We start from the raw sequence: 54,901 nt of genomic DNA on the forward strand, positions 1-54,901 counted from the left end.
TTGCCCCGGAGCGCGATGCGCAGGTCGCGCACGCTCTGCGCCATCTCGCTCACTTCCACGCGCGCGCGCACCGATTCCACCGGCAGTCGCTCCTTGTCGAGCGGGCCCGGATCGAGGTTGCGCACCACCAGATCGCCCGCCACCGCCAGCGGCTCGCGCGCCGCCGCGGAGGCCGGCGGCGTGGGCACGGGCGGCGGGGCCGAGGCGGACGCCGCCGACGCGTCGGCCACCGCGCTGGCGGCGGACTGCCCCGGGCGCGGCCGTGCGATCACGGGCGGGGGCGAGACCGCTTCCACTGGCCGCAACTCCGCATGCACGGTCAGGTTGGCCTGCGGCGCCGATGGACTGAACAGGCGCGGATTGATGCGCTCGCCATCGACGCTCAGATGGGTAAACGGCACCTTGCCGAATGGCGTGAGGTCCGCTCCGGCACGGCCGCGGATGCGGTCGCCGGTGGCCTCCAGATCGGCGCGCACGGCAGCGAGCGTACCGCTCGCGGTGGCCGACAACGCAAACGATTCGTCCTGCCAGCGTCCTTCCAGCAACGCTTCCGCCGAGAGCGGATAAGGCTTGGGCCCGGCGATCTGCGCGTTGGCCCGCAATGTGCCGTAGGGCGTGACGAGCCGGTCGACCACCAGGCGATGCCGCCTGCCGTCGGAATGGAGCGCGGCGGCCAGATCCGAGAATTCGAGCGGGGTCGCGGTCGGTGCCGTGCCTTGCAGGATGGACAGATGTTCGAGCGTCAGCGCATCGACGTCGACGGCCAGCGGCAGCGCGAGCGAGTCGGGCATGGTGGCGGGCGGAGTCGGCTGCGTGGGCTTGGGCGCCGGCAGGCGCACGTCGACGCGGCCGATGGCAAGCGCGCGCACATGCAGCCGGGCCGGCGACCAGTCGAGCGTCCAGTTGCCGTCGATACGGTCCACGGTCACGCGGGTGTCGCCGCTGGCAAAGACCACGTCGCGCAGGCGCAGCCCGCTCGCCACCGTGCCGCCCTCGTAGCGGCCGGCCAGGATGCCGCCGGAGAGGCGCGTGGCGACCGACCACAGCTGGCGCGTGCCGCCTTCGGTGCGCAACGCCAGCACCACGGCGGTCACCAGCAAGACCACCAGCAACAGCAGCACGCCGGCGGTCCAGGCCAGCGCGCGCGCGATGCGGCGGCGGCGCCGATGTTCCGGCGGCGGCGCCGCGCGGTCCGGGCGTGGCATCGGCGGCATGTCCGGCATGCTCATGCCCCGCTCCCGCGATTGCCCCACTCACGCGCCGTCATCAGAAGGCCACCCCCAGCGAAATATGCGGACGGAACTGGTTCTGCTGGATGCCGTAGCCGATATCCAGCTGCACCGGGCCCACCGGGCTGCGCCAGCGTGCGCCCACGCCCACGCCGTTGAAGAGCGTGATGCCGTCCAGGTTGTTGGTGGCGGTACCCACGTCCCAGAACACCGCGGCGCCCCAGTCCGGCAGGAACCAGTACTGGTACTCGAGGCTGGCGGTACCAAGATAGCGCGCCGGCAGCACGCTGGCACCGTTCGGCGTGCCGATCGACTGGTAGCTGTAGCCGCGGATGGAATCCGTGCCGCCCGCGCGGAAACGCAGCGAGGCGGGAATCTTGGCCGGGTCGGACGACGTCATGTCGGCGCCGAGCTCCAGCCGCGCGATCACGAGGTCGCGGCTACGCACCGGAATGTACTGGCGAATCCGGCCATAGACGCGCAGGAAGGTGGCATCGGACAGCACGTTCTTGGCGGCCACCCCGATCTGCGTGTTGATCACGTTGCCCCGGCGCGGAAAAACCGGGTTGTCGACGTCGCGGCGCGTCCAGGCAAAGGCCGGCACCAGCGCCTTGGAGAGCTGGGCGGGCTGGCCGAACGGCTCCAGGTTGTCGTAGTAGAAGTCGAGCGACCACGTGGTGTCGTACTTCTCGCGCGAGCGCGAACGCTTGAGGCCGGTGCGCCAGCTGGTCAGGTCGGTGCTCTCGATGTCGATGGTGCGCTCGTAGCTGCCATAGATGCTGTTGCGGTAGGTATGCGAGTCCGGCGGCATGGCGGCCTCCAGGAACGCATACTGGCGCTTCTGCTCGATACGGGCCTGCGAGTCCAGCACCCACGCCCGGTTGAACAGGTTGTAGTACGAATACCGGCCCTCCACCTGGGCGCCGGTATCGGTGGTGAAGCCGACGCCCGAACTGAGCCGGTGGACCGGATACTCGCGCACGCGCACCTTGACCGGCGCGGTGACCGCCTCGCCGCGCGCGGCGGCCTGTTCGGCGTCGGCCGCGGACGGGCTCTCCAGGTCGACCTGCACGTTGGAGAAATACGGCTGGTTCTGGATGGCGCGCTGCAATTCGAGCAGCCGCTCCACACGGTAGGGCTCGCCTTCCTTGAGCGGATTGACGTTGCGGACGATCTGCGCGGGATAGCGGCGCGTGCCCGAGATTTCCAGCGGTCCCAGCACGTAGGCGGGGCCACTGTCGTACCGCGCGGACAGGTCGGCGGCATGCTCGTCGGCGTCCACGCGCGCGCGCGACGCCGCCAGCCTGGCGCCATAGTAGGTGTGGCTCTGCAGCGTGAGCAGTGCGTTTTCCTTGGCCTTGTCCCAGTCCTCCTGGCGGAACGGTTCGCCCACGGGCAGGCCCCACTTGGCGCGCATCTCGGCCACCTGTTCCGGCGACTGCGTGGCGGCGGGGCCGTCGACCGTCACATCCACCTGGCGGATCAGCGTGCGCGCGCCGGCGTCGACGGTCACATGCACCACGCGCTGGTCGCCTTGACCTTCCACCCGCGCGGTGGTGGTGGGATCGAACCACCCCTCGGTCGAGGCGAACTGGCGCACCTGATCGCCCACGGTTTCCACCATGTACGCGAACTGGTCGTCGGTAATATCGGTGCGGCTGGCATAGCGGGCGAGGTCGAGATGCTCCTGGAGGATATCCTTGAGCGCCTTCGGCGCTTCCACCTCGACCTTGTACACGGCGCGCGCGGGCGCGGCGTACAGCAACGCCAGCGCCAGCACCACGCAGGGAACGCAGTGCGGCAGGAGGCGCGCGATCACGGGCGCAATCCGGTGCGGAACGATGGGCGGAATCATGTGCGGAATGATGTGCGGCACCCGTCCGGCGAGGGTCAGTGCGGCCCGTGGGCCACGGTCGATCGTCATCCGTCCATGTCGAACCAGCGAAGTCGCTATTTGACCACACCCCGCCACGAATGACTGTCAGAAACCGCCTACCGGTGCGGTCTGCGGGGCCATCGGCCAGGGCGCGGCAGGGTCCGGTGGCCGGCGCCGGCGACCCGATGGCCAATTCGGGCGGCCGATACGGTAAAATCCTGCCCCACCCCCACCAACACGCCCGCCGGGCACAGGTTTCATCATGGCCATGTACGAATCGGACATCACCCAGTTCCTGAAGACGCTGAAGGAAGAGCGCCCGTCGCTCGAGGCGGAACAGCGTGAGGGCCGGTCCCTGCTGTGGGACAAGGCACCGATCGACCTCGACGAACGCCAGCGCGCACGCGCCTCGCGCGTGGCCCAGAAGCCGTACGTTTACTCGCTCGACAACTGATCTGGCGGGCCGCGCCGCACGCGCGGCCGGCTTCTCCGCCATTCCCACCGGACACTGAACGCATGCCGCCGAGCGAGACGGGCAACCCCCAGGAAAAGCTGACCCTGCCCGTGGAACTGCCGAGCGTGGCCGGGGATGGCGAGCGGGCGAACGGCCCCGTCGACATGGTCGACGGCATGGCGTTCGCGCGACTCTACGGCGAGCCGCTGTTCAAGCTGCCGCAGGACCTCTATATCCCGCCCGACGCGCTGGAGATCTTCCTCGAGGCGTTCGAAGGCCCGCTCGACCTGCTGCTGTACCTGATCCGCAAGCAGAACTTCAATGTCCTGGACATTCCGATGTCCCAGGTGACGCGGCAGTATCTCCTGTATATCGAACAGATCCGCAAGAGCAACCTTGAGCTCGCGGCGGAATATCTGCTGATGGCGGCGATGCTGATCGAGATCAAGTCGCGCATGCTGCTGCCGGTGAAGAAGGCCGACACCGACGAGGAAGCCGAGGATCCGCGCGCCGAGCTGGTGCGCCGCCTGCTCGAATACGAGCAGATGAAGCTGGCCGCCCAGCGCCTCGACCACGTGCCGCAGCTCGGCCGCGACTTTCTGCGCTCGCAGGTGTACATCGAGCAGAGCCTGGCGCCGCGCTTCCCCGACGTCGAAACGGTCGACCTGCAGGCCGCCTGGGCCGATGTGCTCAAGCGCGCCAAGCTCAACCAGCACCACAAGATCTCGCGCGAGGAACTGTCCGTGCGCGAGCATATGAGCCAGATCCTGCGCCGGCTTCAGCATGCGCGCTTCATGGAATTCACCGAGCTGTTCGACGAGGCCATCCGCTCGGGCAAGGGCGTGCCGGTGGTGGTGGTGAACTTTATCGCGATGCTGGAACTGTCGCGCGAATCGCTGGTGGAAATCACGCAGGCGGAGCCGTTTGCGCCGATTTATGTGCGATTGGCGTACACGCCGACCTGATTCTGCGGCCGCGCGGCCGCCCGGTCGCGCCGTGCCTGTTCTACAATCCGCCGACAGCCGGCAGGCAATGCACCAGACCGGCACACCCGGACACGGCCGCTCCCGCGGACCGGCGCATCGGGCCTCTACTACAACAGCACGGCAGCACGACAGCACACCACATTCATGAAAGTCATCTCGTCCATCCAAGAGCTGCGGGACCAGTTGCGCGGACAGAACCGCGTGGCCTTCGTCCCGACCATGGGTAACCTCCACGAAGGCCATCTGTCGCTGATGCGGCTGGCACGCCAGCATGGCGACCCCGTGGTGGCGTCGATCTTCGTCAACCGCCTGCAGTTCGGTCCCAACGAGGACTTCGACAAGTACCCGCGCACGCTGCAGGACGACATCGAGAAGCTGCAGAAGGAAGGCGTCTACGTGCTGTTTGCGCCGACGGAGCGCGACATGTATCCGGTGCCGCAGGAATACCGCGTGGAGCCGCCGCACGACCTCGGCGACATCCTGGAAGGCGAATTCCGCCCGGGCTTCTTCAAGGGCGTCTGCACCGTGGTGATGAAGCTGTTCTCGTGCGCGCAGCCGCGCGTGGCGGTGTTCGGCAAGAAGGATTACCAGCAGCTCATGATCGTGCGCCGCATGGTGCAGCAGTTCGCGCTGCCGATCGATATCGTGCCGGCCGAGACCGTGCGCGCCGACGATGGCCTGGCGCTGTCGTCGCGCAATCGCTATCTGGGCGAGGCCGAGCGTGCGGAAGCGCCCGAGCTGTACCGCACGCTCCATCATGTCCGCGATACCGTGCTCGGTGGCGACGGCGTGGAACTGACCACGGTGGAAGCCGACGCCGTGGAGATCCTGCGCCAACGCGGCTGGCAGCCGGACTACGTGGCCATTCGCAAGCGCGTCAACCTGCAGCCGCCCACGCGCGAGGAATTCGCGGCGGGCGAGCCGCTGGTGGTGCTGACGGCCGCCAGGCTCGGCGCGACCCGCCTGATCGACAACCTGGAAATCTGACCAGCCCGGGCCGCGCGCGGCCTGACCGCGCGTGCGGCCGGACCGCGCCGCTCAGGCGCCGTGCGCACCCCGCGCGCGCCGCGCGACCTTCAGGCGCGCACGCTCGCGCTCCCGTTCACGCGCCATATGCCGGCGATGCCCGCTCCGGCGCTTCCACCAGATCAGGATCCCCGTCAGCGCGAACATCAGCGGCGCAAAGCCGTAGAGCGTAATAAAGACGCGGCCGGGAATGCCGAATGCCTCGCCCGTATGCAACGGGAACAGCCAGTTAATAAACGCGTCGCCCGAGGTCGCCTGCATCGGATCGCGCGCGCCGAGCCGCTGGCCGGTATGGGCATCGAGCCACAGGCGCGTGGCGCCGGCGTCCTCGCGAATCTCGCCGGGCTGGCGCAGGCGGATCTCGTACACGTCGCCCGGCTTGCGCGGCAGCCCGACGCGGGTCACCAGCGCATCGGGATACTCGCGCTGCGCGGCGGCCACGGCCAGCGCGGGCGACAGCGTGTGCGTGCCCGCTTCGGCCGGGGCCGACTGCGGCCTGGCCGGCGCCGACAGCGTCATCACGCTGCCGATGATCGGCGTGACCCATTTCGGCAGGTTCAGGTACCAGCCCGAGAACGCCGACATCAGCAGCACCGGTGCGATAAACAGGCCGCCGGCGCGGTGCAGCGAAAAATTGAAGCGCGGCCACGAGCCGCCGTGCGAGATGCGCACGGATTGCAGCCACGCGCGCCGGTTCATGCGCGGCAGCCAGAGCACGAGGCCCATCAGCACGGTGATCAGGATCACCATGCCGCAGATGCCGGTAATGGTCTTGCCGGTATCGCCGGCCAGCAGGTATCGATGCAGATGAAAGATGGTCGGCACCAGTTGCTGGCGCGACAGCCCCGGCACGCCCCACAGGCGCTCGCCCTTGATGTCGAGCGTGATCGGATCGACCATGACCTGGCGCGACCGTCCGGGACCGGCCTCGGGGCCCTTGAGCGGATAGACCGCGACAAAGACGCCGTGCTCGTCGCGCGGCAGCATCAGCGAACTGGGCCGGCCATAGCGCGGATCCGCCAGCAGCTTGCGTGTCACCGCGTCGATCGACGGCCCGCCCACGGGTACGCGCGCGGGCGCTGAGGCCACCAGCAGGTCCGGATTCAGCGCCGCATCGATTTCCTCGCGCCAGGTCAGGACGGTGCCGGTCAGCCCCATCAGGACGAACAGCAGGCCGAAGGTGAGCCCGATATAGAGATGGACTTTGACGAAGACGGTACGCAGCGGGCCGGAAACCATGACGGAACGGTAGGCAGAGCGGTGGGCAGAGCAAAGGGGGCGTAGGATGCCGGGTGCGCCGGCCGAAATCCACGTGTTTGCAAATGCAAATGCGAAGGATTCGCGATTCTAGCAGTACCGAACTAAAATCGCCCCATCCGCCGCAGAAGTCGCGTACTGCCAACACCGCTTGCCATGCCTACGTCTTCCACCCCACCGGATCCGGCCGGTCTCCCCTCCGCTCCACAATCATCGCCGACGCCGTCCCCACACCTCTCGCTGGAGCCCGCCACGCGGGCCGATGCCGAACTGCTGGCGCGACTGCACGCGGAAAGCTGGCGCCACGCCTACGCCGGTCTGGTGCCGGTCGACTATCTTGAGCATCAGGCCGCCGCCGAGCGCCGCGCCACCTGGCGCGCCCGCATGGAGGACGATGCCGAGGGCCCGCTCGAAGTCACCATCGCGCGCGTGGATGGCGAGGCGGCCGGCTTTGCGTGCCTGATGCCGCTGGCCGAGCCCGGCTACGGGATTTATCTCGACAATCTGCATGTGCTTCCCGCGTATCACGGGCAAGGCCTCGGCAAACGCCTGCTGGCCCACTGCGTCCGCCGCGTGGCGACGGAATGGCCGGGCAAGGCGCTGTTCCTGTATGTGCTGGCGGACAACGAGCCGGCGCGCGGTTTCTACCGGGCGTTGGGTGGGGAGGAGTCGGAACCGTTCCTGGAGCCGTTCCATGGCACCGACGTGATGGTGCCGGTGCTGCGCGTGACGTGGTTCGACGTGGACGCGCTGCTCGCGCGGCTGACGCCGCGGGCATAGGGACGACGGGGGACAACGGGGGACGACGGGCCGCCGGCCTCGGGTGTGAAGCCCCGTCGGCGTGGGGAACCAAGCGCTGTCGGCGTTTGAACGAAGCGCCGTCGGCGCTCAGGGGGCCAGCGCCTCGGGTGTGGCGGCACGCGCGGGCCGGTCGGACGCCGTGGCCGCTGGGGCCTCCGCGGCCGGCGGCTGGCCGTCGAGCCAGCGCAGGATCGGCTGCCATTGCTCCCAGTCGCGCGCCACGCGCGAAGGTGCCACATCCCATAACGTGAGCCCGTGCGCGGCCAGCTGGACGTAGTTCTGCGTATCGCGCAGAAAGCCGAGCACCGGCAGCCCGACGCCCCCGACAAAGCGTTGCAACTGCTCGGCCGCGCGCGTGCGCATGTCCACGCGCATGCCGATCACGCCGACCTCGACCTCGCCGTGGCGCACGCGCTTCTCGTCGGCCAGCCGGGTCAGGAAGTCCTGCGTGGCGAGAATGTCGAACATCGACGGCTGCAGCGGCACCACCACGCGGTGGGCCAGCTTCATGACGTCGCTGAAGCGCCAGCCATGCAGGCCGGCCGGCGTATCCAGCACGACGTGCGTGGTGCCCTTGGGTGGCCGCGCGATATGGTCGGCGTTGATGTCCCAGCTATGGATCGGCGCGGCGGCCGCGGGCCGCAGGCCCAGCCATGCGCGCGACGATTGCTGGCGGTCGGTATCGCCGAGCATCACGGCATGGCCCTGGCTGGCAAAGTACCCGGCAAGATTGGTCGCTAGCGTGGTCTTGCCCACGCCGCCCTTGGGGTTGGCGATCACGACTACCGGCATGAATGTCCTCCATTATCCGAGAGTGCTGCCACGACCCGCGCTGCGCCGCGCGGCATCTGCGCTAGTTTACCGGTTCCATGGCGCTTCCATCGCGGCACCCGGACCATTTGCCGACGCCAGCGGCGCCAGCATGGACGCCAGATCGAGGTGAGCGGCCACGCTGTCGGCCAGCCGCTCGATGGAAGCCTCGCGCAGGGCGTCCAGGTCGACCCCTTGCGCGGCCGCGAGACCGGCCCAGCGCAACAGGGCGCCGCAAGCGGCGGGGTCGTCGAACAGCCCATGAACGTAGGTCGCGAGCACCTGCCCGTCGGCGGACAGCACGCCATCCGGCCTGTTGTCGCCAAGCCACAGTGCCGGCCGCGCCAGGCCGGCGCCGGTGGTCACGCCAAGGTGGATCTCGTAGCCGCGCACGGTCGCGCCGCCGTCCTCCAGCGCCAGGCGGCCGCTGACCTGTCGCAACTGCTTTTCCGGGGCCAGGGTGGTGTCGACATCGAGCAGACCCAGGCCCGTGCTGCTGCCGGCCGGCCCCTCGCGGCCATCGGGATCGTGCACGTGCCGGCCCAGCATCTGCATGCCGCCGCAGATGCCGATCACCTTGCCGCCATAGCGCAGGTGCCGCGCCAGCGCGCGGTCCCAGCCATGGGTGCGCAGGAAGTCGAGGTCGGCGCGCACGCTCTTGCTGCCTGGCAGGATGACGAGGTCGGCGGCGGGGATCGGCATGCCTGGGCCGACAAAGCGCAGGTCGACGCCCGGGTGCGCGCGCAGCGCGTCGAAATCGGTATGGTTGGAGATGCGCGGCAGCACCGGCACGATCACGCGCAACAGCGCATCGTCCCGCTTGTCCGACTGCGTGCCAACGATCGCGTCCTCGGCATCGAGATGCAGGCCGTGCAGGTACGGCAGCACGCCGAACACCGGCTTGCCGGTACGCGCGACCAGCCAGTCTAGCCCCGGCTGGAGCAGGCCGATATCGCCGCGGAAGCGATTGATGATGAAGCCGGTCACCCGCGCACGCTCGCGCTCGGCGAGGCAATCGAGCGTGCCGACCAGATGGGCGAACACGCCGCCGCGATCGATATCGGCCACCAGCACCACCGGGCAGTCCACACGTTCGGCAAAGCCCATGTTGGCGATATCGCGCGCGCGCAGGTTGATCTCGGCCGGGCTGCCCGCGCCCTCGACCAGCACCACGCTCCAGGCCTGCTTCAAACGCGCGTGGCTCTCCAGCACGGCCGCCATCGCCTGCGGCTTGTACGCGTGATAGGCGCGCGCATCGAGGTCCATGCGCGCACGGCCGTGAATGATGACCTGCGCGCCGATATCGCTGCTGGGCTTGAGCAGCACGGGATTCATGTCGGTGTGCGGTGCGATTCTGGCCGCCTGCGCCTGCAACGCCTGGGCGCGGCCGATCTCGCCGCCATCGACGGTCACCGCGCTGTTGAGCGCCATGTTCTGCGGCTTGAACGGCGCCACCGGTATGCCGGCGCGTGCCAGCACGCGGCACAGCCCCGCGACGACGGTACTCTTGCCCGCGTCGGAGGTGGTGCCCTGGATCATCAGGGTGCCCCGCAACTCACTCGGGTCGAACGGAAACGGGGCGGAGGGGAGAGGGTCGGAACGCATGGCGCGATTATCGCATCGCCTCCGGGCGGAACCGGGTCGTCGCTCCGCCACGGCGGCCGTGGCGCCATGCACCACGGCCGGGCAGGTGGCGGCGCTTTCGTGCGTCTGCAATATCCATGCATGCGATGGCGCGGTGCGACCGCTACAATACGCCGGATGGAACCCAAGGCCCTCGGCATCTCCACCTCCGACATGCCCGCGACAGCCACCGCCGCCGCGGCCACCGCCAGCGAACCGGTCGTCGAGCCGGCCCCGCGCGAGGCGGCCCACGGCGCGGCGCCGCGCGAGCTGACACTGGTGCTCGGCGGCGCGCGCTCGGGCAAGAGCCACTTCGCCGAGCAACTGGCCACCGACCATGCCACCGCGACCGGCGGGCCGGTGACCTATATCGCCACCGCCCGCCACGACGCCGATCCGCCCGACGAGGAAATGGAGCTGCGCATCGCGCTCCATCGCGCGCGTCGCCCGGCCGACTGGGGCCTGGTCGAAGAACCCGTGCGCCTGGCCGACGCGCTCTATGCGCATGCACGCCACGGCGGCTGCATCCTCGTGGACTGCGTCACGCTGTGGCTCAACAATCTGGTGTTCGACGAGAACCGCACCTATCCCGAATATGGCGTCATCACGCCACCGCCCGCCTTTACCGACGAAATCGACGCGTTGCTGGCCGCCTTGCCGACGTTGCCGGGCCACGTGATCCTGGTCTCAAACGAGATCGGCTTTGGCGTGGTACCACAGGGCGCCATCACACGCTTCTACGTCGACGAACTCGGCCGGCTGAACCAGAAGCTGGCCGCTGCGGCCGACCGCGTGCGCCTGCTGGTGGCCGGTATCCCGGTGGTGGTCAAGGGCGCCGATCCGGCATGACGATGTTGCCCTGGGCGGCCACCGTGGCCGCCGCGCTGGCCGGCGTGCTGCTCGACCGTTGGCTCGGCGAGCCGCGCCGCTGGCATCCGCTCGTCGGCTTTGGCCGCATCGCGGGCGCGCTGGAACACGCCCTCAACCGCCCCTCCCGCGCGGTGCCACGCCAACGGCTGGCTGGCTTGTGCGGCTGGGCACTGCTGGTATTGGCGCCGGCCGCGATCGCCTGGATCGCGCTCACCGGTGTGGCCAGCGTCGCGCCGTGGCTGGCGTGGCTGCTGCATGCCGCAGGTCTCTACTTCACGCTCGGCGCGCGCAGCCTGGCCGACCATATCGGACCGATTGCAACCGCGCTGGCGCAGGGCGACCTCACCACGGCACGCCAGCTGACGGCACGCATCGTGTCGCGCGATACCGACGATGCCGACGCCGAGGCGCTCGCGCGCGCGGCCTGCGAATCGGCGCTCGAGAATGGCAACGACGCGATCTTCGGCGCGCTGTTCTGGTTCCTGGTCGGCGGCGCGCCAGCGGCCATCGCGTTCCGGCTGGCCAACACGCTCGATGCCATGTGGGGCTACCGTACCCCGCGGCTGCGCGATTTCGGCTGGGCCGCGGCCCGTCTCGACGACCTGCTCAACCTTGTGCCGGCGCGCCTGACCGCGTGCTCGTACGCGCTGCTCGGCAATACGCGCGCGGCACTGCGCTGCTGGCGTGCGCAGGCGCCCGCCTGGTCGAGCCCTAATGCGGGCCCGGTCATGGCCGCGGGCGCGGGCGCCGTGGGCGTGACGCTCGGCGGTGGCGCGCGCTATCACGGCGCATGGGAAGCGCGCCCGCCGCTCGGGATGGGCGAAGCTCCCGCCGCCGCGCATATCGGCGCGTGCCTGCGGCTGGTCAGACACACGCTGTGGTTATGGCTGGCGCTAGCCGCGCTCAGCGTACCGCTGGCCCGACTCACATGAACGACGATACCGCTCCCATCCGCCACGGCGGCGACCTGCTCGTGGCGGTGCGCCGCTATGGCCGGGCCGCGCACGAATGGCTCGATCTCTCGACCGGCATCAATCCGGCTGGCTATCCGGTGCCCCCGGTGCCGGCCGATGCCTGGCACCACCTGCCTCAGGACGACGATGGGCTGGCCGAGGCCGCCGCGGCCGCCTATGGTGCCGCGCATGCGCTGCCGGTGGCCGGCTCGCAGGCCGCCATCCGCACCTTGCCGACGCTGCTGGCGCGCGGCCGCGTCGGCATCGCCGCGCTCGGCTATAGCGAATATGCCCCCGCGTTTGCACGGGCCGGCCACGAGGTCATGCTGCTGGGCGAAGCGGCGTTTGCGCGCGACGACGTCGTCGACGGGCTGGATTGCCTCGTCGTGGTCAATCCCAACAACCCGACCGGACGCCTGTTGCCCGCCGCACAGCTGGTGGACTGGCACAAGCGGCTGGCGGCGCGGGGCGGCACGCTGCTGGTGGACGAAGCGTTTATCGATTGCCGCCCCGATCTGTCGCTGGCCGCGCGCGCCCATCTGCCCGGCCTCGTGGTGCTGCGCTCGCTCGGCAAGTTCTACGGCCTTGCCGGCGTGCGCTGCGGCTTTGTGCTGGCCGCGCCGAACCTGCTCGGGCGTCTGCGCGAGGCGCTTGGCCATTGGACCGTCGCCGGGCCGGCGCGCACGGTGGCGCGCTGTGCGCTGGCCGATACCGCGTGGCAGGCCGCCACGCGCCAGCGCCTGGCGCTGCAGGGTGCGCGCCTGGCCGCGCTGTTGCGGCGCCATGGCCTGACCGTCGTCATGCAGCCGTTGTTCTGCTGGGTGACGGGTGCCGATGCGGCCGCCATGCAGACGTCGCTGGCGCATGCCGGCATCTGGACGCGCCGCTTCGACGCGGCCGGCGATAGTCCGCCCAGCTTGCGTATTGGCTTGCCGCCGGATGACGAGGGCGCCTGGCAGCGGCTCGACGCGGCGCTTGCCACCAGAGCCGCGATCGCGGTCGGGGCTTGAGCGGCCTCGCCACCACCAACGCCTCGCATCGTCCGTTCCGATATCGATGACAACGACGCGGCTCCCTATCGCCATGCCGCTGCACTCCCATCCCTCAGCCACCCCATCCATGACATCCGTTCGTGCCCTCACCGCTGCCCTGGCGCTATCGTTGCCGTATGTAGCCGCGCATGCCGCCATCTCGGTCATCGACGACAGCGGCCAGACCGTCACGCTGGCGCAGCCGGCGCGCCGCATCGTCTCGCTGGCGCCCCACGTAACCGAGCTGCTCTACGCCGCGGGCGGCGGTGACCGCATCGTCGGCACCGTGACCTACAGCGACTATCCGCCCGCCGCGCGCGAGCTGCCGCGCGTGGGCGACAACAAGGCGCTCGACCTCGAGCGCATCGCCGCGCTCAAGCCGGACCTGATCGTGGTCTGGCGGCACGGCAACGCGCAGAAGCAGACCGATCGCCTGCGTGCGCTCGGCATGCCGCTGTTCTTCAGCGAACCGCGCCGGCTTGAATCGATCCCCGAGAACCTGCAGAAGCTCGGCACGCTGATGGGTACCGGTGCCACCGCCGAGCGCGCCGCGGCGGACTTCCGCCAGCGCATCGACACGCTGCGCCGCACCTATGCGAACCGGGCGCCGGTGACCGTCTTCTACCAGGTATGGCAACAGCCGCTAATGACGCTCAATGGCCAGCATCTGGTCAGCGATATGCTCGCGCTGTGCGGTGGCCGCAATGTGTTTGCCAATGAAACACCGCTGGTGCCGACGGTATCGGTGGAGGCGGTCGTGGCCAGCAATCCGGAAGCCATGTTGACCGCCGGCATGGGCGCCACGCAGCCGGACCGGCCGCTGGCGGACTTTGCACCGTGGGAAAAATGGAAACAGGTCACGGCGGTGGCACGCGGCAACCTGTTTATCGTCGACGGCGACCTCGTCAATCGCGCGGGGCCGCGCGTGGTGGAAGGCGCCACGCAGATCTGCAAGGACCTCGACCTCGCGCGTGCACGCCGGCCACGTTAGTCACGCGGCAGGGCTGGCCGATGCGCGCGGCGCGGCGGCGGCCCCATGCGGCGGTGGGCCGCCGGCCGGTTCATGCCACCGTACGATTCCACCAGCCAAGGCGCGTCGCGGCCACGCCGCCTTCACCGATCCGCAGATGGCAGCTGGCGCCGAAGCCAAGCTCCCATTGCAATGTCTGTGCGAGCGGCAGGCCGAGGAAGTGGGCCGCCAGCATGCGCATCGGTCCCGCATGGGTGACCACCCACCAGCACGTCGGCGCCGCCGCGTCGAGCTCGCCCGCCCAGTCGACCACGCGCGCCATCACTTGCGCCGCGCTTTCCCCGCCATGCGGACGCGCCGTCATCAGGTTGGCCGCCCAGTCGTCGAGATCGGCGCGCGCAATCGCGTCCCATGGCTGCCCTTCCCAGCAGCCGAAGTCGAGCTCGCGCAGTCGCGGCTCGATCTGGCAGGGCACCGCCGGGAATTGCCCGGCCGCTGGTCCGGGTAGCTGTCCATGTAGCTGTCCATGTAGCTGTCCGCACGACTCCCCGCCCAGTTGCCGCATCAGCCCGGCCGCGGTATCGCGCGCCCGCACGGCCGGGCTTGTGACGATGCGCTCGGGCGGCAGCGCGACCAGCGGTGCGGCCATGCACGCGGGATCGGGCGAGATCGGCATGGCCAGTGCCAGGTCGAGCTGGCCGTAGCACAGGCCGCTCGCCACCGCTGGCCGCGCATGCCGGATCAGGACCAGGTCCATGCCGCCGCCACGAGGTAGATCAGCAATTCCGCGAGCTGCTGCGCGAAGCCCAGGCAATCGCCGGTATAGCCGCCGATACGCCGCACGAAGTACGCGCCCAGCGCTACCTGCAACAGCGCCATGCCGACCATGGTCGCGAGCGCGAAGCCGGGCGCCAGCAGCACCAGTGGCAATGCGCCACACACCAGCGCAAACGTCAGGCTGCTGCCGGCCAGCCGCTGCGCCACGGGCCTGGCCTTGCCTTCGTCCCGCACGTAGTCGTGCGTGGCAAGAAAGGTGATGGCCATCGCGCGACTGGCGCCGTGCGCCGCCACCAGCACCCCGGCCAGCAGCGCCATGCCGCCGTCGGTGCCGATGGCCAGCAGCAGTTGCCACTTGAGCAGCAGCGTTACCACCACCGCGATCGCACCGAACGCGCCGACGCGCGAATCGTGCATGATGCGCAGCACGTCCTCCGGCGTATAGCCGCCACCGAAGGCGTCGGCGCAATCGGCCAGCCCATCCTCGTGGAACGCGCCGGTCAGCAGCAGCGTGGCGGCCATGCCGAGGAGCACGGCCACCGCGGGTGGCCACAGTTGTGCGGCGACCCAGGTTACCAGCGCGCCCACCACGCCGATCAGCAGGCCGATCAGCGGAAAATGGCGTGCGGCCGCATTCAGGTAGTACGGCTGGAAGCCGACCCACTGCGCCAGCCGCGCCGGCAGCGGCACGCGCGTGAAGTACCCGAGTGCGGTCAGGAAGAAGCGGAGCTCGTCGGCGGCGCGCATGCGGTTCAGGCCGTGGCGGTGCTGACGCCCGCGCCGCTGAAAGTCGCCATCTCGCGCAGAAAGGCCGCGGCGGCATTGACCAGCGGCCACGCCAGCGCGGCGCCGGTACCTTCGCCCAGCCGCAGGTCGAGCGCAAGCAGCGGCTCTGCCTGCAACGTCTCCAGCAGCGCGCGATGACCCTGCTCCTGCGAGCAATGCGAGAACACGCAGTAGTCGAGCACGGCCGGATCGATGCGCGCCGCCACCAGCAGCGCTGCCGACACAATGAAGCCATCGACCAGAATCACCATGCGGCTCGCCGCGGCAGCCAGGCAGGCCCCCGTGATCATCGCGATCTCGAAGCCGCCAAACGTGGCCAGCACGTCGAGCGGCTCCACCGCATCGGCATGCCTGGCGAGCGCGCCGGCCAGCAGCGCGCGCTTGCGCGCCAGCGCGGCATCGTCAAGGCCGGTGCCGCGCCCCGTGCAAGTCTCGACCGGCAGGCCGGTCAGCCGGCTCATGATGCAGGCGGCGGCCGACGTATTGGCGATGCCCATCTCGCCAAAACCGATCACGTTGGTGCCCTGCTGCGCGTGGCGCAGCACGCGCGCCATGCCCGCGTTGAGCGCGGCCGCGGTTTGCGCGGGCGTCATCGCGGGCTGTTCGACGAAATTGCGCGTGCCGTCGGCAATGCGCGCGTTGACGAGACCCGGTGCCGCCGGCAGCGGCACCCGCACGCCGGCATCCACCACTTCCAGCACCATGCCATGGAGCCGCGAGAACACATTGATGGCGGCGCCGCCCTGGAGGAAGTTGAGCACCATCTGCGCGGTGACTTCCGCCGGATAGGCGCTCACGCCGGCATCGGCCACGCCATGGTCGCCGGCGAACACGATCACGGCCGGGCGCTTGAGCTCGGGCGCGGCCGTGCCGAGGATCAGGCCGATCTGCAGCGCGAGCGATTCGAGCCGGCCCAGCGCGCCGAGCGGCTTGGTCTTGTCGTCGATGGCGGCCTGCAGCACCGGGCGCAGCGCGGCATCGAGTGGCGCGATGGGGGGCACGGGGACGGGGTAATCGGAAAGCGGTGGCATGGTGGGTGTTACGTTCGGGGCTGGACAGCGATGCGGCTGAACCGCCGGGGTTCAACAGCGGATTCTAAACAGTGGCGGGTTGAACAGCGGACTGCGCGTCGTGGCGACATCGCCAGACGCTACATCTCGACGCCGCGCTGCGCCTTGATGCCCTGCTTGAACGCGTGCTTGACCAGCGTCATGTCGGTCACGGTATCGGCCGCGTCGATCAGCGCATCGGGCGCGCCGCGGCCGGTAATCACCACATGCTGCATCGGCGGCCGCGCGCGCAGGTCGGCAATTACACGCTCGACGTCGAGGTAGTGCAGCTTCAGCGCGATATTGAGTTCGTCCAGCAGCACGAGGCCGATCGACGGATCGGCAAGGATAGCGCGCGCGACCTCCCAGGCGGCCTCGGCCTTGGCCACGTCGCGCGCACGGTCCTGCGTCTCCCACGTATAGCCTTCGCCCATCACGTGGAACGCGCACTCGGCGGGAAAACGCCGCAGGAACTGTTCCTCGCCGCTCGGCATGCCGCCTTTGATGAACTGCACCACGGCGGTCTTCATGCCATGGCCCATGGCGCGGATCACCATGCCGAAGCCCGAGCTGGACTTGCCCTTGCCGTTGCCGGTGGTAATCACGATCACGCCGCGCTCGATCTGCGCGGCGGCGATCTTCTGGTCCACCACTTCCTTCTTGCGCACCATGCGCGCCTTGTGGCGCTGGTCGCGGCCTTCGTCCCGGGCGCTGTCCTGGGCGCTGTCCTGGGCGCTGTCCTGGGCGCTGTCCTGGGCGCTGTCCTGGGCGCTGTCCTGGGCGCTGTCCTGGGTGCTGTCGTGAGCGTGCTCGCCCGGATTATCGTTGGTCATGTCGGATTTCCTCTGGAATCAATGCCCGGTGCGTGCCATCGCTGACACTGACGATCGGCGTGCGCAGCACGCGCGAACATTGCTCCGGTGTCAGCACGCCGGCAACCGGACCGTGCAGCGCGCGGCCGTCCTCGGCCATCAGCAGCGCATGGGTCGCATAGCGTCGTGCGAGATTGAGATCGTGCAGGATCACCACCGCGGCGTGACGGCCCGCGCCCACCAGTCGCGCCAGCAGGTCCAGCACCAGGATCTGGTGCCGCAGATCGAGGTGGGACACCGGTTCATCGAGCAGCAGCAGCGGCGCCTGCTGCGCCAGCAACGCCGCCAGCGCCACCCGTTGGCGCTCGCCGCCCGACAGCGTGAGTACGTCGCGCGCGCCAAAGCCGGCGAGGTCGAGCGCATCGATCACCGCCGCCACCACGGCATCGTCCTCGCGCCCGCTCCAGCCCCAGCCGCGCAGATGCGGATGCCGACCCACGCGCACCGCATCGGTCACCGACATCGAGAACGTATCGTGGATGGCCTGCGGCAGATACGCGCGCTGGCGCGCCAGTGCGGCCGGGTTGGTTGCCGCGAGCGTGACAAGGGGCACGTCGTCGAGCGTCACTTCGCCGGCCTGGCACACGCGCAAGCCGGCCAGCACGCCCATCAGCGTGGACTTGCCCACGCCGTTCGGACCCACCACCACCCAGAGTTCGCCGGGACCGATGGTGCAGGCGAGCGCGTCGACAAGTACGCGCGCGCCGGTGCCAAGGCGCACATCGCGCAGCGTCAGGCGCGGACATCTGGCCAGCGGCTTCGACCAATCGCTCATCGCGGCCTCCGCAACAGCAGGTACAGGAACGTCGGCACGCCGAGCAGCGCGGTGATCACGCCGACCGGCAGCTGCGCGGGCGCGATCACCGTGCGCGCGATCAGATCGGCGGCCATCAGCAGCGTGCCACCGAGCAGGACCGAGGCTGGCAGCAGCAGGCGCTGGTCGTTGCCCCACGCCAGCCGGATCAGGTGCGGCACCACCAGCCCGACAAAGCCGATCGACCCCGCCGTGGTAATCGCCGCCGCAATCGCGAACGACGCCACCAGGAACGTCAGCAGCCGCACGCGCCCGACCCGCACCCCGAGCGCCTGCGCCATGGTCTCGCCAAGCAGCATCACGTTGAGCGAGCGCGCCATCGGCATCGACACCAGCAGCGCGGCGACGAGCGTGCCGAGCGCGGCGCCATAGCTGGCGGTGCCGCCCAGATCGCCGGTCAGCCAGAACAGCATGCCGCGCAACCGCGATTCCGGCGCCACGGCCAGGATCAGCGTGATCAGCGCGCCCCAGCCCGCAGCCAGGATCACGCCGGTCAGCAACAGGCGCGCGCCGGCTTCGTGATGGCCGCCCTGGACCTGTGGATGCAGCAGGTCGCGCCGGGCAAGCGCGGCCACCAGCACCATCGAACACAACGCCCCGCCGGCGGCGCCCACCTGCACCGTCCACAGCGGCAGCATCGTCAGCATGGCCAGCAGCGCGCCGGTGGCCGCGCCGCCGGACACGCCCAGGACATAGGGTTCCGCCAAGGGATTGCGCAGCAGCACCTGCATCAGCGCGCCGGACAGCGCCAGCAGGCCGCCGCACGCGAACGCGGCGATCGCGCGCGGCAGGCGCAGCTCGCGCACGATGGCGCCAGCGGTACTGCCGTCGGCGCCCGTCAGCGCGGCCCACCACTGCGCGGCGTCGAGCCGCACGCTGCCGAGCGCCAGCGAGAGCGCGAACACGGCCAGTCCCGCCACGGCAAGGACCAGCCAGAGCGCGAGTGCACGCCGGAACTCAGTCATCGCGCCCCGTCGTCACTGGCGCCAGCCGAGCGTGATATAGCCGGCCCGGCCCTGCGTGTTGTACGGATAGGCCAGCTGGTAGTCCTTGTCGAACAGATTCTCCACACGCGCGGCGACGAACCATTGCTTGGTGATGTTATAGCGGGCATTGAGGTTGACGATACCGTATCCGCCGAGTGTGCGCGAGCCGCTGTCGAGGCGCGACGACGACACCAGCCACTCGCCGCCCAACCGCCAGCTGCCGAAATTGCGGCCCACATCGAACGACGCATGGCGGCGCGCGCGCCGCAGCAACTGCGTGTCATTGGACTCGTCGACCGGGTTCTGGAAGGTCACGGCGGCGCCGAGGTCGGTGCCCCACAGCGTCGCGCGCCACGACGCCTCGATGCCTTGCACCTTGGCCCGGTTGACGTTCTGTGCGAGGAACAGCCCGCCGCCCACCGGCGTGGAGACGATCAGGTCGCTGTAGCGCGTCTCGAACGCGGTCACACGCAGCAGGCCCGCCTGCGGGGTGTCGTATTGCACCCCGACCTCGGCCGACTTGGCACGCTCCGGCTTGAGGTTGGGCTGCCCGAAGCCGGGAAAATACAGCTCGTTGAACGTGGGCGCACGGAACGCATTGCTGACGTTGGCGATCAGCTTGAGCGCCTCGGTCACGTTGAAGCCGTAGCCGGCAAGGAAAGTCGCCTGGTTGCCGAAGTCCGAGTAGTGGTCGTTGCGGACGTTGAGCTGGAGCTGGTTGCGCCCGATGCGGCCTTCGTAGCCACCGTAGACCGAGAACACATTGCGCGAAGGCGCGCTGTACGAGCTCGACGCCAGTGTCTGCTGCAGGTAGTCGGTGCCGAACAGCAGCTTGTGCGCGGCCGTCAGCGCATATTCGTTCTGCCAGTTCACCTGGCGCGTACGGGTGCTGAACAGGCTGTCGAACAGCGCGTTCTTCGTGCCCTCGCTGCGATCCTGGCTCTGCGCGATCTTCACACGCGTGGTCCAGTCCGGCAGCAGCCGGCCATTGACAAAGGCCGACAGCGTGTACAGCTCGCTGTCCATGCGCAGATCGTCGGTCGACCTGCCCAGCGTACTCGTGCTGTCGTACGACAGCTGGCTGTTCGAATAATAGGCCGCCACCCCGGCATCCCAGTCGGCGCTGAACTTGTGCCGCAACTGGCCGGAGACGCTGCGGTTCTCGTACGGGTTGTCGTTCGGGTTGGGCCCGCGCGTGAGCGGCACGCGCGGATTGTCGCGGCGCCACTGATCGACGTTGACCGCGGAAAAGCCATCGGTGCGAAAGATCGACCCGTTCAGGCTGAACGACGTAGCGCCGACCTGACCGCCGTACCCCACGCTGGCCGAGCGCGTCTTGTTGCTGCCGTACTCCACCTGCGCATTGCCAGCCGGGGCCTGGCCCACGCCACTCTTGGTAAAGATCTGCACCACGCCGCCGATCGCGTCGGAGCCATAGAGCGCCGACACGTTGCCGCGCACCACCTCGATATGGTCGATCTGGTCTGGCAGGATATTGGCCAGTTGCGCGGTACCGCCGCTGACGCCGGCCACGCGCACGCCGTCGATCAGGATCAGCACCTGGTTCGAGTTGGCGCCGCGCATGAACAGCGTGGTATTGGTGCCCATGCCGCCGGTCTGGGCAAATTCCACGCCGGCCTGACCACGCAGCAGCGTGCGCAGGTCGGGCGCTTGGGAATTGACGATGTCTTCCTGCGTGACGACAGTGGTGTGCGGCAGCGCGTCGGTAACGGCCTGCGCGGTGCGCGACGCGGTCACGACCACCGGCGCGAGCTCGGCCACGGAGCGCGACGCGGGAGTCGCTCCGGTCTCTGCGGGGGTGGGGGATTGCGCGAACGCAAGGGGAGGAGCCAGGCAGGCGAAGACGCCCATGCAGGCGGCCTGAAGCGGAGAACGCATGATTCGGATGGGAGGATGAATGCCGGTACCCGTTCCCCCGCGGGTCATATGGCGATGAGGCGCGCCGCCCTTGCATTCATGCTGTGTGCATCCATGCGGTGTGCATCCTGCATGCGTGCATGCGTGCGCGCCCACGTTCAGGCCGGTATCCGGGCTGGCGACATCAGGCCGGCCGCCTTCCCGTCTGCGTGAGGCATTCAGTGGCTTGTGGAGGGCCCTGCGCGGCGCGCCACGGCATCCGTGGGATGCGTGCATGCGCGTGCGCGGTCGCTTACCGTTGCGGGGGCAGCACAGGTTGGCTGGCGCCGGCGCGCGGCCGGGCTGGCTCCCTGTTTCCCGTTGAACTGCAACCCTGTCGCGGACAGGGTTGCGAGCACCTGGAACGTGCGCGAGTGTAGGGAGTTTCGCGGATCGCGTCAATGCGACGCCGACGCGTGGCGGCCGGCGGATTTGACGCGGCGTTACATGCTGTTGCATGCCGAACCATGCAACTTCCGCACGGTGCGTCGGTCAGATTGCCCTGACCGCCGTCGTGCGAAGGCACGCATCGGCTAGAATCCGGAAAACCCGACCTCAACCGGACACGACAGCACTATGCTCACTGAACTTGAACAACTGGCTGCCAAGATCGGGCGCGTGCTCCATCACGCGGATACGCTGGCGGCGGAAAACCAGCGGCTGCGCGCGGAGATCGACCGCCTGCAGGCGGAAGCCGGCCAGCTGCGCGGCGAACGCGAGGCCATGGCGGCCGATCGCGAGCTGCTCAATATCAAGATCGAGGAAGCCCAACTGCGCATCCAGTCGATCCTGGACAAGCTGCCGACGGCCAGCGACGCACGCCAGCTCGACCTGCTCGGCGACGGCAGTGCCGCTGGCGAGGCCGGCACCACACGCCCGCAACCGGCTCCCGGAGAACACGCATGAGCAACAAGCAAGTCGAAGTCACCATCGCCGGCCAGCCGTACCGCTTTGCCATCGCGCCCGACAACGAGGCTGCGCTGCTGGAGGCGGTGGCACTGGTCGATACCCAGATGAACAAGCTGAAGGGCAGCGTCTCCACCAAGGGCGTCGAGCGCGTGGCCGTGATGGCGGCGATCAGCATCGCATCGGATCTGCTCGCGCTGCGCCGCAAGCAGGAGGAAGACGGCGCGGTGCCGGTGGACGCGGTGCGCGCGCGCATTCGCGAACTGAACGAGCGCGCCGACGAGGCGCTGCGCCAGTACGCGCACGTCGGCACCGATTCCCGCTGAAAGCAGGGGTTGTATTGCGCGTTGCCGTCCCGATATGACGGCCATGTGAAGCGATGTGATCGTTGCCGTGGCCGTTGCGCAAAATGTAACGACTCGATACGCCGGACTTGGTATGCCTGAGAGCGCGGTGTATAGTGTAGCCAGACTGCAGACGGCACCTCGGAGCTGAAAGCGTTGGCGGTGGAAGCACTGGTGCGAAAGCACCAGCGTGAACGCAACAACGTGATAGCACTGAGGGGTTAGCACTGGGGTGATAGCACTGGGGTGATAGCACCAAAGGGTCTGCGGCAAAGGGTCCGGTTATCGTGCCGGGCCGCCGTTCTCATCCCATCCTAGTAGAAACGGCATCGTGGGCGCCTAGCAGGACCACATCGCTGTACCAGTGGCCCCGCGGAAGTCCCGAGAGTCAGACGTTTGACAGTTTCCCTGCCTGGTTCGTAAAGGTCATAAACTCCTTGAACCGATATGCATTGCATGGTGCGGGATTATGTCGTGTGGGCGAGCGCGTCGCCGCATTCATAGTCTGGGCCTGGCCTGGACTCCCTGAGTGGGTGATGTACCCGAAATACGACTTCCGCAGCCACTCTGAACCTCACTTGGGTTCAGGATGCCGACCTAGCGGCCGAGGCGGGGACCCCAACTAAGGCGGTGGTTTTCAGGAACCACCGCCTTTTTTATTGCGGTCCATCATCGTGACGCCTACCGCCGCCAAACCCGCCCGCCCCCCATCCTCCGCCACCTCCTCCGCCACCTCCGCCGCCACCGCCCCCGCCACTTCATCGTCGCGCGCGCGCCAGTACTGGCTGATGAAGTCGGAGCCGGACGAAGCGAGCATCGATACGCTGGCCGCCTCGGGCACGCTCCCCTGGACCGGCGTGCGCAACTACCAGGCGCGCAACTTCATGCGCGACGTCATGCGCATCGGCGACGGCGTGCTGTTCTACCACTCGTCATGCCCGGAACCCGGCATCGCCGGCCTCGCCGAGGTCTGCTCGACGCCCTACCCCGATCCGACCCAGTTCGATTCCGGTAGCGACTACTACGACAAGGCCTCCAGGCCCGAGGATCCGCGCTGGGTGCTGGTGGACGTGCGCTTTGTCAGGAAGAGCGCGCTGATACCGCTGCCCGCGCTGCGCGAGCATGAAGCCCTCGCGGACATGGTGGTGCTCCGGCGCGGCAACCGCCTGTCGATCACGCCGGTCACTGCGGCCGAATGGCGCTACATCACCGAACGACTCATGAAGTGATACAACTGGAAACATGGCCGCGTGTCGTACTACGGAACGAACCACGCGGCCGTGCGTCTGATTGCCACCACATTGAACGGGAAGAACAAGATGAAGAACATGCTCGCAGCCACCCTGCTCGGTACCGCCGCACTGGCCAGCTCGGCCGCGTCCGCGCAGACCATCGCCGTGCCGCCGCAACCGTCCGGCGTGCTGTCGCTCAATGCCCAGGCCATGACCGAAGTGCCGACCGACGTGGTGCAGGTGACGCTCGCCGCCGAGCAGGAAGGCGCCGAGCCGGCCGCCATCTCGTCGGCGCTGTCGTCGCGCACGGCGGCCGTGCTGGCCCAGGCCAAACGCGTCTCTGGCGTGGAAGCGCAATCGGGCGGCTTTACCATCCACCCCAATACCGATCGAAACGGCCGTATCAGCACGTGGCGGGGTCGCTCCGAGGTTGTGCTGAAGTCGCGCGACTTTGCCGCGGTGTCGAAGCTGGCCGGCGATCTCGCCAGCCAGATGCAGGTGCAGGGCATTGCGTTCTCGCTGTCGCGCGAGGCGCGCGAGGCGGCCGAACGCAAGCTTGCCGACGAGGCGGTGGCCTCGTTCCGCGAGAAGGCCCAGCAGACCACCCGCCTGTTCGGCTATGGCAGCTATACCATCCGTGAGGTCTCGCTGAACGAGAGCGGCGGCGTGATGCCGCCGATGCCGCGCATGTACGCCGCCAAGGCGATGTCCGCCGACGCCGCGGTGCCGGTGCCGGTGGAAGGCGGCAAGGCCCAGGTCACGGTATCCGTGAACGGATCGGTGCAGATGCTGAAGTAAGTGCGGGCGTGGCCGCCCTGCACGATGGCGGCGGTGGCGGCGGCGGTGGCGGCGCGCGCTACCGCGCCAACCAACTCGCGGGCTGTGTCCGCACGCCCCTCCCCCGCCCCTCCCCGCCCCTCCCCGCTTACAGCGCGCCGAACTGCTGGCGCAGCACGTTCTTCTGGACCTTGCCCATGGTGTTGCGCGGCAGTTCGTCCACCACATGCACGCGCTTGGGGACCTTGAAGTTGGCGATGCGGCTCTTGAGCGTGCCGATCATGCCGGCCTCGTCGATATCGGCGCCCGGCTTGCGCACGATCACCGCCACCACCGCCTCGCCAAAGTCCTTGTGCGGAACGCCGATCACCGCGGACTCGGCCACGCCCGGCATCTCGTCGATAAAGCTCTCGATCTCCTTCGGGTACACGTTGTAGCCGCCGGAGATGATGAGGTCCTTGCTGCGGCCAACGATCGTCAGATAGTTGTCCGGCACCTTGCGCTCGCCGGCCTGGCTCACGATGGCGCCGCCAAAGCGGCCGACATCGCCGGTCTTGAACCAGCCATCGGCGGTGAACTCCTCGGCGGTCTTCTCCGGCATGCGCCAGTAGCCCTTGAACACGTTGGGGCCCTTGACCTCGATATTGCCGATCTCGCCTGCTGCGCATGGCTTGCCTTCGCTATCGATCACGCGCACCGACACACCCGGCAACGGCATGCCGACCGTGCCACCGATACGGTCGCCGAGCGCGCTGTCGTACGGATTGGACACCAGCATCACGGTCTCGCTCATGCCATAACGCTCGAGGATGGTATGGCCCGTGCGTGCGCGGAACGCCTCGAAGGTCTCCAGCAGCAGCGGTGCCGAGCCCGACACGAACAGGCGCATGCGGCGGCAGGTGTCGTCGTCGAAGCGCGGCTCCTGCAACATGCGGACGTAGTAGGTCGGCACGCCCATCATCACCGTACAGCGTGGCAGGAACTTCAGGATCTGCGCCATATCGAGCCTGGGCGCCCAGATCATCTTGGCCCCCGCCAGCAGCGCGCCATGCGATGCCACGAACAGCCCGTGCACATGGAAGATCGGCAGCATGTGCAGCAGCACGTCGTCGCTGCGCCAGCCCCAGTACTCGTGCAGCGTCTGCGCATTGGACACCAGGTTGCGATGGGTCAGCATCGCGCCCTTGCTACGCCCCGTGGTGCCCGAGGTATAGAGAATCGCGGCAAGGTCGTCGTCCGTGCGTTCGACGGTCCGGAACGTATCCGCGTGCGAGGCCGCGCGCGCCAGCAGCGAGCCGCTGCGATCGTCGTCGAGCGTGAACACATGCGCGGTATTGTGACGGAACGCCACCTTCGACACCCACCCGAAGTTCGCATTGCTGCAGACCACCACGGCCGGTTCCGCGTTGCCGATGAAGTAGTCGATCTCCGCTTCCTGGTAGGCCGTGTTGAGCGGCAGGTACACGTAGCCCGCACGCAACGTGGCGAGGTACAGGAAGAGCGCCTCGGGCGACTTCTCCACCTGCACCGCCACGCGGGAACCGGCGGGCAGCTGGAGCGACGTCAGCAGGTTGGCCAGCTTGGCGGTGGCGCGGTCGAGGTCGTCCCACGTGTAGTACAGCCCGTCGTGGGTTTCGATGCAGCAGGCGGTGCGGTCGGCAGGAAAGCGCGATTCGAACAGGGCGAACAGATTGGCGTTCATGAATTGTGGATCGATGGAAACAGAAGACCGGGGCGCAGCGGGCCGGTGCCACCCGGGGCGGCCGGCCGACATCTTACTCCCCGGTGAACACGGGAGGCCTGTGCGCGAGAAATGCCGCCACGCCCTCGGCGTGGTCGCGGCTGTGCGCGTAGGCAAAGTGCGCGTCGAGCTCGGCCGCGGTCAGCGGCGCGGGCAAGGGTGACAGCCGCGCGATGGTCGCCTTGTTGATACGGGCCGCGAGCGGCGCGCCTGCACACAGGCGTGCGACGGTCGCGTCGACCTCGGCGGCCAGTGCGGCGTCCGCCACCACGCGCGTCAGCAGGCCTTTGCGCTCCGCCTCGGCGGCGTCGAACACGCGGCCCTCCAGCAGGATCTCGAGCGTGGTGGCACGGCCGGCCAGCGCGAGCAGCCCGGTCAGCTCGCCTGGGGCCATCGGAAAGCCGAGCCGGTTGATGGGTACCCCGAAGCGACTGCCCGCGCCCGCAATGCGCAGGTCGCACTGACTGGCAATCTCGAGGCCGCCGCCGACGCAGACACCCTCGATCATCGCCACGGTCGGATGCGGACAGGCAGCCACCGCCGCCAGCGCGGGGGCGATGGTTTGCGTGTGATAGTGGCGCAGCGACGCCGCATCGCCACGCACCTCGGGAAACTCGGCGATATCGGCGCCCGCGGCAAAGTTGCCGTCGGCGCCGCGCACCACCACGCAGCGCAGCGACCGGTCGGCCGCCAGCGCCGCAAAGCCGCTCGCAAGCGCCTGCCACATCGCCACCGAGATCGCATTCAGCTTGCCCGGATGCGACAGCGTGACGGTGGCGACGGCGCCCGCCCGCGCGAATGTAACGGTACCGCCCATCAGTCGATCTTGGCGCCCGAGCGCTGTACCACTTCGGCCCAGCGCTTGACCTCCGCACGCTGGAACTGCGCGAACTGATCCGGCGTAAAGGCCGGGATCTCCGAGCCGTTGTTGAGCCATACCGGCTTCAGCTCGGGCGAGTTGAGCGCCTTGGTGGTTTCCGCATAGAGCTTGTCGACGATTTCCTTCGGCGTGCCCTTCGGCACCCACATCGCGTACCACGTCGATACCTCGAAGTTGGGCACGCCCGCCTCGGCCGCCGTGGGCACGTTAGGGAAGGCCGGCGAGCGCTTGGTCGACGCCACCGCGAGCGCCTTGATGCGGCCGCCGCGAATGTGCTGGGCCGACGAACCGAGACCGTCGAACACCATGTCCACCTGCCCCGCGATCAGGTCCGACAGCGCGGGACCCGCGCCCTTGTAGGGGATATGCGTGATGAACGTCTTGGTCTGCAGCTTGAACAACTCGCCGGCCAGGTGGTGCGACGAGCCGTTGCCGGCCGAGCCGTAGTTGAGCTTGCCCGGATTCGCCTTGGCGTAGGCGATCAGTTCCTGCAGCGTCTTGGCCGGAACGTTGGGATTGACCACCACGACCTGCGGCGGCTGCGCGATCACGGTGACGGGAATGAAGTCCTTCTCGATGTCGTAGTCGAGCTTGGGATAGAACGACGGCGCAATCGCGTGGTGCGCGCCGCCGATAAACACGGTATAGCCATCGGGCGCGGCCTTGGCCGCGATGCTCGCGCCGACCGTGCCGCCGGCGCCGCCGCGGTTGTCGATCACGAACTGCTTGCCGAGCTGCTTGGACAGTTGCGCCGTAAGCGGACGCGCGAATGCGTCGGTACCGCCGCCGGCCGGGAACGGCACGATCACCGTGACCGGCTTGCTGGGCCACGTGTCGGCATGCGCCGCGCCCGCCGCCATCCCCATCACCATGGCTGCTGCCACGCCCAGCGCCCGCGCGCATGCGGTCAGATTGAACTGACGACCGAATCGACCATCATTCATTGCACTATCTCCTCTCTTTCTCAAAACGGAAAGTCAATCGAAAAGCGTGCCCGACCGGTGCGGCGGGGCACGTGCTGCCCATCATCCCCAGCTTCACGCGACCCACGTGCGGTAACCACACGAATGCTCGTGCGGTCTGCCGCTGCGCATCGCAGAACCTTTTCCCGACGCCATCTCGCCTGGCACTACAGCAGCTTGCTCACCGCGCGGCTCACACGCGGATTGCCTTCGCCAAGGCGTGCCAGATTGTCATCCAGTGCATCGGGCGCGTAAAGATAATTCACCATCATGCCGCAGGCCTGGGTGCGGCCTTTGCGCGACAGGTCCGCGCCCCAATTGAGCCGTTCCACGCAGGCGCCATTGCCGAGGTGGAAGCGCGCCACCGGGTCGGCCGGCAACGCATGTTGGCGCTCACGCACGAGGTAATGCGCGGCCAGCGCGAGGGCGGTGTCGCGCAGCACGGCATCCTGGCTGTCCGGCACCAGCGCCGCCAGCCATGCCGCGCCATCGCCGGGGGCATCGCCATGGCGTTCGCGCCAGCGCGCCAGCCGCTTCTCGCCGAGCACCTGTGCCACGGCGTCGGCCCCCTGCCGGCGCAACCAGTCGGCAAAGCCGGGAATCGGCGAGAGCGTGGCGAACTGTTTCAGCTTTGGAAATTCGCGCTGCAGTTCCTCGATCACGCGCTTGAGCAGGAAGTTGCCAAAGCTGACGCCGCGCAGGCCGGCCTGCGTGTTCGAAATCGAGTAGAAGATGGCCCATTTGACACGGCGCAGGTCTTCCAGCGGTGCGGCCTCGTCGAGCAGCGCCTGCACGTTGGCGGACATCTCCGGCACGAACGCGACTTCCACGAAGATCAGCGGCTCGCGCGGAATACGCGGGTGGAAGAATGCGTAGCAGCGGCGGTCGGAGTCGAGGCGGTTGCGCAGGTCGGTCCACGAGGCGATTTCATGCACGGCCTCGTAGCGAATCAGCTTTTCCAGCAGCGAGGCGGGCGAATCCCAGGTGATCGGCTGCAGTTCGAGCAGGCCGACATCGAACCAGTTGGAGAACAGCGCCTCCAGGTCTTCGTCGAGCGTGCGCAGGCCGGCGATGCGCTTGTGCCAGCGCAGCATGTCGGCACGCAGCTGGATCAGGAAATGCAGGCCGCAGGCGCTGCCGCCCTGTTGCCCATGCAGCGCGGCCATGCGCTTGAAAAACCGGATGCGCGCATTTGACAACGCCTGCGACAAACCCGAGTTGGGGCTGGCCGACGGGCCGGACGGCTCGCTGCCATGGGCCGCCACTTCGGCCAGCACGCCGAGCATGGCCTGGCGCGCGGGCTCGTCGGACGCTTCGTATTCCTGCTGCCACGCACGCGCGGCGGCGTTGGCGGCGCCATCGGTCAGGCGCGCGTCGAAGCACTGGCGCAACTGCTCGCGCTGGCGCCGCAGCACGCGCGCCGACAGCGGCGGCGCGGCCGCGGCGGAGTCCGCCGGCGCGCTGCGACCGTCGGTGCGACCGTCGCCCTGGTCGTCGGCTTCGCCCTTGCGGCCCCACCAGCGGCCGAAGCGTGCGAGCAAGGTATCGCCACTGCGCTCGTTCTCGAGCGGCGCGCTGACTTTCTGGTCGTTGGTATCGAGAGCGGTCATGGCGAATCGTGCGGGGACGAGGGGAGTGAAGAAAGCGAAGCAGACGGGGCCGGCGCCGGTGCACACGCCGTGGACGTGGTCGGTGCCGCCGGCCCGGCTGGCCGCGCGGTGGCGGATGCGATGGCAGACGGGCCCGCGCCTGGCATGCGCACCACGTTGCACGGCTCGCCCGCGCCTTCAGCACACCGGGCGCCCTGGCCGCCCTGCCCCCCCTCGGCACGCCCCAGCGCCCGCAGCGCCGCGCGCTGGCGCAGCACGTGAGTCTTCATCAAGGCCTCGGCACCCTCGGGGTCGTGCGCCTTGAGCGCGGAGAACACCGACAGGTGCTCGGCGCACGATTCGTGGATGCGGCCGCCGAGCCGCAGGCTCTTGTGTCGCGACAGCCGCAGCACCTTGCGCAGGTCGCTGACCACGCCGGACAGCCAACGGTTGCCCGCCAGCCGCTGGATGGCCTCGTGGATCCGGTAGTTGGTTTCGTAGTACGCGTCGATCTGCCCGGCGCGCGCGTGGCTGGCCAGCTCGTCGTGCAGGATCTCCAGCGCGTCGAGGTCGGCCTGGGTGACGTTGCGTGCGGCCTCGTAGGCGCAGCGCCCTTCGAGCAGCGCCATCAGCGGAAAGATCTCGTCAAGGTCCTGCTCCGTCAGTGCGTTGACGAAGCAGCCGCGGCGCGGCTCGAGCCGCACCAGCCCTTCGGCGACCAATACCTTGAGCGCCTCGCGCAACGGTGTGCGGGAAATGCCCAGCGAGGCGGCGAGGGCCACTTCGTCGATCCAGGCATCCGGCATCAGCACGTGATGGTCGATCATGGCCCGCAGGCGATCGGCAACCTCGAGGTACAGGGCCTGCTGGACGATCCGCATGGAATGCCTCGGCAAGTGTGGAAGCGGCTCAAGCGCCGCAATAATGCATAATTATGAGAATAAGTGCGCGTACCGCAAGCGGTGACTACCCGAACGAGGGAAAACCAGTGTGTTGCGGCGCAGACAGTGCGCAGACCGTGCGCGGACGGTGGCGTGTGATCGCCCGAGATGCCGCGCAATGGGATACGGGATGCCGGAGAGGTGCGGCGGACGGCTGCGCCCTCCCTGACGGCAGCCGCCCGCGCCTGAAAGAATTACCACGACATCTCATCGTCGACCGGCGCTCCGCCAGCCACACGTGGGCCCGGTTGATACCGGCGCTGGCCCCGCGCCTGCCCCGTTCAATCCCGTGTTACCGGGAGATGGATTTTTCCCGCTTTTCTTGCCACCCTGATCGGGATTGTCATCGCTTGTTTTTCGGTTGCGCTCCCACTCTCCCGAGCGTGTCCCCCGGTGCGCCACCGATGGCGAAACTCCCATTCTTCGCCGGTTTCTTGTAACAACCAGGATAGCGAGGAGCGTGCCAAGCAACGTAAGTGATTGATTTCATTGCATGGTGACGATTGTCGACTTGTTACAAGTGCGGGCGCGTGTAACAGAATGTTTCTCGCTCGTTACGACCTCAGACAAGCCGCGCCGGGCCATGCGGGGCCGTTTCCGCGTGCACATCGGCCGCCAGACGGCACGCTGCGCGCCAATCGGGCGCGATTGTGACGTTTTGCCGTCGTGGCGGTGCGACAATGGCGGCGACGGCGCGCCAGGACGCCGGACAAATCGGTTGCATCGGTGAAACACCGGCCACGGACGCCGTGTGCACCAGGATGCCAATGCCAGATTGGGAGACACCAGCGCATGCAACGGGATCAGGATGGGGAACACCACGGCGGCGTCGCCGCCTGCGAGGGGAAGGACGGCAAGGACAGGCAAGCGGGACATGGCGGAGATGACATCGGTGCGCAACCCCGCCCGCTACCGTTCCGCTTTACCGGATCCGGCTCGGAGTACTTCCGCATCTGGATCGTCAATACGCTGCTGACACTCGTTACGTTCGGCATCTATTCGGCGTGGGCCAAGGTCCGCACGCTGCAATACTTCTACCGCAACACGCGGCTCGATGGCGCGACCTTCGACTACCACGGCAAGCCCTTGGCCATTCTCAAGGGGCGCATCATCGTGTTCGTGCTGATCGGCGCGTTCCAGTGGCTGGGCCAGGTGCGTCCCGGCCTTGCCATCCTGTTGCTGCTGCTCGCGGCCGCCGTCATGCCGCTGCTGCTGGTGCGGTCGCTGCGCTTCCGCATGGCCAATTCGAGCTATCGCGGCCTGCGCTTTGCGTTCCGCGGCAGCGATCGCGAGGGCTACCAGGTGTTCCTGCTGTGGCCCGTGCTGACCGTGCTCTCGCTCGGTCTGCTGACGCCGTTTGCCCACCGCCGCCTCAAGCAGTTCCAGCATGGCAACACGCGCTTCGGTACGGCGCCCTTCTCGTTCGAGGCGACTGCCGGCGCGTTCTTCCGCGTCTATGCCGGCACGTCGCTGCTCGCGGTCCTGCTAGTGGGCGCCGGTGCGTTGCTGGGCGCGCTCGCGGGAGCGGTCACCGGCCATGCGGGACTGATCGCCCTGGCCGTGTCGATCGGCGTGGTGCTGAGCGTTTCGCTGGCTGCGCCGTTCTTCCGCGCACGACTGCAGAACGTGGTGTGGAACCATACGGCGCTGGCGCCGCATCGCTTTCGCAGCGACGTCGGGACCGGCCGGCTGTTCTATATCATGCTCACCAACATGATCCTGATCGCGCTGACGCTGGGGCTGTTCATGCCGTTCGCACGCGTCCGCACCGCCCGCTATTGCGTGGAGTCGATGACGCTGATGGCCGCCGGTCCGCTCGATCATTTCATCGCAGGCGAAGTCGATCAGGTCGGCGCGCTCGGAGATGCCGCGGTGGACTGGTACGACATCGATATCGCGCTCTGAACCGACCCGCCGACCGCCCGCCAACACCCACGTCCCGCCGCCGCACCGCATGGTTGCCGCCTCTTACTTCGATACGCGTTCCTCGCGCGCGCATGCCGTCGTGCTGACCGTGGCCGGCGACGATGCCGTGCTGCACGACGCCCATGGCCACGAACTGCGGCGCGCACCGCTGGCAACGCTGCGTGTGTCCGAGCGCGTGCGACGCGCGCCGCGCCTGGTCACGTTTGCCGATGGCGCTTACTGCGAAATCGCCGACCACGCCGCGCTCGACGCGCTGCTCGCCGCCACCGGCCATCGCGAGGGCTGGGTCGCGCGCGCGCATAACAGCTGGCGGCTGGTCGGCATGGCCGCCGCGGGACTGCTGGCCGCCTGCGTGTTCTGCTACTACGTGGTGCTGCCTTGGGGCGCCAGCGTGGTGGCCGACGCCGTGCCGCCGGCGCTCGAGGCGCAACTGGGCCGCAACACGCTCGCCACGCTCGACCAGCGCATCGTGCGGCCGAGCCGATTGCCGCCCGCGACGCAGCAGGGCATTCGCGACGACTTTGCCGCGCTCAAGCTGCCGGAGCCTGCCGGGCTGCGCTACGACGTCCAGTTCCGTGCGGGGGGACCACTCGGCGCCAACGCGCTCGCGCTGCCGGGCGGCACCATCGTGGTTACCGACGAACTGGTCGCGCTGGCGGGCACCGGCGCAGGCCTGATGGGCGTGCTGGCGCATGAAGCGGGCCATGTAGCGCAGCGGCATGGCTTGCAGCAGATCATCCAGGCCTCGGCTATCGGCGCGGCGACAGCCTATGTGTTCGGGGATTTTTCGACCCTGCTCGCGGGCGTACCGGCCGCGCTGCTGACGCTGCGCTATTCGCGCGAACATGAGCGCGAGGCCGATGCCTATGCGCTGGACGCGATGCGGCACAACCGACTGCCGGTGTCGGCGTTCGCGGACGTATTGCAAAAGCTCGAGGACGCGCACGCGCGCGGAAGCAGCGGCACTGGCGCGGCGGAACCGGACCGCCGGCGCCGTGAGGGGGACGACCGGGACGAGGGCTTCTTCTCCACGCACCCGCTGACGCGCGAGCGTATCGAGTCGATCCGCGCGGGTGGCGCCTGACCGCACGCCCGCGCGCCCACGTACGCCAACCGGCGCTGGCCCGCCGGTGCGGCCCGGGCCGGCCGCGCCGCGGCAAATGGAAAGGCCCGCCACAGGGCGGGCCTTCTTGCACGACATCGCGTGACGCTACGTGACGACGCTACTTGATGTCACGTGATGTCACGTGATGTCACGAAACGCCGTGCGAGGTGCGCGGCGTTGCCGGGACCGCGTCAGTCCGTCACCGCGCCCTTGCTGGCCGTCGACGCCAGCTTGGCGAACTTGGCCAGCACGCCACGCGTATAGCGCGCGGCCGGTTGCTTCCACGCGGCGCGGCGGCGCGCCAGCTCGGCATCGTCCACGTTCAGCTGCAGCAGCAGCTGGTGCGCGTCGATGGTGATCGAGTCGCCTTCCTGCACCAGGGCGATGGTGCCGCCCACGTAAGCTTCCGGGGCAACGTGACCCACCACCATGCCCCAGGTACCGCCCGAGAAGCGACCGTCGGTGATAAAGCCGACCGATTCGCCAAGGCCCTTGCCGATGATGGCCGAGGTCGGCGCCAGCATTTCCGGCATGCCCGGGCCACCCTTGGGGCCGAGGTAGCGCAGCACGAGGATGTCGCCGGCCTTGATCTTGTCCGACAGGATCGCGTCCATCGCGCTCTGCTCGTCGTCGAACACACGCGCCGGGCCGGTGATGACGGGATTCTTCAGCCCGGTGATCTTGGCGACCGCGCCTTCCTCGGCCAGGTTGCCCTTGAGGATGGCGAGGTGGCCCTGCTTGTACAGCGCCTTCTCGATCGGCAGGATCACGTTCTGGTCGGCGCGCGGCTGGTCGGGCACGTCGGCCAGTTCCTCGGCCAGCGTGCGGCCGGTGATGGTCAGGCAATCGCCATGCAGCAGGCCGGCGTTGAGCAGGATCTTGAGCACTTGCGGAATGCCGCCCGCGCGATGCAGATCGGTGGCCACGTACTGGCCCGACGGCTTGAGGTTGCAGATCACCGGCACCTGGCGGCGGATGCGCTCGAAGTCGTCGATGGTCCATTCCACCTCGGCGGCGTGGGCGATGGCCAGGTAGTGCAGCACGGCGTTGGTCGAGCCGCCCGTCGCCATGATCAGCGTGACGGCGTTCTCGATCGATTTGCGGGTGATGATGTCGCGCGGCTTGATGTCCTTCTTGATCGCTTCGTACAGGACGCGCGCCGACGCGGCGGCGCTGTCGACCTTTTCCTGGTCCGGATTGGCCATGGTCGACGAATACATCAGCGACATGCCGAGCGCTTCGAACGACGAGCTCATCGTGTTGGCGGTGTACATGCCACCGCACGAGCCCGACGACGGGCAGGCGTTCTTCTCCACGCCTTCGAAATCTTCCTGGCTCATGCGGCCGGCCGTGAATTCGCCGACGGCCTCGAACGCCGACACGATGGTCAGGTCCTTGCCCTTCCAGTTGCCCGGCTTGATGGTGCCGCCATAGACGTAGATGCCCGGCACGTTGGTGCGGGCCAGCGCGATCATGCCGCCCGGCATGTTCTTGTCGCAGCCGCCGACCACCAGCACGCCGTCCATCCACTGGCCCTGCACCGCGGTCTCGATGCAGTCGGCAATGACTTCACGCGAGATCAGCGAGAACTTCATGCCCTCGGTGCCCATCGACATGCCGTCGGAGATGGTCGGGGTGCCGAAAATTTGCGGGTTGGCGCCGGCTTCCTTGATGGCCGCCACGGCGGCGTCCGCCAGGCGTTGCAGACCCGAGTTGCAGGGGGTGATGGTCGAATGGCCGTTGGCGATGCCGATCATCGGCTTGTCGAAATCTTCCTTCTCGTAGCCGAGGGCGTAGTACATCGACCGGTTGGGCGAGCGGGCCACGCCCTGCGTGATGTGCTGGGAGCGCTTGTTGTATGCCATGGTGGGGAATCTCCGGGGGAATCTGGCGGGGCAGCCGGGGCCGGCCTTGGGGGCCGGCGACCTGTTGCATCGTTTGTGGGCGACAGCATGCCGCTTGCGTTTTGGTGTGTCAAATATATTATTTGACCTTTATTGAGTCGATAAACATATCAGGAGCGGCTGTGGACCTGCGCCAGTTGCGGTACTTCGTCACGGTGGCCGAAGAGTTGCATTTCGGCCGTGCGGCGCGGCGGCTGGCCATGACTCAGCCGCCGCTGTCGCAGCAGATCCAGGCGCTGGAGGAGGAGATCGGCGTCCAGCTGTTCGCGCGCACGCGCCGCTCGGTCATGCTTACGCCGGCCGGACAGCAATGGCTGCCCGAGGTGCGGCGCGTACTGGCCGATGCCGCCGCCCTGCCCGGGCTGGCGCAGCGGCTCGCGCGCGGCGAGATCGGCTCGTTGAACCTGGCCTTCGTCAGCACCGCCGACTACGGCATCCTGCCCGACCTGCTGCGGCACTTCCGCGCGCGGCATGCGGAGGTGCAACTGCATCTGCGCGAGGCCACCAGCGATGTCCAGCTCGATGCGCTGATGGACGGCGCCATCGATGCCGGGCTCGTGATCCGGCCGCAACTGCCCGTCATGCCGCATGGCCTGTCGTATCTGCCGCTGGTGCGCGAGCCGCTGGTGCTTGCCGTGCCGGACGGCTGGCGCCCGCGCGGCCATGGCGCCGGCACCGCCGCACCGCCGGCGATCGCGCTGCGCGATGCCGCGCACGAGCCGCTGATCATCTTCCCGCGCAGAAGCGCGCCAGCGTTTTATGACATCATTACGGGCTACTACGCCCGCGACGGGCTGGTGCCCGCGATCGCGCAGGAAGCCATCCAGATGCAGACCATCGTCAGCCTCGTCTCGGCCGGCATGGGCGTGGCGCTGGTGCCGGCGTCGCTGTGCAACCTGCGGCGGACCGGCGTGTCATACCTGAGGTTGCGCGACGCCGGTCCCGATATCGAGACCGGGCTGGTCTGGCGCGAGGGTGCGGCGGGCGTGGCGCCGGTGCTGCGGTCGTTTATCGATATCGCGACCGAGGTGGCCGCCGGCATTGCGGCCGACGGTGTTGAATGATGCATGACCGTGGCGTAACCGTGGTGTAACTCGTGGCGTAACCATGGAGCAAACGAAGGCGCCCCGGCTGACCCAGCGCCATCGGGCTGACGCACGACGCTGGCATAACAACGATATTGCGATACAAGACCCTGGCCGCGCAGTCGCGGTAATACGCCGACCGCGCGGACCACACCTACTCTCCCAACCATGCTCGTTCATCCGCAATTCGACCCGGTCGCCATTCACCTGGGACCGCTGGCCATCCGCTGGTACGGCCTGATGTACCTGGCCGCCTTCCTCATGTTCCTGTGGCTGGGTCGCCTGCGCGTGCGGCAGCCGCATAACCTGGCGCGCGGCTGGTCGCCGCGCGACCTGGACGACATGCTGTTCTTCGGTGTACTGGGCGTGATACTCGGCGGGCGGCTCGGCTACGTGCTGTTCTACAAGCCGACCTACTACTTCTCGCACCCGCTCGAGATCTTCAAGGTATGGGAAGGCGGCATGGCCTTCCATGGCGGCTTTCTCGGCGTGCTGGTGGCGGTCTGGATCTTTGCGCGGCTGCGCGACCGCAGCTTCTTCGAGGTCACCGATTTCATCGCACCGCTGATCCCTTGCGGCCTGGCCGCGGGCCGCATCGGCAATTTCATCAATGGCGAGTTGTGGGGCCGGCCCACCGACCTGCCGTGGGGCATGATCTTCCCGCAGGCCGGCGACAATATCCCGCGTCATCCGTCACAGCTGTACCAGTTTGCCGGCGAAGGCGTGGCGCTGTTCATCATTCTCTGGCTATTCTCGCGCAAGCCCCGTCCCACCGCCGCGGTGTCCGGTGTGTTCCTGATCGGCTACGGCGTATTCCGCTTTCTCGCCGAATTCGCGCGCGAGCCGGATAACTTCCTCGGATTGCTGGCGCTCAACTTCTCGATGGGCCAGTGGTTGAGCCTGCCGATGATCGTGGCCGGGCTGGTGATGACGACCTGGGCCTACCGCCGCGCCGCCAAGGCCGGCACGGCAGATAACGCGCGGGCCTGACGGCCGGATCGGCCGTGGGGCCCTGCTCCCTATGGCCTGCCTACATCCCGCCCGGGTCGCGCTCGATTTCCTCAAGCGTGGCGTCGAGCCATTCCACCAGGCGCGCTTCCAGCGCCTGCGTCAACTCGCTGGCGAGCTGCGCGGTCAGCGGCGCCAGCCGCGACTGCAGCGTGGCTTCCGTATGCGCTTCCACCACCTGCGGCCATTCCGTACGGAACCGCATCATCACGCGCGTCAGCAGTTCACTGCGCACCGCGCGCAGGTCGTCTTCGCCTGAGAGAAACGGCGTGGCATCGATGATCGGCGGGCCGTCGTCTTCCGGCTGCGCGGACGGCTCCATGGTCTGGCCCACCTGCGTCACCACGCCCGAGGCCGGCATAGCGGCGGTGTCGATCACGCTGCCGGCCTGTGCTGCCTGCGCGAGCTCGGCCGCCGGCGTGGCCGGCAGGTCGATCACCTCGGTCAGCAGCGGAATATTGTCGTTGGGTCCGTGGCGCGGAATCACCCGCGACGTGGTGCGTTCGCTCATGTCGACTCTCCTCGGGCGGCCTGCCCGATGTCGTGGTGCGTGAGCGGATAGCCCCGCTCGCGATAGAAGCGATACCGCGCGCGACCCGCGTCGCGCGCTTCGGGCGAGTCGCCCACCACCTCGATCAACCGTTCGAAGCTCGCAAACTGCGCGGGCGCGGCGTCGCCGAGGTTGACCAGGATCTGGTGGTGAGGCACGGCCTCCAGCGTGGCGGCCAGCACGATGGGCGTGCTGGCCGCATGCGGACTGTCGAGCCCGCAATGCGGCAGGAAGTCGAGCGCCGAGAACGTCCACAGCTGCTGGTCCAGGCGCGCCAGCTGCTGAGACCCGCCGTGCACGACCACCCTCTGCCCCGCGCCATAGGCCTTGCGGACCAGCCGGCAGACATAGGCCAGGGTGTCCGGCACGTTGCTGTGAAAGTCGATGCGCGTCATCGTGTGTGCCTGCCCTCGCGCGGCCTCAACCGGCGCGATCCATCAGGAAGCGCGTCAATAACGGCACCGGGCGGCCCGTCGAGCCCTTGGCCGCGCCGCTCTTCCAGGCGGTACCGGCGATATCGAGGTGAGCCCAGTCGTACTTGTCGGTGTAACGCGCCAGGAAGCAGGCCGCGGTCACGCTGCCAGCCGGACGGCCGCCGATATTGGCCATGTCCGCGAAGTTCGACTTGAGCTGGTCCTGGTATTCGTCGTCGAGCGGCATGCGCCAGGCCGTATCCATCGATTTGCGGCCGGCCTCGAGCAGCTGGTCGGCCAGCTGGTCGTTACGCGCATAGAGGCCGCTGTTGACGTGGCCGAGCGCGATGATGCAGGCGCCCGTCAGGGTGGCCACATCGATCACCGCGGCTGGCTTGAAGCGCTCCACATAGGTCAGCGCGTCGCACAGGATCAGGCGGCCTTCGGCGTCGGTATTGAGGATCTCGATGGTCTGGCCCGACATGCTGGTGACCACGTCGCCCGGCTTGGTGGCCACGCCGCTCGGCATGTTCTCGCAGGTCGGCACCACGGCAATGACGTTCAGGCGCAGGCCCATCTCGGCCACGGCCTGGATGGTGCCGAGCACCGAGGCCGCGCCGCACATGTCGTATTTCATTTCGTCCATGCCTTCGCCCGGCTTCAGCGAAATGCCGCCGGTATCGAAGGTGATGCCCTTGCCGACCAGCACCACCGGCGCCTGCTTGGCGCCCGCGCCGTCGTAGCGCAGCACGATGAACTGCGGCGGCTCCTCGCTGCCCTTGGTCACGGCCAGGAAGGCGCCCATCTTGAGCGCCTCGATCTGCTTGCGGCCCAGGATCTCGGCCTTGAGCTTGTGGCGCTTGGCAATGCCGCGCGCGGCGTTGGCCAGATAGGTCGGCGTGCAGATGTTGGACGGCAGGTTGCCGAGGTCACGCGCCAGCTCCATGCCGTTGCCGATGGCCGTGCCACGCACCACCGCCTGGGTGGCCGCCTTGGCGTCGGCGCTGTCCACGGCCAGCACGATCTTGCGCAGGCTCTGCTTGTCGTTGGCGCCCGCCTTCGGTGCACGCTTGAGGTCGGGATGGCGCTCCATGAGGCGATAGCCGGCATCGCGCACCAGCGTGATGGTGGTGATCACCGCCCAGGCCACGTCGCGCTGGTGCGGCGCCTGTTGCGCCAGCGCCCACAGCGCCGTGGCGGCACGCGTGGCGGAGACCGCACGCACCGCCGTGCGCACGGCCTCGGCAAAGGCCTTGTCGTGGAAATCGGCTTCCTTGCCCAGACCCACCAGCAGCACGCGCGCGGCGCCGATGCCGGGCACTTCGTGCAGCATCAGGTGCGTGCCGCGCTTGCCTTCGAAATCGCCTTGTTTTACCAGACGTGCCACCAGCCCCTTGGTGGCCACGTCGAGCGCCTTGGCCACGCCGGCAAGGCTCTGGCCCTCGAACAGCCCGACCACCAGGCAATCGGTCTTGGTCGCCAGGAAACCATTTTGGCCGGCTTTGCTCCAATCCAGGGCTTTTGTGCTAAATTCCATCGCGCTTCCTTCCAGGGGCTCGTCGAAAAGAAAGCCCCCATTATCCGCGATTTTCATCCGCGACTCGCCACCGCCGAAATGCCACGCTGACAGTCCCGCGGTCCTGCCAGCTCCGTCGGCGGCCGGCACATCGCCCGCTCCGGCCGGCAGCCCGGAACCGACTCCGCATGATCTTTCAACAAGCCCTGCGACGCGAGCTCGCCTACACCGCCGGTGCGGTGTTCCTGGTGATGCTGACCTTCATGCTCACGTCGCTCGTGATCCGCATCCTGGGGCTCGCCGCCAACGGCAAGGCCAGCCCCAACGACGTGCTGATGCTGATCGGCCTGGCGACGATCGGCTACCTGTCGATCCTGCTCTCCGCCACGCTGTTCATCTCCACCCTGATCGTGCTGACGCGCTGGTACAAGGACTCCGAGATGGTGGTGTGGTTCTCCGCCGGTATCTCGCTGCGCGACTTCGTCAGGCCGGTCCTGCAGTTCGCCACCCCGTTCATCATCATGTCCCTGCTGCTGGGCATGTTCGCCTGGCCGTGGGCCAACCAGCAGAGCGCACTGTTCCGCGATCGCTTCCAGCAGCGCGGGGTGCTCTCGATGATCGCCTCGGGCCGCTTCATCGAGCCCGCCAATGGCAACTATGTGCTGTTCATCGAGGGCATCGACGCGCAGATGAAGAACGCGCAGAACGTCTTCGTCGCCAACGCCGAGGCCAACAAGGTGGGCGTGGCGCTGTCGCACCAGGGCCACTTCGAAACCGCGCCCAACGGCGACCGCCTGGTGGTCATGGAACACGGGCGCCGCTATGCCGGCACGCCGGGGCAGCTCGACTACCGCATTCTCGAGTTCGAACGCTACGCGGTGAAGGTCGATAACAAGCCGCCCGAGACCGAGGCCGATGTGCCGGCCAAGAGCCGCCTGACCATCGACCTGCTGCGCAATCCCACGCGCGAGAACCTGGGCGAGCTGCTGTGGCGCCTGTCGTTGCCGATTCTCGCCTTCAACTTCGTGATGATCGCGATTCCGCTTGCGTACGTGAACCCGCGTCTGGGCCGCTACACGCCGCTGGTCTTTGCCGTGCTGATCTACCTGACCTACAGCAACATGATCAACCTGGCACAGGCCTGGGTGCGCTCGGGCTCGCTGTCTTTCTGGATGGCGCTGTGGCCGATCCACGTGGCCGTGTTCGTCGGGGCGCTGATGATGTTCCGCTACCGCCAGAACCGTAGTCTGGGTGGTTGGCGCGCCGTGTTCGGCCTTGGCACCCGCCGCGCCGGCGTCCGCGCCAAGGGAGGCCGGGCATGAAGGTGCTGCAGGTCTACGAGCGGTATTTCGCCCGCCTCATCTATGGCGTGTTCGCGTTCATCCTGTTCGCGGTGCTCGCGCTGTTCGTGTTCTTCGACATGCTCAACGAGCTGGAGAGCGTGCAAGGCGGCTACACCTCGCTGATCGCGTTCTTCCACGTCATGCTGGAGGCACCGACGCGCGTCTACGAGGTGCTGCCGATCGCGGTGCTGATCAGCGCGATCTACGTGTTCTCGCAGCTCGCCAGCCAGTCTGAGTACACCATCTTCCGCGTGGCCGGCCTCAATACTCGGCAGGCGCTGTTCTCGCTGTTCAAGCTCGCGGTGCCGCTTGCCATCACCACGTTCATCTTCGGCGAATTTATCGGCCCCGCGGCCGAGCAATATGCGCAGAAGATCAAGCTGCAGGCGATCGGCGCGACGGTGTCGTCTGGCTTCCGCTCCGGGGTGTGGGTCAAGGACCGCGACAAGGACAATACCCCCGGGGCCACCGGCGAGGTCACGCGCTTCGTCAACGTGCAGGGCCTCAAGGCGGATCAGAGCATCCATGGCATCACGATCTACGAGTTCGACAGCAACTATCGCCTGCGCGTGATTCGCGTGGCGCAGGAAGCCCGTTACCAGGGCGGCCAGGCATGGCAGCTGAACCAGGTCAACGAGACCCGCTTTATCGAACTGCCGCGCGGCGACGGGGCGCATCGCGACGCGCTCGCGCCGGACTTCCGCGCGGAGCAGGCCAAGTTCCCGAACATGGTCATGCATTCCGAACTGACGCCGCAGATCCTGTCCGTGCTGCTGGTCACGCCGGAGCGCATGTCGACGCTCGACCTGTTCCGCTATATCCGCCACCTGCGCGACAACAAGCAGGATACGCAGCGCTACGAGATCGCGTTCTGGAAGAAGGTGGTCTATCCGCTCACGCTGTTCGTGATGGTGGCGCTGGCGCTGCCGTTCGCGTACCTCCATGCGCGCGCGGGCGCCGTGGGCGTGAAGGTGTTCGGCGGCATCATGCTCGGGCTGTCCTTCCACCTGTCCAACACGCTGTTCTCGCACGTGGGCCTGCTGCATACCTGGCCGCCGATCATCTCGGCGCTGGTGCCCGGCACGCTCTACCTGCTGGTGGGGCTGACGGCGCTACGCTGGGTCGATCGCCATTGACGCGGCCGACATGGAGCCCACCATCGGTACCGACATGGCCACCACCCGAGCCCTGATTCTGTTTGCCCACGGCGCGCGCGATGCGCGCTGGCGCGAACCGTTCGACCGCCTGCACGACAAGCTCGTCGCGCAGTTGCCGCAATGCGCGGTGCGGCTGGCCTTCCTTGAACTGATGTCGCCCTCGCTGCCGGAGGTACTGGCGCAACTGGCCGCGGATGGCGCCCACGATGTCACGATCGTGCCGGTGTTCTTCGGTCAGGGCGGACATCTGCGTCGCGACCTGCCGGCACTGGTGGCGCAATGCCGCCAGCAATACCCTGCCATGCGCATTCACAGCGCAGCCGCGGTCGGTGAAGCCGACAGTGTGCTCGACGCGATTGCGTCCTACTGCGCCGCCACCCTGCAGCCCTGAGCCGCGCGCCGCGCACGGCATCTGCGCCACCCGCGCGCGCCCCTCAAACCCACCCGCCGAGAGGGGTATTCGCCCGAGTCGTCGATGCGGCGATTCTTCTGGGCAAAAAAAACATCACAACATGAATTTTTCTGCCAATCACACCAGGCTGCCGGTCGCGGGCCGTGATGTATTTTTTGCCGTTGATGTCGATATCACTGTTACAGAGACGAATGGTCCGTCTCTTGCACGAAGGTTTTGAACTCCGCATTGTCCGTTCGATGTTCGATCAATCCCCGTTATATGCGGAGCTGCTGGCGCCCGATACGGCCTGTATCGTCGAAACGGTGCCGTTATGGCGACTGAAGAAGCTCGTCGATACCGGGCAGGTCCGCCCCGACACCGGCTCTCTTGCCACGGCCACGCATATCGTCCTTGAGCGGACGCCATAGCGGCCGCTCGCCCGCGCATGGTCGCCCGATAGCATCGCTGGCGGCTTCCGGCCTTCGCATGAAGCACCGGGCGGCGCGCGATCGCGCGCCGCCCGGACCGGTCCGCTAATGCGTCAGTGCCTCAACGCAGGTGTTCCTTGAGCTCGTTGCCGGCCTGGCGCATCGCCGTCTGCACCGCGGGCACGGTACTCACGACGTTGAGCAGACCGTAGTCGTGGATCATGCCGTCGTAGCGCGTCACCGTAACCGGGACGCCGGCGTCATCGAGCTTACGGCCATACGCCTCGCCTTCGTCGCGCAGCACGTCCTTTTCCGCGACCTGGATCAGCGTGGGCGGCAGGCCCTTCAGTTCGGTGACACTGGCGCGCAGCGGCGACGCATAGTACTCGGCGCGTTGCTTCGGATCGGTGGTGTAGTTATCCCAGAACCACTTCATCATGTTGCGGGTCAGGAAGTGGCCCTGCTGGAACTCGTGATACGAACCCGTCTCGAAGCTGGCATCGGTCACGGGCCAGAGCAGCAGTTGATAGCGCAGCTTCGGCCCACCCTTGTCCTTGGCCATCAGCGCCACCGACGTGGCCATGTTGCCGCCCACGCTGTTGCCCGCGATCGCCAGGCGCGAGCCATCCACGTTGATCTCCTTGCCGTGCTCGGCCACCCATTTGGTCGCGGCGTAGATCTGGTTGATCGCCACCGGATAGCGCGCTTCCGGCGACGGCGTGTAGTTGACGAATACCGCCACCGCGCCGGAATAGTTGACGAGGTCGCGCACCAGCCGTTCATGCGTGGGGAAGTCCCCCAGCACCCAGCCACCGCCGTGGATGAACATGAATGCAGGCAGCGTGGCCCTGGCACCCGCCGGCCGCACGATGGTCAGCGAGATGTCCTGGCCGTCGGCGTGGATGGTCTTCTGCTGGACCTCGGCCTTCGGCAACTGGAGCTTCACGCCCGCCTGCGCGCCGCTCAGCACCGCACGTGCGTCCTGCGGGCTCAGCTGTTCGATCGGCTTGCCGCCGCCGGCTTCGAGCGCCTGCAGGAACGCCTGCGTGTTGTGTTCGACGCCGGGACTCCCCGCGGCGTGGGCAACGGAACCGGTGGCGGCGACGAGGCCGAACACAGCGGCGGCAACGGCTTTACGAACGGACTTCATGTTTCAACTCCTTGGTTGTGTTGGAGGCAAACTTGCCATTTAAATAGTTCGCGTTTAAATCGCGCGCTATATATTTACCATGGAACAACAGAGGCTCGCGCGCCGTTCCGGGCGGACCCAGCCGGCCGCGCGCGGGCAATCATTCCATCATGCCGACCACGACAATCACGGCAATCACGGCAATCACGACAATCACGACGATGCATCGTCGGCAAAACGCGCTCGCAGGACATCGAGTTCGGCACCGAGCTGGGCGAGCTTCTGGTCGCTGCAAGCGGACGCGCACAGCACCGACTCCGGCACCGACTTCGCACGTGCCTGTAACGCGCGCCCGGCCGTGGTCAGGCGGATGATCACCTGGCGCTCGTCCTTGCTGCTGCGTTCGCGCGTCACCAGGCCCTGCGCTTCCATGCGCTTGAGCAGCGGCGTAAGCGTGGCCGAATCGAGGAACAGGCGGGCACCGATCTCCGATACCGTCAGTTCGTCGGACTCCCACAGCACGATCATGACCAGATACTGCGGATAGGTCAGCTCCAGCGGCGCCAGCAGCTTGCGGTACAGCTTGTTCAGTGCAAGCGAGGTGGCGTACACCGAAAAGCAGAACTGGTGCTCCAGCAACTGGGAGACGCCCTTGTCTTGCGTTTGCGATGAATGTTTGGTGTCCATGGCGTGAATATATATCGTGCGCTATTCAATAGCAAGCAATTTTTACCGCTTCAACACTGGCTTGCCCTCGCCCACTGTCACACAAGTTTCACTGGGCTGATTTCCATAATTCGAATATAGTGGAAACATGGAAACCAAAAACGCCCTCGAAGCGCTTGCCGCGCTTGCCCATGCGATCCGCCTGTCCGTGTTCCGCCTGCTGGTCCAGGCCGGACCGGCCGGCCTGCCCGCCGGCCGCATCGCCGAGCTGATGGAGATGCCGGCGTCGTCGCTGTCGTTCCACCTCAAGGAATTGCACCGTGCCGGCTTGCTGTCCAGCCGCCAGGACGGTCGCTCGATCATTTACATGGCTCAGTTCGAGACCATGAACGCCTTGCTGGGGTACCTCACGGAAAACTGCTGCAGCGGCAATCCGTGCGCCCCCGTATCCCCCTGTGTCGTCGCCCCGGAGTCCCGATCATGAAACGCTTTCACGTACACGTCAGCGTCGCAGACCTGTCCGCGAGCATCCGCTACTACTCTGCGCTGTTTGCCGCCGAACCCACCGTGGTCAAGCCCGACTACGCCAAGTGGATGCTGGAAGACCCGCGCGTCAACTTCGCGATCTCCGCCCGGGGCGCGGAGCCCGGTGTGGATCATCTCGGCTTCCAGACCGATGACGCCGCCGAGCTGGCCGAACTGAAGCAGCGCGCCGCAGCGGCCGACATGGCGCTGCAGGACGAAGGCGAGACCAGCTGCTGCTATGCGCGCAGCGACAAGTACTGGCTGACCGATCCGCAGGGCATCGCGTGGGAGCAATTCCACACGCTCGGCGATGTTCCCGTGTATGGCGAGTCGCGCCAGATCGAAGCCGGCGGCGAGGCGTCGGCCTGCTGCGCCCCGCGCGCGCCGAAGGGCAAGCCCGTCGGCATCGCGGTCAACGGCAAGTCGTCCTGCTGCTGACGAGGACGACGACTGTCATGACCACCAACGTACTGATCCTTTGCACCCATAACTCGGCCCGCAGTGTGCTGAGCGAAGGCATGCTCAATCTCCTCGCACAGCAATTGGGGCGCGATGTGCGCGCCTACAGCGCAGGGAGCACGCCCAGTGGCCGCATCAACCCGTTTGCGATCGACGTCCTGGGCCACGCCGGCGTGGACGTGCACGCCTTCCGCAGCAAGAGCTGGGACGAATTCATCGGCCCGGACGCGCCGCGCATGCGCATCGTCATCACGGTGTGCGATAGCGCTGCCGCGGAAACTTGCCCGTACTGGCCCGGCAGCCCGGTCAAGGTGCACTGGGGCTACCCCGATCCCTCCCATACCGAGGGTAGCGACGAGAAGAAGCGCCAGGCATTCGAACTGACCCGGCAGGCGATTGCGTATCGCATGCTGCAACTGCTGTTGCTGCCGCTGGAGGACATGACCGACGCCGAGTTGCAGGAAACGCTGCAGCGTCTGGCGAGGAGCTGATCCATGGGCAGTCAGAATGTCACCGCCGCGGGCGAGGCGGCCGCCAGGCCCGCCATCGGCTTTTTCGAACGCTACCTGACCGTCTGGGTCGCGCTGTGCATCGTGGTCGGCATTGGGTTGGGCCAGGTGCTGCCCGCGGTCTTCCAGGCCATCGGCCGCATGGAGTATGCGCAGGTGAACCTGCCGGTCGGCCTGCTGATCTGGATCATGATCATTCCGATGCTGGTCAAGATCGACTTCGGCGCGCTGGGCCAGGTCAGATCGCATTGGCGCGGCATCGGCGTGACGCTGTTCATCAACTGGGCGGTCAAGCCGTTCTCGATGGCGCTGCTCGGCTGGCTCTTTATCCGCCATCTGTTTGCCCCGCTGTTGCCCGCCGACCAGCTCGACAGTTACGTAGCGGGCCTGATTCTGCTGGCCGCCGCACCGTGTACCGCGATGGTGTTCGTGTGGAGCCAGCTGTGCAAGGGCGATCCGTATTTCACGCTGTCGCAGGTGGCGCTGAACGACGCCATCATGGTGGTCGCGTTCGCACCGGTGGTGGCGCTGCTGCTGGGGCTATCCTCCATCACCATCCCGTGGGATACACTGCTCACGTCGGTGGCGCTCTATATCGTGGTGCCGGTCGTTATTTCGCAGGTGCTGCGCAAGATGCTGCTGGCGCGCGGCGTGGCCCATTTCCAGCGTGTGGTGCAGCGCCTCGGCCCGTACTCGATCACGGCATTGCTGCTTACGCTGGTCCTGCTGTTTGCCTTCCAGGGCAAGGCCATCATCGATCAGCCGCTGGTGATCGCGTTGCTGGCGGTGCCGATCCTGATCCAGGTGTTCTTCAACTCCGGACTGGCCTACCTGCTGAACCGCAAGCTTGGCGTGGCCCACTGCGTGGCGGGACCCTCCAGCCTGATCGGCGCGAGCAATTTCTTCGAGCTGGCCGTTGCCACCGCCATCAGCCTGTTCGGTTTCCAGTCTGGCGCCGCGCTGGCGACCGTCGTGGGGGTGCTGATCGAAGTGCCCGTCATGCTGCTGGTCGTGAGCATCGTCAACCGTTCCCAACGCTGGTACGAGGCCGCCGCCGACTGAGCGCGGACGATCATGACAACATCGAATGACAAAGAAGCGAGATGGCCATGGCGCCCAGCAGTAGCCTGATTGCCAGACTGGGCATTGCCCAGACCCTGGCGTGGGGTTCGACGTACTACCTGCCGGCGATGCTGGCCACGCCAATGGCGAAGGATCTCGGCGTTGCGCCGCCGACGGTGTTTGCCGCGTTCAGCGCCGCGCTGGTCGTGTCGGCCCTGGTGGGGCCATCGGCCGGCCGATGGATCGACCGCTCCGGGGGACGCTCGGTGCTCGTGGCGACCAGCATCATATTTGCGCTGGGCCTGGCCGGGCTCGCTGTCGCGCAGGGCCCGGTCAGCCTGTTCGCGGCATGGCTGGTGCTCGGCGTCGGCATGGGTGCCGGCCTTTACGAGGCTGCCTTCGCCACGCTGGTCGCATGCTACGGCGCCCGTTCGCGCGGTGCCATTACCGGTATCACGCTGATTGCGGGCTTCGCCAGCACCGTGGGCTGGCCGCTGTCGACCTTCATGGAAGCCCATATCGGCTGGCGCGGCGCCTGCCTCGCGTGGGCGGCATTACACCTGACGCTCGGCCTGGCGCTCAATGCCAGCATGCCGCGCGGCGTAGCGCCGGCCACGGCGGCGCCCGCCGTGGCCGCACCACCCAGGCACGACACCGGCGGCACGCGGGAGACGGGCGCGCAGCAATGGGCCTCCTACGCCCTTGCCTTCGTCTTTGCGGCCACATGGTTTATCAGCACGGCGATGGCCGCGCACCTGCCGCGCCTGCTGCAGGCAGGCGGTGCCACGGTCACGACCGCGGTGCTGGTCGGGGCGCTGATCGGTCCCGCGCAGGTGGGGGCACGAATTCTCGAATTCGGCTTGCTGCGCAAGGTTCATCCGCTCCTCTCCGCACGTATCGCGGCCGCGCTCCATCCTCTCGGCGCGCTGGCCTTCGGCGTCGCCGGCGCGCCGGCGGCGGCATTGTTCGGCGTACTGCATGGCGCCGGCAACGGCATCCTGACGATCGCCAAGGGCACCCTGCCGCTGGTCATCTTTGGTCCGAGCGGCTACGGCCACCGCCAGGGGGTACTGATGGTGCCGGCGCGGATTGCACAGGCGCTCGCGCCATGGCTGTTCGGCATCTGCCTCGATGCGTTTGGCGTGAGGGCGTTGTGGCTGTCGTCGGGCCTCGGCGTGGGCGCGATCCTGATGCTGATGGCCATCCGGCAGGTGGCGGCGCCGGCGACGAAGGCGGCATGACGCGTCGTTGACGCCAGCCAGGGCGCAGTCTCCGTGCGCGACGGCAGAGGGGTCGCAAGCGACGGGCGGAGCGATCCGCGAGCCACCATGGCAACTTTGCCAGCGACTCGTGCAGGCTTTACAGCCGGCGCCGGCGCTGCCCCGACAGTCCGCCTCGGCTTGCGCGACCCGAAGGCCAGTGGCGGCGTGCGCGACGCACCATGCGTGGCACGGATGATGCGTCGGCATCGTCATCCTGTCAGGGAGAAGGACGATGCAGCAGCACGATACCAAGCCGGCCGGCAAGCCCTACGGGCGCTTTGCGCTGATGATCCTGGCGTCGACGGTCCTGATGTACGGCCTCATGTACCTGAACACGTACGAGTTCGACCACGTCACGTTCAGCCAGACGCGGCTGTGGATGGCGCTATTGATGGGCGCGTCGATGGCCTTCGTCATGATGGCCTTCATGTGGCGCATGTATCCGCACAAGCCGCTCAATACCGCGATTCTGGGCGGCAGCGTGATTGTGTTCGCGCTGTCGCTGTGGCTGGTGCGCAGCCAGCAGACGGTCGACGATGTGTCGTACATGTCCGCCATGATTCCACATCATTCGATCGCCATCATGACCAGCGAGCGCGCACATATTCGCGATCCGCGCGTGCGCAAGCTGGCGGACGGCATTATCCGCGCCCAGGTGAAGGAGATCGGGGAGATGAAAGACCTGATCGCGGATCTGCGCAAGCACCCTACCGCCGCCAACGCACCGGACCTGCCGAGTTACCGGCAGCGCGGCGCGCCGCCGCCGGCACCGGAATGATCGAAGTCAGCCGAAGGCCGGCACATCGGTTACGTTTGGTTGCACGGCGCATGCCGCTTCTCATTATCATCGGCCGCCGGAATGACACAGGCCGGTCGCGTGGACCGGCCTGATGGGGTTGCCGGGGTACGTACCGCCGCCCCGGCGCCGCGGCAACCGTCCGATGCGTCAGCAGTTGCCCTTCTTGGCCTGGCCCGGCGGGCAGAAGCCGTTGCCGGGGCCGCCTTGCGGCACTACCACCGCGCCACCGGGCGGCGGTCCGTAATACGCGCAGCCGCTCAGTACGGTGGCGCCCAGCGCGAGCATGACTAGCAAGGTTTTCATGATGTGGCCTCCCAAGGTCCTTAGTAGCTGAAATTCACCCCGGCCTGGCTACCGCCGGAGATGTTGACATTCGCGCCCTGCACCGCCCCGGTCGCGTTGGTGGCCTGTACCGAGTACTGTCCTGCCACCGCGGAGACGGTCGACAGCGCGATGGGCAGCGTCGGCGTGTAAGTGCCAATCAGCGGCGCGGCGGCCGGCAAGGACAGTGAATAGATGCCGGTATCGAGGTTGGCGTTGGTCGAGGCAATTTCGAACGTACCCGCGTTGACCGTCTGCAGCGCGCGCAGCGAGGCCTGGGCCGAAGCCGTGACGGTACCCGACGCGGTGTTGGTAACCGAAGCCGGCAGGGTAATCGGCAAGGCGGCGGTCGCCACGGTGGTGGTGGTGCTGGCGGTGACCGGCACGGCGCGGATGATACCCGTGGCATGACCGGCCGGCAGCTTGTTGTCGACCACTACCACGTCATAGTTGCCGTTCGTGCTGCTCTGCACCAGCGGCGAGAGGATGAACTGGCCATTGGCATCGGCCACGGTCGCGCGAATGACCTGTCCATTCTGCTGCGCGTACACCGTCGACCCTGCCTGGGCGGCCGGCACATAGCCCGCAATGGCGCCACTGACCGTCAGCGTGGTGGCGGTCACCACCGGCTTCAGGCTGTACGAGCCGTTGCCCTGCTGGACAATGGATTTGCAGGCGTTGAAGTCCAGCACCAGATCGACCAGCGTGTTGGCCGGGACGGTGAACGGCTGGATGATCTTGTACCCGCTCTGCGTCGCGCTGGGCGTGGCCAGGGGCTGCTCTGCCGCACTGCCGGATACCACGACCGAGTTGGCCAGCGAATTGCCCTGGTTGCCATTGAGCACCAGGCGCACCTGTTGATACTGACCCGCCGGCAGGGGCGCGCGGCCGAGGTCGAACAGCACGCCGTTGGTCAGGGAAAGCAGATCGATCTTTTGCGGTGCCGGCAGGGCAATGTCGGTCCAGCCGCCATCGTTATCCCCCGCCGAGCTGCTGGCGTTGACGCGGACCTTGTTGACCGTGACGTACACGTGATCGAAGCCGCAGGCCGGAGCGTCGGTCATGGCCACGTGCAGGGTGCCGGTCGAACCCGATGCGCTGTCGCCGTCGCCACCGCCACCCCCGCAGGCAGTGACGGCAAGGGCGGCGGGTAGTACCGCAGCCATCATGCGCAGATTGTTGATCTTCACGGCTGCTCTCCTCGAATCTCGTTGTTGTGGGTGCCCGCAGCATAAGGTCGAACAAGCGAATCAATGTACGTCGCATTGCAACAGCTCGTAACAGCCGGCGTCCGCTACCGGAGCGAACTCCGCCATGCTATAAGGGCAGTTCGCCTGAACGCCATCCGCCGGGTCCATTCCCGGGCATGTCACTGGGGGAAAACCATGGAACTGCAGGCCTCAAGCCATCCCAAGCACAACCGGCTGGCCATTGCCGCCCTGGCGCTCTGGAGCCTGGCGATCGTGCTGGTCGTTACGTTCCTGTTCGATACCTGGCCACACGACTGGCTCAAGGACGATCAGCGCGAGCCATGGTTCCATGCCGTGGTCGTGATCGACCTGACTCTGCTGGCGTTCTTCTGCAACTACCTTCACCACCATATCGTCGACGAGCGCGAACAACGCGAGCGAGAACGCGAGGCGCGGGCGAATGCGTCGGCCAGACCGACGCAAGAAAATGCGGCGGAGAGCGCAGAAGCGGAAGGGGCCGATACCCACGAAAGCATCATCCACAAGATCTTCGGCTCCTGGATCGGCATCGTCCTTATTTTCATCGTGCCTACCGCTGCCTATTTTGGCGCGCATACGCTCCACTCCCCGCTGCCCGAACCGGCCATCTTCGTCATGGCGGTGGTGGCGATCTACGTGGCCGCGGAACATTACGCTTCGCTCGACAAGCAGCGTGACAACCTGCGGTGGGTGACCGAGGAACTCGGCAAGCAGGTGTCCAGTATCCAGAACGCGCTGGGCACCAAGGATGGCCGCCACCGCATCTATGGCGAGTACAGCCAGCGCAGTGCGGTCCGGGCCGAGCCATCGGATGCGCAGCGTTCCATCCATGCGATCTACCGCTACTTCGACATCGACGATGACTGGCTGCGGGCCGACAGCTGGGACGACTACCTGAACACGAAGCAGACCACCGCGCTGGTGGCGGCGCTGCGCAACGGCGAGCGGCAACGGGTACGGATCGTGTCGCCCCTGCAGGCGCCGGTCGCGTCGTCGGGCGGGGACGAAATCGAGACAGCCGACCGGTTCCACAATTTCATGGGCCTGCTCTGGCATTGGCTGGCACTCCGCAAGCTGCAGCAGACGCGAGGCGACTTCGACTTCCGCATCGCCATCGCGCAGACGCCCCATTGGGTGCATGTGGTCAACGGCAAGGTCTTCCAGATCAAGGGCGACTTTCCGCACGCCCTGACCGTCAGGGACCTCACGCTCGAGATGGGCGATATGGCGCCGCGCTTTGCGACCTGGGTGCGCGAGGAAGTGGAAGCGCTCTGTGCGCAAGGCGAGAGCGCCGAGGACTTTATCGCTGCGGTACTGCGGGACGCCGCGGCGGCCACGCGCCAGACCGCTGACGGCAGCGCGGACGATGTCGGTGCCATCCTGCGGCAGCTGGGCTGGGAGGCGTGGCATATCCATGCCGCCACCCGCTACGAACCGGGCCGCGAGCGGCTTGCCGGCATGCAGCACAAGTTCGCCGGGTTGATCGCGGCGTACCTCGCCACGACGCAAGCCCCGCGCGCTCAGTGCGACGACACGTAGACCGGATCGCCGAACGGTGCCGGAATGGCAAAGCTGTCGCGCATGCGCCGGGCCTCCGCCCCCGGCGTGAGGCCGAATAGCCGCTTGAACTCGCGGCTGAATTGCGAGGTACTGGTGTAGCCCACCGCGTGGCCCGCGGCTTCCGCGGTCAGGTCTTGCCGCACCATCAGCAGGCGTGCCTGATGCAGGCGGGTGGACTTCACGTATTGCATTGGCGAGACCTGCGTGATCGCCTTGAAATGGCTGTGGAAGCTCGGCACGCTCATGCCCGCCGCGGCCGCCAGCTGCGAGACGTCCAGCGGACGTGCATAGTCGGCATGAATCTGTCGCAGCGCCTTGCCGATGCGGCCGAATTGCCCCTTCATCGCCAGTGCCGCGCGCAGCGCGCTGCCCTGCGCACCGGTCAGCACCCGGAAATAGACTTCGCGCAACCGGCCGGGCCCGAGCACGGCTGCCTCCAGCGGTTCGTGCATCGCCTCCAGAAAGCGCAGCACCGATCCCTGCATCGCGCCATCCATCGGCGTGGACATCATGCTCCGCGGCGCCTGCACTGGCTCGCGCATACCCTGCCGGTCGATCTGCAACGCGATCTCGGTGGCCAGCGCAAAGTCGAGATGCAGGTAGAGCGCAAGCAGTGGCCGCGACGCCGTGGCGTCGGTCTCCATGCTGAACGGCACCGGCACCGACACGGCAAGATAGTGCTGCGCGTCGTACAGGTAGAGCTGGTCGCCAAAATAGCCGCGCTTGCGCCCCTGGCACACAATCACGATGCCGGGATCGTAGAGCACCGGCGTGCGCGACAGCGGGCGGTTAGCGCGGAGGATGCGGACACTCGGGAGCGCAGTGAGGTTATAGCCCTCGTCCGGCGCCAGCGACTGCAGCAAGGCAATCATGCGCTTGCGGTCAGATGGAGGTGGCAACGTTGTGCTCATAGTTTTAGGCAATAACGATAGCGGAATACGGCTGGGTATTCGCATATTGCCAGACTAGTATGCACATATCAGTCCCACAGACCACTTAGCCCATCGGAGGCCCCTGCCATGACCACACGAAAAACCCTGCTCATCACCGGCGTCAGCAGCGGCTTTGGCCGCGCGCTTGCCCAGGCCGCGCTCGCCGCCGGCCACGCCGTTGTCGGCACCGTACGCGGCACGGAAGCGCGGCAGGCCTTCGAGTCGCTGTCCGCTGATGCCGCCTTCGCCCGCGTCCTCGATGTGACCGACTTCGACGCCATCGACGGCGTCGTGGCCGATATCGAAGCCACAGTCGGCCCGATCGACGTACTGGTCAACAATGCTGGCTATGGACACGAAGGCGTGATGGAAGAGTCGCCGATGACGGAGCTACGCAGGCAGTTCGACGTCAACGTATTCGGCGCCGTCGCAATGATGAAAGCCGTGCTGCCGTTCATGCGTGCACGCCGACGCGGCCATATTCTCAACATCACGTCGATGGGCGGCCATATCACCATGCCGGGCATCACCTATTACTGCGGCAGCAAGTTCGCGCTGGAAGGCATCTCCGAGGCCCTGGGCAAGGAGGTCGCGCCGCTCGGCATCGCGGTCACCGCGGTCGCGCCCGGCTCGTTCCGCACCGACTGGGCCGGCCGCTCGATGCGCCGGAGCCCGCGCTCGATTGCGGACTACGACGCGATCTTCGACCCCATCCGCGCCGCGCGCGCGGAAAGGAGCGGCAAGCAGCCAGGCGATCCGCACAAGGCAGCCCTGGCCATGCTCGCCGCCATCGACGCGGAACAGCCGCCCACGCATCTGCTGCTCGGCAGCGACGCGCTGCGGCTGGTCAGGAACAAGTTGAACGCACTGGAGACCGAGCTCGCGGCATGGGAACCGCTGACGATATCGACCGACGGTTGATCGTCCGTGGCGACAGCGCCCATGCCGCATGTACTGCTACCGCACCGACCTGAATGCGGCCCGCAGTTCTTCCGCAAACAGCTGCGGCTGCTCCCATGCGGCGAAATGCCCGCCCTTCGACACCGCATGGTAGTAGTACAGCGACGGATACGCCTGCCGGCTCCAGCTTTCCGGCGCCTGGTAGATTTCGTGCGGGAACACGCTGATGGCGACCGGTACCTTGATGTCGCGGGTCTTCT

At 67.5% G+C, this 54,901-nt stretch carries 53 protein-coding genes, 1 other RNA gene, 2 pseudogenes and 1 riboswitch (2 of these 57 cut by a window edge); of the genes and pseudogenes, 29 read left to right on the top strand and 27 right to left on the bottom strand.

From position 1 onward, the window contains the following. Window positions 1-1,229 (bottom strand): annotated as a pseudogene (locus DFLDMN_RS09545) (translocation/assembly module TamB domain-containing protein); it reaches 2,906 nt to the left of the window's first position. Between the two features lie 37 nt (window positions 1,230-1,266). After that, window positions 1,267-3,153 (bottom strand): autotransporter assembly complex protein TamA, encoded by a 1,887-nt coding sequence (locus tag DFLDMN_RS09550; RefSeq protein WP_423198224.1) that lies wholly within the window; start codon window positions 3,151-3,153, stop codon window positions 1,267-1,269. A gap of 214 nt (window positions 3,154-3,367) precedes the next feature. Between DFLDMN_RS09550 and DFLDMN_RS09555 the strand changes: the two genes are divergently transcribed. The 3 genes from DFLDMN_RS09555 to panC all read left to right on the top strand — a co-directional run bounded on the left by DFLDMN_RS09555 (window position 3,368) and on the right by panC (window position 5,532). After that, a complete protein-coding gene (locus tag DFLDMN_RS09555; protein WP_423198225.1) occupies window positions 3,368-3,559 on the top strand; it encodes a DUF3460 family protein in 192 nt (63 codons plus the stop codon). A gap of 62 nt (window positions 3,560-3,621) precedes the next feature. Next, the gene (locus tag DFLDMN_RS09560; RefSeq protein ID WP_423198226.1) at window positions 3,622-4,524 is read left to right on the top strand and encodes a segregation and condensation protein A; all 903 of its coding nucleotides are present in this window, start codon (window positions 3,622-3,624) and stop codon (window positions 4,522-4,524) included. 165 nt (window positions 4,525-4,689) lie between these two features. Continuing rightward, window positions 4,690-5,532, top strand: coding sequence for a pantoate--beta-alanine ligase (gene panC, locus DFLDMN_RS09565; protein ID WP_423198227.1), 843 nt, complete (start codon window positions 4,690-4,692; stop codon window positions 5,530-5,532). A gap of 51 nt (window positions 5,533-5,583) precedes the next feature. On the opposite strand, the gene DFLDMN_RS09570 is transcribed toward panC, so the two are convergent. Then, entirely contained in the window at window positions 5,584-6,810 is a 1,227-nt protein-coding gene (locus tag DFLDMN_RS09570) for a PepSY-associated TM helix domain-containing protein (protein WP_423198228.1), read from the bottom strand. 174 nt (window positions 6,811-6,984) lie between these two features. On the opposite strand from DFLDMN_RS09570, the gene DFLDMN_RS09575 reads away from it, so the two are divergent. Continuing rightward, the gene (locus DFLDMN_RS09575; RefSeq protein WP_423198229.1) at window positions 6,985-7,608 is read left to right on the top strand and encodes a GNAT family N-acetyltransferase; all 624 of its coding nucleotides are present in this window, start codon (window positions 6,985-6,987) and stop codon (window positions 7,606-7,608) included. Window positions 7,609-7,716: 108 nt separating this feature from the next. On the opposite strand, the gene DFLDMN_RS09580 is transcribed toward DFLDMN_RS09575, so the two are convergent. Together DFLDMN_RS09580 and DFLDMN_RS09585 are read right to left on the bottom strand one after the other, a co-directional pair. Beyond that, window positions 7,717-8,421 (bottom strand): AAA family ATPase, encoded by a 705-nt coding sequence (locus DFLDMN_RS09580; protein ID WP_423198230.1) that lies wholly within the window; start codon window positions 8,419-8,421, stop codon window positions 7,717-7,719. A 66-nt stretch (window positions 8,422-8,487) separates the two neighbouring features. Beyond that, window positions 8,488-9,978: a cobyric acid synthase gene (locus DFLDMN_RS09585; RefSeq protein WP_423198366.1), complete on the bottom strand. Its 1,491-nt coding sequence runs from the start codon at window positions 9,976-9,978 to the stop codon at window positions 8,488-8,490. 222 nt (window positions 9,979-10,200) lie between these two features. Here DFLDMN_RS09585 and cobU point away from each other — a divergent pair, with 222 nt between their 5' ends. From cobU to DFLDMN_RS09605, 4 genes are all read left to right on the top strand, one after another. Beyond that, entirely contained in the window at window positions 10,201-10,911 is a 711-nt protein-coding gene (gene cobU / locus DFLDMN_RS09590) for a bifunctional adenosylcobinamide kinase/adenosylcobinamide-phosphate guanylyltransferase (RefSeq protein ID WP_423198231.1), read from the top strand. After that, window positions 10,908-11,864, top strand: a complete 957-nt coding sequence (cbiB, locus tag DFLDMN_RS09595; protein ID WP_423198232.1) for an adenosylcobinamide-phosphate synthase CbiB — start codon at window positions 10,908-10,910, stop codon at window positions 11,862-11,864. Before cobU ends, cbiB begins: the two co-directional genes overlap by 4 nt. After that, window positions 11,861-12,895, top strand: a complete 1,035-nt coding sequence (gene cobD, locus DFLDMN_RS09600) for a threonine-phosphate decarboxylase CobD (protein ID WP_423198233.1) — start codon at window positions 11,861-11,863, stop codon at window positions 12,893-12,895. Before cbiB ends, cobD begins: the two co-directional genes overlap by 4 nt. A gap of 109 nt (window positions 12,896-13,004) precedes the next feature. Next, window positions 13,005-13,907, top strand: a complete 903-nt coding sequence (locus tag DFLDMN_RS09605) for a cobalamin-binding protein (protein WP_423198234.1) — start codon at window positions 13,005-13,007, stop codon at window positions 13,905-13,907. A 70-nt stretch (window positions 13,908-13,977) separates the two neighbouring features. Here the strand turns inward: DFLDMN_RS09605 and cobC are convergent, their stop codons facing one another. The 7 genes from cobC to DFLDMN_RS09640 all read right to left on the bottom strand — a co-directional run bounded on the left by cobC (window position 13,978) and on the right by DFLDMN_RS09640 (window position 21,069). Next, window positions 13,978-14,643 (bottom strand): alpha-ribazole phosphatase family protein, encoded by a 666-nt coding sequence (cobC, locus tag DFLDMN_RS09610; protein ID WP_423198235.1) that lies wholly within the window; start codon window positions 14,641-14,643, stop codon window positions 13,978-13,980. Next, entirely contained in the window at window positions 14,628-15,410 is a 783-nt protein-coding gene (locus DFLDMN_RS09615; protein WP_423198236.1) for an adenosylcobinamide-GDP ribazoletransferase, read from the bottom strand. Before DFLDMN_RS09615 ends, cobC begins: the two co-directional genes overlap by 16 nt. A 5-nt stretch (window positions 15,411-15,415) precedes the next feature. Further along, window positions 15,416-16,480: a nicotinate-nucleotide--dimethylbenzimidazole phosphoribosyltransferase gene (cobT, locus tag DFLDMN_RS09620; protein WP_423198237.1), complete on the bottom strand. Its 1,065-nt coding sequence runs from the start codon at window positions 16,478-16,480 to the stop codon at window positions 15,416-15,418. Between the two features lie 119 nt (window positions 16,481-16,599). Then, window positions 16,600-17,331 (bottom strand): cob(I)yrinic acid a,c-diamide adenosyltransferase, encoded by a 732-nt coding sequence (cobO, locus tag DFLDMN_RS09625; RefSeq protein ID WP_423198238.1) that lies wholly within the window; start codon window positions 17,329-17,331, stop codon window positions 16,600-16,602. Beyond that, window positions 17,318-18,145: an ABC transporter ATP-binding protein gene (locus DFLDMN_RS09630; protein WP_423198239.1), complete on the bottom strand. Its 828-nt coding sequence runs from the start codon at window positions 18,143-18,145 to the stop codon at window positions 17,318-17,320. The genes cobO and DFLDMN_RS09630 overlap by 14 nt, the downstream gene beginning before the upstream one ends. After that, complete coding sequence (locus DFLDMN_RS09635) at window positions 18,142-19,149, bottom strand: FecCD family ABC transporter permease (RefSeq protein WP_423198240.1); 1,008 nt, start codon at window positions 19,147-19,149, stop codon at window positions 18,142-18,144. The genes DFLDMN_RS09630 and DFLDMN_RS09635 overlap by 4 nt, the downstream gene beginning before the upstream one ends. Window positions 19,150-19,161: 12 nt before the next feature. Beyond that, entirely contained in the window at window positions 19,162-21,069 is a 1,908-nt protein-coding gene (locus tag DFLDMN_RS09640; protein WP_423198241.1) for a TonB-dependent receptor plug domain-containing protein, read from the bottom strand. A gap of 123 nt (window positions 21,070-21,192) precedes the next feature. Further along, window positions 21,193-21,466: riboswitch (cobalamin riboswitch) on the bottom strand. Between the two features lie 197 nt (window positions 21,467-21,663). On the opposite strand from DFLDMN_RS09640, the gene DFLDMN_RS09645 reads away from it, so the two are divergent. From DFLDMN_RS09645 to DFLDMN_RS09665, 5 genes are all read left to right on the top strand, one after another. Further along, window positions 21,664-21,993, top strand: a complete 330-nt coding sequence (locus DFLDMN_RS09645) for a hypothetical protein (RefSeq protein WP_423198243.1) — start codon at window positions 21,664-21,666, stop codon at window positions 21,991-21,993. Further along, on the top strand, window positions 21,990-22,319 hold the full coding sequence (locus DFLDMN_RS09650; RefSeq protein WP_423198244.1) for a cell division protein ZapA: 330 nt from the start codon (window positions 21,990-21,992) through the stop codon (window positions 22,317-22,319). Before DFLDMN_RS09645 ends, DFLDMN_RS09650 begins: the two co-directional genes overlap by 4 nt. 420 nt (window positions 22,320-22,739) lie before the next feature. After that, window positions 22,740-22,957, top strand: a non-coding RNA gene (gene ssrS / locus DFLDMN_RS09655) — 6S RNA. A gap of 168 nt (window positions 22,958-23,125) precedes the next feature. Next, a complete protein-coding gene (locus DFLDMN_RS09660; RefSeq protein ID WP_423198367.1) occupies window positions 23,126-23,566 on the top strand; it encodes an EVE domain-containing protein in 441 nt (146 codons plus the stop codon). Window positions 23,567-23,656: 90 nt separating this feature from the next. Next, on the top strand, window positions 23,657-24,367 hold the full coding sequence (locus DFLDMN_RS09665) for an SIMPL domain-containing protein (RefSeq protein WP_423198368.1): 711 nt from the start codon (window positions 23,657-23,659) through the stop codon (window positions 24,365-24,367). A gap of 127 nt (window positions 24,368-24,494) precedes the next feature. On the opposite strand, the gene DFLDMN_RS09670 is transcribed toward DFLDMN_RS09665, so the two are convergent. The 5 genes and pseudogenes from DFLDMN_RS09670 to DFLDMN_RS09690 all read right to left on the bottom strand — a co-directional run. Next, on the bottom strand, window positions 24,495-26,048 hold the full coding sequence (locus DFLDMN_RS09670; RefSeq protein ID WP_423198245.1) for a malonate--CoA ligase: 1,554 nt from the start codon (window positions 26,046-26,048) through the stop codon (window positions 24,495-24,497). A 73-nt stretch (window positions 26,049-26,121) separates the two neighbouring features. Continuing rightward, a complete protein-coding gene (locus DFLDMN_RS09675; RefSeq protein WP_423198246.1) occupies window positions 26,122-26,904 on the bottom strand; it encodes an enoyl-CoA hydratase/isomerase family protein in 783 nt (260 codons plus the stop codon). Beyond that, complete coding sequence (locus DFLDMN_RS09680) at window positions 26,904-27,911, bottom strand: Bug family tripartite tricarboxylate transporter substrate binding protein (protein ID WP_423198247.1); 1,008 nt, start codon at window positions 27,909-27,911, stop codon at window positions 26,904-26,906. The genes DFLDMN_RS09675 and DFLDMN_RS09680 overlap by 1 nt, the downstream gene beginning before the upstream one ends. A gap of 185 nt (window positions 27,912-28,096) precedes the next feature. After that, window positions 28,097-29,539 (bottom strand): malonyl-CoA decarboxylase domain-containing protein, encoded by a 1,443-nt coding sequence (locus DFLDMN_RS09685; protein WP_423198248.1) that lies wholly within the window; start codon window positions 29,537-29,539, stop codon window positions 28,097-28,099. A 212-nt stretch (window positions 29,540-29,751) separates the two neighbouring features. Beyond that, window positions 29,752-30,399: pseudogene (locus DFLDMN_RS09690) on the bottom strand (GntR family transcriptional regulator); the annotation flags it as partial. An 852-nt stretch (window positions 30,400-31,251) separates the two neighbouring features. Between DFLDMN_RS09690 and DFLDMN_RS09695 the strand changes: the two are divergent. Both DFLDMN_RS09695 and DFLDMN_RS09700 read left to right on the top strand, forming a co-directional pair. Next, complete coding sequence (locus tag DFLDMN_RS09695) at window positions 31,252-32,364, top strand: YjgN family protein (protein WP_423198249.1); 1,113 nt, start codon at window positions 31,252-31,254, stop codon at window positions 32,362-32,364. A 49-nt stretch (window positions 32,365-32,413) separates the two neighbouring features. Further along, window positions 32,414-33,469 (top strand): M48 family metallopeptidase, encoded by a 1,056-nt coding sequence (locus DFLDMN_RS09700; protein ID WP_423198250.1) that lies wholly within the window; start codon window positions 32,414-32,416, stop codon window positions 33,467-33,469. A 212-nt stretch (window positions 33,470-33,681) separates the two neighbouring features. Here DFLDMN_RS09700 and ilvD read toward each other — a convergent pair whose 3' ends face one another. Continuing rightward, entirely contained in the window at window positions 33,682-35,355 is a 1,674-nt protein-coding gene (ilvD, locus tag DFLDMN_RS09705; protein ID WP_423198251.1) for a dihydroxy-acid dehydratase, read from the bottom strand. Between the two features lie 161 nt (window positions 35,356-35,516). On the opposite strand from ilvD, the gene DFLDMN_RS09710 reads away from it, so the two are divergent. Both DFLDMN_RS09710 and lgt read left to right on the top strand, forming a co-directional pair. Next, window positions 35,517-36,458, top strand: coding sequence for a LysR family transcriptional regulator (locus DFLDMN_RS09710; RefSeq protein ID WP_423198252.1), 942 nt, complete (start codon window positions 35,517-35,519; stop codon window positions 36,456-36,458). Window positions 36,459-36,647: 189 nt separating this feature from the next. Next, window positions 36,648-37,469: a prolipoprotein diacylglyceryl transferase gene (gene lgt, locus DFLDMN_RS09715; protein ID WP_423198253.1), complete on the top strand. Its 822-nt coding sequence runs from the start codon at window positions 36,648-36,650 to the stop codon at window positions 37,467-37,469. Between the two features lie 40 nt (window positions 37,470-37,509). On the opposite strand, the gene DFLDMN_RS09720 is transcribed toward lgt, so the two are convergent. From DFLDMN_RS09720 to DFLDMN_RS09730, 3 genes are read right to left on the bottom strand one after another with little or no spacing between them, the layout of a single operon-like run. Further along, window positions 37,510-37,998: a hypothetical protein gene (locus DFLDMN_RS09720; RefSeq protein ID WP_423198254.1), complete on the bottom strand. Its 489-nt coding sequence runs from the start codon at window positions 37,996-37,998 to the stop codon at window positions 37,510-37,512. Next, complete coding sequence (locus tag DFLDMN_RS09725) at window positions 37,995-38,432, bottom strand: DNA polymerase III subunit chi (RefSeq protein WP_423198255.1); 438 nt, start codon at window positions 38,430-38,432, stop codon at window positions 37,995-37,997. Before DFLDMN_RS09725 ends, DFLDMN_RS09720 begins: the two co-directional genes overlap by 4 nt. Window positions 38,433-38,457: 25 nt before the next feature. Then, window positions 38,458-39,987 (bottom strand): leucyl aminopeptidase, encoded by a 1,530-nt coding sequence (locus DFLDMN_RS09730; RefSeq protein WP_423198256.1) that lies wholly within the window; start codon window positions 39,985-39,987, stop codon window positions 38,458-38,460. A 167-nt stretch (window positions 39,988-40,154) separates the two neighbouring features. On the opposite strand from DFLDMN_RS09730, the gene lptF reads away from it, so the two are divergent. The 4 genes from lptF to DFLDMN_RS09750 all read left to right on the top strand — a co-directional run bounded on the left by lptF (window position 40,155) and on the right by DFLDMN_RS09750 (window position 43,288). Then, a complete protein-coding gene (gene lptF, locus DFLDMN_RS09735) occupies window positions 40,155-41,288 on the top strand; it encodes an LPS export ABC transporter permease LptF (RefSeq protein WP_423198257.1) in 1,134 nt (377 codons plus the stop codon). Further along, window positions 41,285-42,445 (top strand): LPS export ABC transporter permease LptG, encoded by a 1,161-nt coding sequence (lptG, locus tag DFLDMN_RS09740; RefSeq protein WP_423198258.1) that lies wholly within the window; start codon window positions 41,285-41,287, stop codon window positions 42,443-42,445. Before lptF ends, lptG begins: the two co-directional genes overlap by 4 nt. Window positions 42,446-42,455: 10 nt before the next feature. Continuing rightward, window positions 42,456-42,857, top strand: coding sequence for a sirohydrochlorin chelatase (locus DFLDMN_RS09745; protein WP_423198259.1), 402 nt, complete (start codon window positions 42,456-42,458; stop codon window positions 42,855-42,857). A gap of 260 nt (window positions 42,858-43,117) precedes the next feature. Next, window positions 43,118-43,288, top strand: coding sequence for a hypothetical protein (locus tag DFLDMN_RS09750; protein WP_423198260.1), 171 nt, complete (start codon window positions 43,118-43,120; stop codon window positions 43,286-43,288). A gap of 121 nt (window positions 43,289-43,409) precedes the next feature. On the opposite strand, the gene DFLDMN_RS09755 is transcribed toward DFLDMN_RS09750, so the two are convergent. Together DFLDMN_RS09755 and DFLDMN_RS09760 are read right to left on the bottom strand one after the other, a co-directional pair. Further along, window positions 43,410-44,438, bottom strand: coding sequence for an alpha/beta hydrolase (locus tag DFLDMN_RS09755; RefSeq protein ID WP_423198261.1), 1,029 nt, complete (start codon window positions 44,436-44,438; stop codon window positions 43,410-43,412). A gap of 192 nt (window positions 44,439-44,630) precedes the next feature. Then, window positions 44,631-45,104 (bottom strand): MarR family winged helix-turn-helix transcriptional regulator, encoded by a 474-nt coding sequence (locus tag DFLDMN_RS09760; protein ID WP_423198262.1) that lies wholly within the window; start codon window positions 45,102-45,104, stop codon window positions 44,631-44,633. Between the two features lie 127 nt (window positions 45,105-45,231). On the opposite strand from DFLDMN_RS09760, the gene DFLDMN_RS09765 reads away from it, so the two are divergent. The 6 genes from DFLDMN_RS09765 to DFLDMN_RS09790 all read left to right on the top strand — a co-directional run bounded on the left by DFLDMN_RS09765 (window position 45,232) and on the right by DFLDMN_RS09790 (window position 49,678). Next, window positions 45,232-45,567: an ArsR/SmtB family transcription factor gene (locus DFLDMN_RS09765; protein ID WP_423198263.1), complete on the top strand. Its 336-nt coding sequence runs from the start codon at window positions 45,232-45,234 to the stop codon at window positions 45,565-45,567. Next, window positions 45,564-46,046, top strand: coding sequence for an ArsI/CadI family heavy metal resistance metalloenzyme (locus tag DFLDMN_RS09770; RefSeq protein ID WP_423198264.1), 483 nt, complete (start codon window positions 45,564-45,566; stop codon window positions 46,044-46,046). Before DFLDMN_RS09765 ends, DFLDMN_RS09770 begins: the two co-directional genes overlap by 4 nt. 17 nt (window positions 46,047-46,063) lie before the next feature. After that, the gene (locus tag DFLDMN_RS09775) at window positions 46,064-46,558 is read left to right on the top strand and encodes an arsenate reductase ArsC (RefSeq protein ID WP_423198265.1); all 495 of its coding nucleotides are present in this window, start codon (window positions 46,064-46,066) and stop codon (window positions 46,556-46,558) included. A gap of 3 nt (window positions 46,559-46,561) precedes the next feature. Then, window positions 46,562-47,638 carry an ACR3 family arsenite efflux transporter gene (gene arsB, locus DFLDMN_RS09780; RefSeq protein ID WP_423198266.1) on the top strand — a complete coding sequence of 359 codons (1,077 nt, stop codon included), beginning with the start codon at window positions 46,562-46,564 and terminating at the stop codon, window positions 47,636-47,638. 47 nt (window positions 47,639-47,685) lie between these two features. Next, entirely contained in the window at window positions 47,686-48,879 is a 1,194-nt protein-coding gene (locus DFLDMN_RS09785; RefSeq protein WP_423198267.1) for an MFS transporter, read from the top strand. A gap of 253 nt (window positions 48,880-49,132) precedes the next feature. After that, a complete protein-coding gene (locus tag DFLDMN_RS09790; protein ID WP_423198268.1) occupies window positions 49,133-49,678 on the top strand; it encodes a DUF305 domain-containing protein in 546 nt (181 codons plus the stop codon). A gap of 168 nt (window positions 49,679-49,846) precedes the next feature. Here the strand turns inward: DFLDMN_RS09790 and DFLDMN_RS09795 are convergent, their stop codons facing one another. Further along, window positions 49,847-50,002 carry a hypothetical protein gene (locus DFLDMN_RS09795; RefSeq protein WP_423198269.1) on the bottom strand — a complete coding sequence of 52 codons (156 nt, stop codon included), beginning with the start codon at window positions 50,000-50,002 and terminating at the stop codon, window positions 49,847-49,849. A 20-nt stretch (window positions 50,003-50,022) separates the two neighbouring features. Next, entirely contained in the window at window positions 50,023-51,189 is a 1,167-nt protein-coding gene (locus DFLDMN_RS09800; protein WP_423198369.1) for a DUF4382 domain-containing protein, read from the bottom strand. A 216-nt stretch (window positions 51,190-51,405) separates the two neighbouring features. Here DFLDMN_RS09800 and DFLDMN_RS09805 point away from each other — a divergent pair, with 216 nt between their 5' ends. Next, window positions 51,406-52,788 (top strand): hypothetical protein, encoded by a 1,383-nt coding sequence (locus tag DFLDMN_RS09805; protein ID WP_423198270.1) that lies wholly within the window; start codon window positions 51,406-51,408, stop codon window positions 52,786-52,788. Here DFLDMN_RS09805 and DFLDMN_RS09810 read toward each other — a convergent pair. Continuing rightward, window positions 52,770-53,681, bottom strand: coding sequence for an AraC family transcriptional regulator (locus DFLDMN_RS09810; RefSeq protein WP_423198271.1), 912 nt, complete (start codon window positions 53,679-53,681; stop codon window positions 52,770-52,772). The two genes, DFLDMN_RS09805 and DFLDMN_RS09810, sit on opposite strands and share 19 nt — an antisense overlap. Window positions 53,682-53,828: 147 nt before the next feature. Between DFLDMN_RS09810 and DFLDMN_RS09815 the strand changes: the two genes are divergently transcribed. Then, entirely contained in the window at window positions 53,829-54,662 is an 834-nt protein-coding gene (locus DFLDMN_RS09815; RefSeq protein WP_423198272.1) for an oxidoreductase, read from the top strand. Between the two features lie 36 nt (window positions 54,663-54,698). Here DFLDMN_RS09815 and DFLDMN_RS09820 read toward each other — a convergent pair whose 3' ends face one another. Beyond that, window positions 54,699-54,901, bottom strand: the 3' end of a protein-coding gene (locus DFLDMN_RS09820; protein ID WP_423198273.1) for an epoxide hydrolase family protein. Its footprint extends 1,132 nt past the window's final position; only the last 203 of its 1,335 coding nucleotides appear in the window; the start codon falls outside the window, past its right edge; its stop codon occupies window positions 54,699-54,701.

The sequence above is a fragment of the Cupriavidus sp. H19C3 genome, from assembly GCF_049393815.1.
Lineage (GTDB): Bacteria > Pseudomonadota > Gammaproteobacteria > Burkholderiales > Burkholderiaceae > Cupriavidus.

Bases quoted from the DNA above. Each gene is read 5' to 3' on its own strand.
- DFLDMN_RS09695 (WP_423198249.1), top strand. From the start codon at position 31,252: ATGCAACGGGATCAGGATGGGGAACACCACGGCGGCGTCGCCGCCTGC.
- arsB (WP_423198266.1), top strand. From the start codon at position 46,562: ATGGGCAGTCAGAATGTCACCGCCGCGGGCGAGGCGGCCGCCAGGCCC.
- DFLDMN_RS09635 (WP_423198240.1), bottom strand. From the start codon at position 19,149: ATGACTGAGTTCCGGCGTGCACTCGCGCTCTGGCTGGTCCTTGCCGTG.
- DFLDMN_RS09650 (WP_423198244.1), top strand. From the start codon at position 21,990: ATGAGCAACAAGCAAGTCGAAGTCACCATCGCCGGCCAGCCGTACCGC.
- DFLDMN_RS09585 (WP_423198366.1), bottom strand. From the start codon at position 9,978: ATGATCCAGGGCACCACCTCCGACGCGGGCAAGAGTACCGTCGTCGCG.
- DFLDMN_RS09640 (WP_423198241.1), bottom strand. From the start codon at position 21,069: ATGCGTTCTCCGCTTCAGGCCGCCTGCATGGGCGTCTTCGCCTGCCTG.
- DFLDMN_RS09745 (WP_423198259.1), top strand. From the start codon at position 42,456: ATGGAGCCCACCATCGGTACCGACATGGCCACCACCCGAGCCCTGATT.
- DFLDMN_RS09630 (WP_423198239.1), bottom strand. From the start codon at position 18,145: ATGAGCGATTGGTCGAAGCCGCTGGCCAGATGTCCGCGCCTGACGCTG.
- cobU (WP_423198231.1), top strand. From the start codon at position 10,201: ATGGAACCCAAGGCCCTCGGCATCTCCACCTCCGACATGCCCGCGACA.
- lptG (WP_423198258.1), top strand. From the start codon at position 41,285: ATGAAGGTGCTGCAGGTCTACGAGCGGTATTTCGCCCGCCTCATCTAT.
- DFLDMN_RS09575 (WP_423198229.1), top strand. From the start codon at position 6,985: ATGCCTACGTCTTCCACCCCACCGGATCCGGCCGGTCTCCCCTCCGCT.
- panC (WP_423198227.1), top strand. From the start codon at position 4,690: ATGAAAGTCATCTCGTCCATCCAAGAGCTGCGGGACCAGTTGCGCGGA.
- DFLDMN_RS09765 (WP_423198263.1), top strand. From the start codon at position 45,232: ATGGAAACCAAAAACGCCCTCGAAGCGCTTGCCGCGCTTGCCCATGCG.
- DFLDMN_RS09815 (WP_423198272.1), top strand. From the start codon at position 53,829: ATGACCACACGAAAAACCCTGCTCATCACCGGCGTCAGCAGCGGCTTT.
- DFLDMN_RS09760 (WP_423198262.1), bottom strand. From the start codon at position 45,104: ATGGACACCAAACATTCATCGCAAACGCAAGACAAGGGCGTCTCCCAG.
- cobO (WP_423198238.1), bottom strand. From the start codon at position 17,331: ATGACCAACGATAATCCGGGCGAGCACGCTCACGACAGCACCCAGGAC.
- DFLDMN_RS09725 (WP_423198255.1), bottom strand. From the start codon at position 38,432: ATGACGCGCATCGACTTTCACAGCAACGTGCCGGACACCCTGGCCTAT.
- DFLDMN_RS09605 (WP_423198234.1), top strand. From the start codon at position 13,005: ATGACATCCGTTCGTGCCCTCACCGCTGCCCTGGCGCTATCGTTGCCG.
- DFLDMN_RS09570 (WP_423198228.1), bottom strand. From the start codon at position 6,810: ATGGTTTCCGGCCCGCTGCGTACCGTCTTCGTCAAAGTCCATCTCTAT.
- cobC (WP_423198235.1), bottom strand. From the start codon at position 14,643: ATGGACCTGGTCCTGATCCGGCATGCGCGGCCAGCGGTGGCGAGCGGC.
- DFLDMN_RS09675 (WP_423198246.1), bottom strand. From the start codon at position 26,904: ATGGGCGGTACCGTTACATTCGCGCGGGCGGGCGCCGTCGCCACCGTC.
- DFLDMN_RS09720 (WP_423198254.1), bottom strand. From the start codon at position 37,998: ATGAGCGAACGCACCACGTCGCGGGTGATTCCGCGCCACGGACCCAAC.
- DFLDMN_RS09800 (WP_423198369.1), bottom strand. From the start codon at position 51,189: ATGATGGCTGCGGTACTACCCGCCGCCCTTGCCGTCACTGCCTGCGGG.
- DFLDMN_RS09730 (WP_423198256.1), bottom strand. From the start codon at position 39,987: ATGGAATTTAGCACAAAAGCCCTGGATTGGAGCAAAGCCGGCCAAAAT.
- cobT (WP_423198237.1), bottom strand. From the start codon at position 16,480: ATGCCACCGCTTTCCGATTACCCCGTCCCCGTGCCCCCCATCGCGCCA.
- lptF (WP_423198257.1), top strand. From the start codon at position 40,155: ATGATCTTTCAACAAGCCCTGCGACGCGAGCTCGCCTACACCGCCGGT.
- DFLDMN_RS09550 (WP_423198224.1), bottom strand. From the start codon at position 3,153: ATGACGATCGACCGTGGCCCACGGGCCGCACTGACCCTCGCCGGACGG.
- DFLDMN_RS09645 (WP_423198243.1), top strand. From the start codon at position 21,664: ATGCTCACTGAACTTGAACAACTGGCTGCCAAGATCGGGCGCGTGCTC.
- DFLDMN_RS09755 (WP_423198261.1), bottom strand. From the start codon at position 44,438: ATGAAGTCCGTTCGTAAAGCCGTTGCCGCCGCTGTGTTCGGCCTCGTC.
- cobD (WP_423198233.1), top strand. From the start codon at position 11,861: ATGAACGACGATACCGCTCCCATCCGCCACGGCGGCGACCTGCTCGTG.
- DFLDMN_RS09580 (WP_423198230.1), bottom strand. From the start codon at position 8,421: ATGCCGGTAGTCGTGATCGCCAACCCCAAGGGCGGCGTGGGCAAGACC.
- DFLDMN_RS09775 (WP_423198265.1), top strand. From the start codon at position 46,064: ATGACCACCAACGTACTGATCCTTTGCACCCATAACTCGGCCCGCAGT.
- DFLDMN_RS09700 (WP_423198250.1), top strand. From the start codon at position 32,414: ATGGTTGCCGCCTCTTACTTCGATACGCGTTCCTCGCGCGCGCATGCC.
- DFLDMN_RS09790 (WP_423198268.1), top strand. From the start codon at position 49,133: ATGCAGCAGCACGATACCAAGCCGGCCGGCAAGCCCTACGGGCGCTTT.
- DFLDMN_RS09685 (WP_423198248.1), bottom strand. From the start codon at position 29,539: ATGACCGCTCTCGATACCAACGACCAGAAAGTCAGCGCGCCGCTCGAG.
- cbiB (WP_423198232.1), top strand. From the start codon at position 10,908: ATGACGATGTTGCCCTGGGCGGCCACCGTGGCCGCCGCGCTGGCCGGC.
- DFLDMN_RS09555 (WP_423198225.1), top strand. From the start codon at position 3,368: ATGGCCATGTACGAATCGGACATCACCCAGTTCCTGAAGACGCTGAAG.
- ilvD (WP_423198251.1), bottom strand. From the start codon at position 35,355: ATGGCATACAACAAGCGCTCCCAGCACATCACGCAGGGCGTGGCCCGC.
- DFLDMN_RS09750 (WP_423198260.1), top strand. From the start codon at position 43,118: ATGTTCGATCAATCCCCGTTATATGCGGAGCTGCTGGCGCCCGATACG.
- DFLDMN_RS09680 (WP_423198247.1), bottom strand. From the start codon at position 27,911: ATGAATGATGGTCGATTCGGTCGTCAGTTCAATCTGACCGCATGCGCG.
- DFLDMN_RS09670 (WP_423198245.1), bottom strand. From the start codon at position 26,048: ATGAACGCCAATCTGTTCGCCCTGTTCGAATCGCGCTTTCCTGCCGAC.
- DFLDMN_RS09665 (WP_423198368.1), top strand. From the start codon at position 23,657: ATGAAGAACATGCTCGCAGCCACCCTGCTCGGTACCGCCGCACTGGCC.
- lgt (WP_423198253.1), top strand. From the start codon at position 36,648: ATGCTCGTTCATCCGCAATTCGACCCGGTCGCCATTCACCTGGGACCG.
- DFLDMN_RS09615 (WP_423198236.1), bottom strand. From the start codon at position 15,410: ATGCGCGCCGCCGACGAGCTCCGCTTCTTCCTGACCGCACTCGGGTAC.
- DFLDMN_RS09785 (WP_423198267.1), top strand. From the start codon at position 47,686: ATGGCGCCCAGCAGTAGCCTGATTGCCAGACTGGGCATTGCCCAGACC.
- DFLDMN_RS09560 (WP_423198226.1), top strand. From the start codon at position 3,622: ATGCCGCCGAGCGAGACGGGCAACCCCCAGGAAAAGCTGACCCTGCCC.
- DFLDMN_RS09770 (WP_423198264.1), top strand. From the start codon at position 45,564: ATGAAACGCTTTCACGTACACGTCAGCGTCGCAGACCTGTCCGCGAGC.
- DFLDMN_RS09805 (WP_423198270.1), top strand. From the start codon at position 51,406: ATGGAACTGCAGGCCTCAAGCCATCCCAAGCACAACCGGCTGGCCATT.
- DFLDMN_RS09660 (WP_423198367.1), top strand. From the start codon at position 23,126: ATGAAGTCGGAGCCGGACGAAGCGAGCATCGATACGCTGGCCGCCTCG.
- DFLDMN_RS09810 (WP_423198271.1), bottom strand. From the start codon at position 53,681: ATGATTGCCTTGCTGCAGTCGCTGGCGCCGGACGAGGGCTATAACCTC.
- DFLDMN_RS09795 (WP_423198269.1), bottom strand. From the start codon at position 50,002: ATGAAAACCTTGCTAGTCATGCTCGCGCTGGGCGCCACCGTACTGAGC.